The 57,671-nt window shown below is 63.3% G+C and carries 48 protein-coding genes, 2 tRNA genes and 1 pseudogene (2 of these 51 cut by a window edge); 17 read left to right on the plus strand and 34 right to left on the minus strand.

What is annotated here, in order from left to right:
- From B5526_RS00250 to B5526_RS00265, 4 genes are all read right to left on the minus strand, one after another.
- Positions 1 to 423, minus strand: partial view of a TRAP transporter substrate-binding protein gene (locus tag B5526_RS00250; RefSeq protein ID WP_079535987.1) — the start only. The gene continues 597 nt to the left of window position 1, outside the view; only the first 423 of its 1,020 coding nucleotides appear in the window; the start codon lies at positions 421 to 423; its stop codon lies beyond the left edge, outside the window.
- Positions 424 to 743: 320 nt separating this feature from the next.
- Entirely contained in the window at positions 744 to 1,418 is a 675-nt protein-coding gene (locus B5526_RS00255) for an HAD family hydrolase (RefSeq protein WP_079535989.1), read from the minus strand.
- A gap of 41 nt (positions 1,419 to 1,459) precedes the next feature.
- The gene (locus B5526_RS00260) at positions 1,460 to 1,789 is read right to left on the minus strand and encodes an antibiotic biosynthesis monooxygenase family protein (RefSeq protein ID WP_079535990.1); all 330 of its coding nucleotides are present in this window, start codon (positions 1,787 to 1,789) and stop codon (positions 1,460 to 1,462) included.
- 114 nt (positions 1,790 to 1,903) lie between these two features.
- Positions 1,904 to 2,710, minus strand: a complete 807-nt coding sequence (locus B5526_RS00265; RefSeq protein ID WP_079535992.1) for an enoyl-CoA hydratase/isomerase family protein — start codon at positions 2,708 to 2,710, stop codon at positions 1,904 to 1,906.
- A gap of 114 nt (positions 2,711 to 2,824) precedes the next feature.
- On the opposite strand from B5526_RS00265, the gene nthA reads away from it, so the two are divergent.
- From nthA to B5526_RS00280, 3 genes are read left to right on the plus strand one after another with little or no spacing between them, the layout of a single operon-like run.
- Positions 2,825 to 3,457, plus strand: a complete 633-nt coding sequence (gene nthA, locus B5526_RS00270; protein ID WP_079535994.1) for a nitrile hydratase subunit alpha — start codon at positions 2,825 to 2,827, stop codon at positions 3,455 to 3,457.
- Complete coding sequence (gene nthB, locus B5526_RS00275; RefSeq protein ID WP_079535995.1) at positions 3,454 to 4,113, plus strand: nitrile hydratase subunit beta; 660 nt, start codon at positions 3,454 to 3,456, stop codon at positions 4,111 to 4,113. Before nthA ends, nthB begins: the two co-directional genes overlap by 4 nt.
- Positions 4,113 to 4,487 carry a nitrile hydratase accessory protein gene (locus B5526_RS00280; RefSeq protein ID WP_079535997.1) on the plus strand — a complete coding sequence of 125 codons (375 nt, stop codon included), beginning with the start codon at positions 4,113 to 4,115 and terminating at the stop codon, positions 4,485 to 4,487. Before nthB ends, B5526_RS00280 begins: the two co-directional genes overlap by 1 nt.
- On the opposite strand, the gene B5526_RS00285 is transcribed toward B5526_RS00280, so the two are convergent.
- Positions 4,484 to 5,050 (minus strand): hypothetical protein, encoded by a 567-nt coding sequence (locus B5526_RS00285; RefSeq protein WP_079535999.1) that lies wholly within the window; start codon positions 5,048 to 5,050, stop codon positions 4,484 to 4,486. The genes B5526_RS00280 and B5526_RS00285 overlap by 4 nt on opposite strands.
- Before the next feature lie 554 nt (positions 5,051 to 5,604).
- Complete coding sequence (gene queC / locus B5526_RS00290) at positions 5,605 to 6,333, minus strand: 7-cyano-7-deazaguanine synthase QueC (RefSeq protein WP_079536001.1); 729 nt, start codon at positions 6,331 to 6,333, stop codon at positions 5,605 to 5,607.
- A 147-nt stretch (positions 6,334 to 6,480) separates the two neighbouring features.
- Between queC and mazG the strand changes: the two genes are divergently transcribed.
- On the plus strand, positions 6,481 to 7,296 hold the full coding sequence (gene mazG / locus B5526_RS00295; RefSeq protein WP_079536002.1) for a nucleoside triphosphate pyrophosphohydrolase: 816 nt from the start codon (positions 6,481 to 6,483) through the stop codon (positions 7,294 to 7,296).
- A 131-nt stretch (positions 7,297 to 7,427) separates the two neighbouring features.
- Here the strand turns inward: mazG and hflX are convergent, their stop codons facing one another.
- From hflX to dusB, 7 genes are all read right to left on the minus strand, one after another.
- Positions 7,428 to 8,804, minus strand: a complete 1,377-nt coding sequence (hflX, locus tag B5526_RS00300) for a GTPase HflX (protein ID WP_079536004.1) — start codon at positions 8,802 to 8,804, stop codon at positions 7,428 to 7,430.
- A gap of 11 nt (positions 8,805 to 8,815) precedes the next feature.
- Positions 8,816 to 9,064, minus strand: coding sequence for an RNA chaperone Hfq (gene hfq, locus B5526_RS00305; RefSeq protein WP_006020546.1), 249 nt, complete (start codon positions 9,062 to 9,064; stop codon positions 8,816 to 8,818).
- Positions 9,065 to 9,313: 249 nt separating this feature from the next.
- The gene (locus B5526_RS00310) at positions 9,314 to 10,684 is read right to left on the minus strand and encodes a sigma-54-dependent transcriptional regulator (RefSeq protein WP_079536006.1); all 1,371 of its coding nucleotides are present in this window, start codon (positions 10,682 to 10,684) and stop codon (positions 9,314 to 9,316) included.
- A gap of 17 nt (positions 10,685 to 10,701) precedes the next feature.
- Complete coding sequence (locus tag B5526_RS00315) at positions 10,702 to 13,029, minus strand: sensor histidine kinase NtrY-like (protein ID WP_079544578.1); 2,328 nt, start codon at positions 13,027 to 13,029, stop codon at positions 10,702 to 10,704.
- A gap of 186 nt (positions 13,030 to 13,215) precedes the next feature.
- Entirely contained in the window at positions 13,216 to 14,658 is a 1,443-nt protein-coding gene (gene ntrC / locus B5526_RS00320; RefSeq protein ID WP_079544579.1) for a nitrogen regulation protein NR(I), read from the minus strand.
- Between the two features lie 12 nt (positions 14,659 to 14,670).
- Complete coding sequence (locus B5526_RS00325; RefSeq protein WP_079544580.1) at positions 14,671 to 15,846, minus strand: two-component system sensor histidine kinase NtrB; 1,176 nt, start codon at positions 15,844 to 15,846, stop codon at positions 14,671 to 14,673.
- Complete coding sequence (gene dusB, locus B5526_RS00330; RefSeq protein WP_079536007.1) at positions 15,843 to 16,844, minus strand: tRNA dihydrouridine synthase DusB; 1,002 nt, start codon at positions 16,842 to 16,844, stop codon at positions 15,843 to 15,845. The genes B5526_RS00325 and dusB overlap by 4 nt, the downstream gene beginning before the upstream one ends.
- A 285-nt stretch (positions 16,845 to 17,129) precedes the next feature.
- On the opposite strand from dusB, the gene B5526_RS00335 reads away from it, so the two are divergent.
- Together B5526_RS00335 and B5526_RS00340 are read left to right on the plus strand one after the other, a co-directional pair.
- Entirely contained in the window at positions 17,130 to 18,311 is a 1,182-nt protein-coding gene (locus B5526_RS00335; protein ID WP_079536009.1) for a bifunctional 2-C-methyl-D-erythritol 4-phosphate cytidylyltransferase/2-C-methyl-D-erythritol 2,4-cyclodiphosphate synthase, read from the plus strand.
- A gap of 1 nt (position 18,312) precedes the next feature.
- Positions 18,313 to 18,915 (plus strand): CinA family protein, encoded by a 603-nt coding sequence (locus tag B5526_RS00340; protein ID WP_079536010.1) that lies wholly within the window; start codon positions 18,313 to 18,315, stop codon positions 18,913 to 18,915.
- A gap of 46 nt (positions 18,916 to 18,961) precedes the next feature.
- Here B5526_RS00340 and B5526_RS00345 read toward each other — a convergent pair whose 3' ends face one another.
- Genes B5526_RS00345 through lipA form a run of 3 tightly spaced genes read right to left on the minus strand, consistent with a single transcriptional unit; the run spans position 18,962 to position 20,954 of the window.
- Positions 18,962 to 19,441, minus strand: a complete 480-nt coding sequence (locus B5526_RS00345; protein WP_079536012.1) for a type II toxin-antitoxin system RatA family toxin — start codon at positions 19,439 to 19,441, stop codon at positions 18,962 to 18,964.
- Complete coding sequence (locus B5526_RS00350; protein ID WP_079536014.1) at positions 19,441 to 19,977, minus strand: DNA topology modulation protein; 537 nt, start codon at positions 19,975 to 19,977, stop codon at positions 19,441 to 19,443. The genes B5526_RS00345 and B5526_RS00350 overlap by 1 nt, the downstream gene beginning before the upstream one ends.
- Before the next feature lie 17 nt (positions 19,978 to 19,994).
- On the minus strand, positions 19,995 to 20,954 hold the full coding sequence (gene lipA, locus B5526_RS00355; RefSeq protein WP_079536015.1) for a lipoyl synthase: 960 nt from the start codon (positions 20,952 to 20,954) through the stop codon (positions 19,995 to 19,997).
- Positions 20,955 to 21,097: 143 nt separating this feature from the next.
- Here lipA and B5526_RS00360 point away from each other — a divergent pair, with 143 nt between their 5' ends.
- Positions 21,098 to 21,700 (plus strand): DNA-3-methyladenine glycosylase, encoded by a 603-nt coding sequence (locus B5526_RS00360; RefSeq protein WP_079536017.1) that lies wholly within the window; start codon positions 21,098 to 21,100, stop codon positions 21,698 to 21,700.
- A gap of 563 nt (positions 21,701 to 22,263) precedes the next feature.
- Here the strand turns inward: B5526_RS00360 and B5526_RS00365 are convergent.
- Positions 22,264 to 22,929, minus strand: coding sequence for a hypothetical protein (locus tag B5526_RS00365; protein ID WP_079536018.1), 666 nt, complete (start codon positions 22,927 to 22,929; stop codon positions 22,264 to 22,266).
- 61 nt (positions 22,930 to 22,990) lie between these two features.
- On the minus strand, positions 22,991 to 23,173 hold the full coding sequence (locus tag B5526_RS37240) for a hypothetical protein (RefSeq protein WP_154071044.1): 183 nt from the start codon (positions 23,171 to 23,173) through the stop codon (positions 22,991 to 22,993).
- Positions 23,174 to 24,164: 991 nt separating this feature from the next.
- Between B5526_RS37240 and B5526_RS39660 the strand changes: the two genes are divergently transcribed.
- On the plus strand, positions 24,165 to 24,524 hold the full coding sequence (locus tag B5526_RS39660; protein WP_433994613.1) for a hypothetical protein: 360 nt from the start codon (positions 24,165 to 24,167) through the stop codon (positions 24,522 to 24,524).
- A 41-nt stretch (positions 24,525 to 24,565) separates the two neighbouring features.
- Here the strand turns inward: B5526_RS39660 and B5526_RS00375 are convergent, their stop codons facing one another.
- From B5526_RS00375 to B5526_RS00400, 6 genes are all read right to left on the minus strand, one after another.
- Positions 24,566 to 25,411, minus strand: coding sequence for a class I SAM-dependent methyltransferase (locus B5526_RS00375; RefSeq protein ID WP_079536021.1), 846 nt, complete (start codon positions 25,409 to 25,411; stop codon positions 24,566 to 24,568).
- 28 nt (positions 25,412 to 25,439) lie between these two features.
- Positions 25,440 to 28,307 carry a valine--tRNA ligase gene (locus B5526_RS00380; RefSeq protein ID WP_079536023.1) on the minus strand — a complete coding sequence of 956 codons (2,868 nt, stop codon included), beginning with the start codon at positions 28,305 to 28,307 and terminating at the stop codon, positions 25,440 to 25,442.
- A 134-nt stretch (positions 28,308 to 28,441) separates the two neighbouring features.
- Positions 28,442 to 29,191: a PopZ family protein gene (locus B5526_RS00385; RefSeq protein ID WP_079536024.1), complete on the minus strand. Its 750-nt coding sequence runs from the start codon at positions 29,189 to 29,191 to the stop codon at positions 28,442 to 28,444.
- Between the two features lie 440 nt (positions 29,192 to 29,631).
- Entirely contained in the window at positions 29,632 to 31,038 is a 1,407-nt protein-coding gene (locus tag B5526_RS00390) for a TolC family outer membrane protein (protein ID WP_079536025.1), read from the minus strand.
- Between the two features lie 620 nt (positions 31,039 to 31,658).
- The gene (locus B5526_RS00395) at positions 31,659 to 32,327 is read right to left on the minus strand and encodes a protein-L-isoaspartate O-methyltransferase family protein (RefSeq protein WP_079536027.1); all 669 of its coding nucleotides are present in this window, start codon (positions 32,325 to 32,327) and stop codon (positions 31,659 to 31,661) included.
- A gap of 208 nt (positions 32,328 to 32,535) precedes the next feature.
- Complete coding sequence (locus tag B5526_RS00400; RefSeq protein WP_079544581.1) at positions 32,536 to 32,715, minus strand: hypothetical protein; 180 nt, start codon at positions 32,713 to 32,715, stop codon at positions 32,536 to 32,538.
- Between the two features lie 269 nt (positions 32,716 to 32,984).
- Between B5526_RS00400 and B5526_RS00405 the strand changes: the two genes are divergently transcribed.
- From B5526_RS00405 to B5526_RS38735, 4 genes and pseudogenes are all read left to right on the plus strand, one after another.
- Positions 32,985 to 33,059, plus strand: a tRNA-Asn gene (locus B5526_RS00405).
- A gap of 188 nt (positions 33,060 to 33,247) precedes the next feature.
- Entirely contained in the window at positions 33,248 to 34,060 is an 813-nt protein-coding gene (locus tag B5526_RS00410; protein ID WP_079536028.1) for a helix-turn-helix transcriptional regulator, read from the plus strand.
- A gap of 1,437 nt (positions 34,061 to 35,497) precedes the next feature.
- Positions 35,498 to 36,346, plus strand: a pseudogene (locus B5526_RS38730) (autotransporter-associated beta strand repeat-containing protein); the annotation flags it as partial.
- A 1,034-nt stretch (positions 36,347 to 37,380) separates the two neighbouring features.
- Entirely contained in the window at positions 37,381 to 38,046 is a 666-nt protein-coding gene (locus B5526_RS38735) for an autotransporter outer membrane beta-barrel domain-containing protein (protein WP_154071048.1), read from the plus strand.
- Between the two features lie 978 nt (positions 38,047 to 39,024).
- On the opposite strand, the gene B5526_RS00425 is transcribed toward B5526_RS38735, so the two are convergent.
- A complete protein-coding gene (locus tag B5526_RS00425; protein WP_079544582.1) occupies positions 39,025 to 39,270 on the minus strand; it encodes a hypothetical protein in 246 nt (81 codons plus the stop codon).
- 254 nt (positions 39,271 to 39,524) lie between these two features.
- Here B5526_RS00425 and B5526_RS00430 point away from each other — a divergent pair, with 254 nt between their 5' ends.
- Positions 39,525 to 39,704, plus strand: coding sequence for a hypothetical protein (locus B5526_RS00430; RefSeq protein ID WP_079536032.1), 180 nt, complete (start codon positions 39,525 to 39,527; stop codon positions 39,702 to 39,704).
- A gap of 61 nt (positions 39,705 to 39,765) precedes the next feature.
- Here B5526_RS00430 and B5526_RS00435 read toward each other — a convergent pair.
- The 7 genes from B5526_RS00435 to B5526_RS00465 form a co-directional block, all read right to left on the minus strand.
- Positions 39,766 to 39,839, minus strand: a tRNA-Cys gene (locus B5526_RS00435).
- Positions 39,840 to 39,934: 95 nt separating this feature from the next.
- Positions 39,935 to 40,630, minus strand: coding sequence for a hypothetical protein (locus B5526_RS00440; RefSeq protein ID WP_154071049.1), 696 nt, complete (start codon positions 40,628 to 40,630; stop codon positions 39,935 to 39,937).
- Between the two features lie 164 nt (positions 40,631 to 40,794).
- Positions 40,795 to 41,532 (minus strand): tRNA-uridine aminocarboxypropyltransferase, encoded by a 738-nt coding sequence (locus B5526_RS00445; protein ID WP_079536036.1) that lies wholly within the window; start codon positions 41,530 to 41,532, stop codon positions 40,795 to 40,797.
- 37 nt (positions 41,533 to 41,569) lie between these two features.
- The gene (locus tag B5526_RS00450; RefSeq protein ID WP_079536037.1) at positions 41,570 to 44,677 is read right to left on the minus strand and encodes an efflux RND transporter permease subunit; all 3,108 of its coding nucleotides are present in this window, start codon (positions 44,675 to 44,677) and stop codon (positions 41,570 to 41,572) included.
- On the minus strand, positions 44,677 to 47,811 hold the full coding sequence (locus B5526_RS00455; protein ID WP_079536039.1) for an efflux RND transporter permease subunit: 3,135 nt from the start codon (positions 47,809 to 47,811) through the stop codon (positions 44,677 to 44,679). The genes B5526_RS00450 and B5526_RS00455 overlap by 1 nt, the downstream gene beginning before the upstream one ends.
- A 24-nt stretch (positions 47,812 to 47,835) precedes the next feature.
- Positions 47,836 to 49,260: an efflux RND transporter periplasmic adaptor subunit gene (locus B5526_RS00460; protein WP_079536041.1), complete on the minus strand. Its 1,425-nt coding sequence runs from the start codon at positions 49,258 to 49,260 to the stop codon at positions 47,836 to 47,838.
- Positions 49,250 to 50,668, minus strand: coding sequence for an efflux transporter outer membrane subunit (locus B5526_RS00465; protein WP_079536043.1), 1,419 nt, complete (start codon positions 50,666 to 50,668; stop codon positions 49,250 to 49,252). Before B5526_RS00465 ends, B5526_RS00460 begins: the two co-directional genes overlap by 11 nt.
- Positions 50,669 to 51,176: 508 nt before the next feature.
- Between B5526_RS00465 and B5526_RS00470 the strand changes: the two genes are divergently transcribed.
- The 4 genes from B5526_RS00470 to B5526_RS00485 all read left to right on the plus strand — a co-directional run bounded on the left by B5526_RS00470 (position 51,177) and on the right by B5526_RS00485 (position 55,773).
- Positions 51,177 to 52,490, plus strand: a complete 1,314-nt coding sequence (locus tag B5526_RS00470) for an NAD(P)/FAD-dependent oxidoreductase (RefSeq protein ID WP_079536045.1) — start codon at positions 51,177 to 51,179, stop codon at positions 52,488 to 52,490.
- 2 nt (positions 52,491 to 52,492) lie between these two features.
- Complete coding sequence (locus B5526_RS00475) at positions 52,493 to 53,347, plus strand: DUF1365 domain-containing protein (RefSeq protein ID WP_079536046.1); 855 nt, start codon at positions 52,493 to 52,495, stop codon at positions 53,345 to 53,347.
- 30 nt (positions 53,348 to 53,377) lie between these two features.
- Positions 53,378 to 54,607, plus strand: a complete 1,230-nt coding sequence (locus B5526_RS00480; protein WP_079536048.1) for an SAM-dependent methyltransferase — start codon at positions 53,378 to 53,380, stop codon at positions 54,605 to 54,607.
- A gap of 128 nt (positions 54,608 to 54,735) precedes the next feature.
- Positions 54,736 to 55,773 (plus strand): cysteine synthase A, encoded by a 1,038-nt coding sequence (locus B5526_RS00485; RefSeq protein WP_079536049.1) that lies wholly within the window; start codon positions 54,736 to 54,738, stop codon positions 55,771 to 55,773.
- 75 nt (positions 55,774 to 55,848) lie between these two features.
- On the opposite strand, the gene B5526_RS00490 is transcribed toward B5526_RS00485, so the two are convergent.
- Positions 55,849 to 56,589: an amino acid ABC transporter ATP-binding protein gene (locus B5526_RS00490; protein WP_079544583.1), complete on the minus strand. Its 741-nt coding sequence runs from the start codon at positions 56,587 to 56,589 to the stop codon at positions 55,849 to 55,851.
- A gap of 11 nt (positions 56,590 to 56,600) precedes the next feature.
- Positions 56,601 to 57,671, minus strand: the 3' portion of a protein-coding gene (locus B5526_RS00495) for an amino acid ABC transporter permease (RefSeq protein ID WP_079536051.1). 447 nt of this gene lie beyond the right edge of the window; only the last 1,071 of its 1,518 coding nucleotides appear in the window; the start codon falls outside the window, past its right edge; it ends in the stop codon at positions 56,601 to 56,603.

Raw genomic sequence — 57,671 nt, forward strand, 5'->3', positions numbered from 1 at the left:
TGCGATCTCGCCGCGCACATAGGCGCCGAGTTCACCGTCCATGGCCTTCCAGACCGAGTCGTAGTCCGGAAAGGCAAAACCGATCCCGTTGATCGACGCGGCCGGCACCAGGGTAGCCAGGATCAGGCCCGACAGCGTGAAAAACTCGATGCCGCCGGAGCGGATTTGGCTCAGCATGTCGGTGTCGGAGCCAAGCTGGTTGTTCGGAAAAACCTGCAGATCGAAGCGGCCGTTGGTTTCGGTCTTGATCGCCTCCGCCATCTCCCTGGCGCGAACGTTCATCGGATGCGTATCCGGCGCATTGTTGGCATATTTGTAGGTGAACTCAGCCGCTTGCGCCCGCGCGACATAAGGCGCGCCGACGCCACCCAATACGGCTGAGGCCGCCGATACCTTGAGCAGCGTGCGTCGTGAAAAGCTCATCTCGTTCTCCCTGAGAGTTTGTTGTTCTTGTGAGACCGTATCCCATGAAGCCTCGGCCCGGTCACGCATCTCGCGATGGGCTTATTGCAGCGTATCGGCGTTGCGGCAATATCCGGGGGGCACTGATCGTCAGGGGTGGCCGTGGCGCGCCTGCATTTGCCGGCATGGCGTTTGTCGCAGACCGAGCTGCATTCATGCGGATTGGCACGATATTTCGATAAGCCTTTGATCTAATTATAGATAAAAATATTCCATAATATACCTTATGCGAATCTGACCATCAGGGGGCTGGCTCGTCCCCGCCACCCGAGCCATGATCTTCAGCGTCGCCCGCAGACCTCGTCGATCCGGCGCAGGAGATCGGCCGGATCATCGTAGACACGGAATGCACCGGCCTGCCTCAGCTCTTCGGGCCCATAGCCGCCGCTCAACACACCCACGCCCAGCGCGCGGCATCGTACCGCCGCCAGCATGTCCCAGATGCTGTCGCCGACCACGATCGAGGTTTCGATCGGCGCGCTCAGCCGTTCGGCTGCCGCCAGGAACAGATCCGGGTCAGGCTTGGCGTATTTGACCTGATCGCGCGTCACGACGGGAACCCGATCGGGATCGACGCCGAGCGAGGCCAGATTGACGGCTGCGGTTTCCATGCGGCCACTGGTCGCGATCGCCCAGGGAATGCCGGCCTCCGACAGCCAGTTCAGCAATTCGCGCGCGCCGGGCAAAGGTCGGATTTGGGTGGCCTGCTGCCGATACGCGCTGGCATGGGCTTGGCGAAGCCGTTCGACGCGTTCAGTGCTGATCTCCAGCCCAGTCTCCCGAAGCAACTGGTTGGTGAACAGGCCGCCGCTCATGCCGATCTTGCGATGGATGCGCCAGACCGACAAGTCGATGCCCTCCGCGTCGAGCGCGTGCTTCCAGGCCAGGACATGCTGATAGACGCTGTCGACGAGCGTGCCGTCGAGATCGAACAGGAAGGCCGGTTGGATGCGCATGTCGGTACCCTCGCCTTGCGTGGCCGAAGCTCACGCCACCTTTACCTCTCAGCCTTGCCGCGCCCGACAGTCTGACGCACCTCGAAACCCTCGAACTGTGGGTGCCCAAGATAGAGCGGCTTGTTGTCACCGGCCTTGTGATGCGCCGCCCGAAACGCCTCCGATTTGGTCCACGCCTCGAACATAGTGCGGCTTTCCCAGATCGTGTGGGACGCATAGAGCGTGTGGTCTTCAGCTTCGGGGCCCCTGAGGAGATGAAACTCGACAAACCCCGGCACCTTCTCGAGATGGCTTTCGCGCGACGTCCAGACTTGCTCGAAGGCCGCTTCGGACCCCCTGACAACGAGAAACCGGTTCATGGCGATAAACATCAGGCAAGTCTCCTAGGGCTGCGGCGGCGACCAACCTATAGCAGCCGCAGTTGGCGACATTGCGGACGGTCAAGCGGATGGTATCTCGGTCCCCATCACAATTCCTTTTGGCGGCTACCGCCCTTTGAACCGCGGCTTGCGCCGCTCCAGGAACGCCGCGACGCCCTCTTTGTGATCTTCGCTAAAACTTGCCAGCGCGAACTGGTCGACGTCCATATGGCCAGCGAGATCGTCGAGCGCGTACGCCAGGCGGTTGACGGTCAATTTCGTCATTGCGGCTGAGATCGGCGGCTGCGCCGCGAATTTTGCGGCGAGCGCCATTGCCGCGTCAAAAGCCTTGCCGGGATCGGCCACCTCCTCCACCAGGCCCCATTCGTAGGCCTCGGCGGCCGAGATGCGCTGGTCGGCCAGGATCACTGCCTGCTTGGTCCGTGCCGGTCCGATCAGATGCAGCATGCGCGGGATGCTCTGCCAGCTCATGTTCATGCCGAGGCCGATCTCGGGCACGCGCAGATGGGCGTTGCTCGCGATCACGCGAAAATCCAGCGCCACCGCCAGCGCGACGCCGCCGCCGATGCAAAAGCCTTCGATGGCGCCGATGGTGACTTGTTCCATCTCCTGCCAGGCGCGGGTCAACCGTGGTCCCAGTTTCAAATGCCGGCGCAGCGACCCGAGATCCATGGTCCGGCGCGAGCGGCCTTCGGGATCCTTCAGGTCGAAGCCGGCACTGAAGGCCTTGGGCGCGCCGGTGAGCACCACGACCGAGGTCTCGCCGTCGTCCTCAAAACCGCGCGCCGCCTGCGTGAGCTGACGCAAGGCTTCTGGCGATAGCGCGTTGATGCCGTCGCCGCGGTCGAAGCGCACCACCGCGATGCGGCCCTCCGGCCCGAGGCCCCGTTCGATGGTGACAAAATCCGCCACTTTGTTCCTCCCTGCCCGTCATTTTCTTCGAGCATAGCTCACAAACACCGGGGCAACAGGCCGGAAGTGCTAGTACCTCGACATGGCCGCAATGTTTCGCCTATCCTCCAGGGCATGAGCGACCATGATCACGACCATCACCACGATCACGACCATTCGGACCTGTCCGAAACCGAGCTGCGCGTCCGCGCGCTCGAGACGATTTTGACCGAGAAAGGCTATGTCGAGCCGGCGGCTCTTGACGCCATCATCCAGGCGTATGAAACAAAAATCGGCCCGCACAATGGCGCGCAGGTAGTTGCAAAAGCATGGTCCGATCCCGCGTTCAAACAGGCGCTATTGGCCGACGCCACCAAGGCCGTGAGCACGCTCGGCCATGTCAGCCGGGTCGGCGATCACCTAGTCGCGGTCGAGAACACGCCACAGCGCCACAATATGGTCGTGTGCACGCTCTGCTCCTGTTACCCCTGGGAAATGCTGGGGCTGCCGCCGGTCTGGTACAAGGCTGCGCCCTATCGTTCCCGCGCGGTCAAAGACCCGCGCGGCGTGCTCGCCGATTTCGGCGTGAGCTTGCCGAAGGACATCGAGATCCGCGTCTGGGACTCAACCGCCGAGACGCGTTTTCTGGTGCTGCCGATACGGCCCGCGGGCACTGAAGGCTGGAGCGAGCAGCAGCTCGCGGAACTCGTGACGCGGGACTCCATGATCGGAACCGGATTTCCCAAGACGCCAGGCGCGCCCTCGTGAACGGCGTGCACGACATGGGCGGCATGGACGGTTTCGGCAAGGTCGAACCCGAGCCGAACGAGCCGATGTTTCACACAAAATGGGAAGCGCGCGTATTGGCGATGGTGCGTGCGATGGGCGCGGCCGGCGCGTTCAACATCGATGCCTCGCGCTTCTACCGGGAGACGTTACCGCCGCACGTCTATCTCGGCAGTTCCTATTACAAGAAGTGGCTGCTCGGTCTGGAAGACCTCTTGGTCGACAGGGGCTTTGTGGCCGCGGATGAAATCGCCTCAGGCCACGCGATGGAAACAGCAAAACCGCTGAAGCATGGCAAGTTCGCCCTCGACGATGTCGAGCGCATCATGGTGCGCGGCAAATTCGGTCGCGCGGCGCCCTCGCCTGCCAAATTCAAGCCCGGCGATCGGGTGCGCGCCAAGAACATTCATCCCGCGACCCATACCCGGCTGCCGCGCTACGTCCGCGGCCATGTCGGCGTGGTCGAACGCGATCACGGCTGCCATGTGTTTCCGGACACAGCGGCGATCGAGGCCGGCGAGAACCCGCAATGGCTCTACACCGTCGTATTCGACGGGGCTGAATTGTGGGGCCCGGACGCCGACCCGACGGTGAAGATATCGATCGATGCGTTCGAGCCCTATCTGGAGCCGGCCTGATGGACATCGCCGCCTCTGTTGCGACTCGCGCCGTTCCCGGCATTCCCCGCGACGGGGGCGGCCCGGTATTTCGCGAACCCTGGGAAGCCCAGGCTTTTGCCATGGCGCTCGCGCTGCATGAGCGCGGATTGTTCACCTGGAGCGAATGGGCTGCGACACTCGCCGACGAAATCGCGCGCGCGCAGGCCAGCGGCGATCCGGACACCGGCGAGACCTATTACCGGCATTGGCTGGCGACGCTGGAAAGACTGGTCGCCGCCAAGGGCGTGGCTACCCCCGACACCCTGCATCGCTACCGCGATGCCTGGGACCATGCCGCAGACCGCACCCCGCACGGTGCGCCGATCGAATTAAGGCGTGAGGATTTTCGCTAGGCCCCAAATAGCTTCCGCATGCGCTCTTCGTTGATGATGAAGCTATTGAACAGGGATACAAACGGGCTGCCATATTGATCCCTGATGATGAGATCGGAGGTCGAAACCGCGCGATGCAGCGTGCCGACCGGATCGGCCAGCTCCGCCAGTCCGAGCTCCGATTTCAACAGCGCCCTCGCCTCCTCCAGTTCGTCGTCGTCGACCGTCCCCAGTTCGAGCACGGTCGCGGCCCGTCGCATTTCGGCGAGGCTGCCGCTGCCGGAAAATTTGAGAAGGTCGTGCCAGTACGGACAGGCCATGACCAGCGCAATGAACTCGTCGAGATCGGCGGCGACGACGCCGGCGGCGCCTTCGGAGGAGATGTACAGCACGCGCGGTGAGCCCGAAACCAGCGCGAACACGCCACCAGCGCCGTTGCGCGCTATTCGCCTGATCCCCTCTACGCCGTCGACCGAGAACCACACGGGCTCTTTGTCATCGGTTGCAAAGCGCAGTTCGAACGTCCAGCTCAATCGTTCCAGGACTTCCGCATTCGCGGTCAGGGTTTCGGGGCTGAGAGGCATCCAGGGTCCATCCTGCTTTTTGTCGAGCTGCGCCCGATCTGTCGCAAGCTGACGGCGTCGGGTTCAATCGCGCGCTCCACAAAACTTGCCCCCAAGGCTGGCCGGGCATTTGCACACCTGAGACGGCGATATCACAGGCAATCGAGATAAGTTGACCATGGTCCGCCAATACGCTCTTTCGCTTGCGTCCGCAGGAAATTAGACTTGTTACTTGCTAGGCAAGTCCTCTTTGCAGGCAAGTCCTCTTTGCAGGAACGTCATCATGAACATCATTCGTCACCGTGTTCTGCGACTGGCCGGAATTTGCGCGGTTGCAATCGCAATTCCACAACTCGCGTCAGCGATGGGACCAACGAGCGCCGCGCTAAAAAACCAGCAAAACGTGCGGGTGGCGTCTGAAAGTACTGTCGCACCCACGACAAAATGCATCCCCTCCGAGGCGACCTGTCCGAGGTTGCACCATCGCTCAAAACACTAGCGCGCGTTTTGTCGCTTGCTCCAGCTAGCGACGGCGTCGCCTTGGATATGCTCTATTAGCCGCGCGCTTGCGGAGTTCAGGTCGTGGCGTCAGCATATTGCTGCCAGCCCCGGGCGCGCAGTACACAGGCTGGGCATTCACCGCAGCCAAACCCCCAATCATGCCGCGCGCCGCGCTCCCCGAGATAGCAGGTGTGGGAGTGTTCGCGGATCAGGTCCACCAGCCCTGCCCCGCCGAGTTCGGCCGCGAGCCGCCATGTGGCAGCCTTGTCCAGCCACATCAGCGGCGTGTGCAATTCAAACTGGGCGTCCATGCCGAGACTGAGCGCGGTCTGCAACGCCCTGATGGTCGCATCGCGGCAATCCGGATAGCCGGAATAATCGGTCTCGCACATGCCGCCGATGATGTGACGGATGCCGCGCCGATAGGCGAGCGCGGCCGCGAACGTCAAAAACACCAGATTGCGGCCGGGGACAAAGGTGTTAGGCAGGCCGTCAGCGCCCATCGCGATCGCGACGTCACGCGTCAACGCAGTGTCGGAGATCTTGGCCAGGGTCGGAATTTCAAGCGTGTGGCTTTCGCCGAGTTTTGACGCCCAATCCGCGCGCAACGATTTTATTCCGTCCAGCAGCCGGTCGCGGCATTCAAGTTCGACGGCATGACGCTGGCCGTAGTCAAAACCGAGCATCTCGACGCGCGCGAAACGTTTGAGCGCCCAGGCAAGACAGGTCGTGGAATCCTGCCCGCCGGAGAACAGCACGAGCGCGGTTAAGGAGTTGAGTTGATCGCTCGATTGATCGCTCATGGCCTGCCCTTAGCACTCTCGATCCGCAACGCCAATCGGTGGAAAGGGCCACCCTTTGCGCTCGTTTTGCTGGGATGAGCCCGCATCTTGCGGCATACAGGCATGAGCTTCCCCTCGGGGCTTTCGGTGTTCCACTTTCGGTGTTTCATGACCCCTTCCCGCGATATTTCACGCCTGCTCGAGATCATGGCGATGCTGCGAACGCCCGGCAGCGGCTGTCCGTGGGATATGGAGCAGAATTTTGCAACCATCGCGCCCTACACGATCGAGGAGGCCTATGAGGTCGCTGATGCCATCGCCCGCGGCGACCTGCACGATCTCAGGGATGAACTCGGCGATCTCCTGCTGCAGGTGGTGTTTCATGCCCGCATGGCCGAGGAACAGAATGCGTTTTCATTCGGCGACGTGGTCGAGGCGATCACGCGAAAGATGATCCGGAGGCATCCGCACGTCTTCGCCGACCAGGATGGACTATTGACGCCCTCGGACGTCAAGGGCGCCTGGGAGCGGATCAAGGCTGAGGAAAAGGCCGAGCGCGCGGCGGAGCGGCTGGCCGCGGAGGCGTCGCACAAATCGCTGTTGTCGAGCGTGAAGGCCGGGCAGCCGGCGCTGGCGCAGGCGATGGAATTGCAGCGCAAGGCCTCAACCGTCGGCTTCGACTGGAACGATCCACGCGCCGTGCTGCATAAAATCCGCGAAGAAGCCGATGAGATCGAGCAAGCCCTCGATCGCGGCGACAGCCAGGAACTGCGCGAGGAAACCGGCGATCTCCTGTTCGCACTGGTCAACCTGGCGCGGCATATCGGCGCCGACCCCGAAATGGCCTTGCGCGGCACCAACGCAAAGTTCGAACGCCGTTTTGGCTATATTGAACGTGAGCTGCAATCGCAGGGACGTTCATTGGAAGGCGCGTCGCTCGCCGAGATGGATGCGCTGTGGAACGAGGCGAAGGAGAAGGAGTAACTCATCCTCTCCGTCGTCCCTGCGAAAGCAGGGACCCATACGCCGCGGCCGCGCTTTGGGCACTCGCCGAGACGGCTTCTACAACAACAAACGCCGGTGGTTGGGTCCCTGCTTTCGCAGGGACGACGACGCTAGGCGTGCGGTACCGCATCAAAACGGTTGACCACGATGTCGCGCTTGGTCTCGTCGACGCGCACGGTCATGTCAAAGTGGCCGTCGTGAAGCTGCTTATTGAGCACTTCGGAATTGCGATGCAGCCAGCTGATGCCGGCGCCGTCGGCAGCGTCGATCGTAAGGTCGAGGGTCATGCGCGTAGACGCCAGCCGCGCCTCGATGGCTTCGAGCAGCGCCTCGACCCCCTCCCCGGTTTCAGCGGAGACCATGAAACACGGGCGCTCCGCCGGCCGGCGGGCGGCGATATTTTGCAGGTTCTCGCGCTCTTCGGGCGCGAAGCGATCGATCTTGTTCCAGACTTCGAGGATGCGCTGGCCTGCGTCCGGATCGATGCCGAGCTGGCGCAGCACGGTATCGACGTCGCGCTGCTGGGCCTCGGCATCCTCATGCGAGATGTCGCGGACGTGAAGAATGACGTCGGCTTCCAGCACCTCTTCCAGCGTCGCCCGAAACGCCGCGACCAGTTGCGTCGGCAGGTTGGAGATGAAGCCGACGGTATCCGAGAGCATCGCCTTGCCGCCATGCGGCAGCTTGAGCGCGCGCAACGTCGGATCAAGCGTTGCGAACAGCATGTCGGCGGCCTGCACGTCGGCGCGGGTCAGGCGGTTGAACAGCGTCGACTTGCCGGCGTTGGTGTAGCCGACCAGCGCCACCACGCGATAAGGCACCCGCTGCCGCCCCGCCCGATGCAGCCGCCGCGTCGCCTGGACCTTTTTGAGCTCGTTCTCGAGGCGGATGATTCGCTCACCGATCAGGCGGCGGTCCGCCTCGATCTGGGTTTCGCCGGGGCCGCCCATGAAGCCAAAACCGCCGCGCTGGCGCTCCAGATGGGTCCATGACCGCACCAGGCGCGAGCGCTGATAATTCAGATGCGCAAGCTCAACCTGCAGCGCTCCCTCTTTGGTTTTGGCGCGGCGCCCAAAAATTTCGAGGATCAGGCCGGTGCGATCGAGCACTTTGGTGTTCCAGGCTTTCTCGAGGTTGCGCTGCTGGATCGGCGACAGCGCGCAATCCATCACCACGAGTTCGATATCGTGCCCGGTAACGAGACCGACGATCTCCTCGACCTTGCCCTTGCCGAGATAGGTCGCGGGCCGGATCTGGCTGACCGGGGCGATCAGCGCCTCCGCAATCGTCAGGTCGATGGCACGCGCGAGACCCACGGCTTCCTCGAGCCTCGCCTCCGAATCGCGGATGGCACGGCTCTCCGTTTGCGCCTCGGGGTCACCGCGGCGCATTCGCAAATAAGGGCCGATGACAATCACCCGCCCGGTTTCTCTACCCCCTGCCAGCCGCGGACGGTCGGCATCCCCTTCCAGATGTCGGGGTTCCAATCAGATCACTCTCAAGCCGGAGCATCCTCGCCGCCCTCGAACAACTGGATCGGAGCGCCCGGCATGATGGTCGAGATCGCATGCTTGTATACAAGCTGCGAGTGACCGTCGCGCCGCAGCAGCAGGCAGAAATTGTCGAACCAGGTGACAATCCCCTGCAGCTTCACCCCATTGACCAGAAAGATCGTCAGTGGCGTTTTGGTTTTGCGAACGTGATTAAGGAAGGTGTCCTGTAGATTTTGTGCGCGGTCTGCCGCCATTGTTTTTGTCCCGCTTTGCTTCTTTTTATTGAACCGGCTGCTGCCCTCTTTCGGAACGTCACCCGGTTGCCCGCATCCCCTGAGATCCCCCTCCGGGCGCGCGGCGGCACGATTAGAGGGCAGGCGCGGTTTTTAGGCAAGCCAGTTCGCGCGGGACCTCGGTCAAACGAGAGCGCAATTCCCTGCAATAGCCCGGAAAGAGATGAAATTTCTCAAGCAAATGCATGAAACTAATGCGCGGTGCGACATTTAGCCGACGCCGAGCGCCTTGAGCTTCCGATGGAGCGCCGACCGCTCCATTCCGACGAATTCCGCGGTGCGCGAGATATTGCCGGAGAAGCGGCTGATCTGCGCAATCAGGTAGTCGCGCTCGAATACCTCCCGCGCCTCGCGCAGCGGTAACCCCATGATGTGCTCACCATTGTTGCTGGTGGGCATCGCCGGCACCATCGAGCCGACATCCTGCGGCAGCATGTCGGCGGTGATGATGATTTCCGGGCCGCCGCTCGCCAGAATCATGACGCGCTCGACATTGTTGCGAAGCTGGCGGACGTTTCCGGGCCAGACATGCGACTGCAAGACCGCCATCGCGTCCTGGCCGATCTGGCGTTTCGGCAAGCCCGTCGCGGCCGATATCTGGTCCATGAAATAGTCGATCAATTCGGGGATGTCCTCGCGCCGCTCCGACAGCGGCGGCACACGGATCGGAACCACCGACAGCCGATGATAGAGATCTTCGCGGAACCGCCCTTCGGCGATTTCCTCTTCCAGGTTGCGGGCGGTTGAGGAAATGATGCGGACGTCGACATTGACCTTGGCGGTGCCGCCGGAGCGCTGGAACGTCTGATCGACCAGCACGCGCAGGATCTTGTTCTGGGTCTCGCGCGGCATGTCGCCGATTTCATCGATGAAAAGCGTGCCGCCATGGGCTTCTTCCAGCGCACCCGCCTTGCGCTGATGCTCGCCATTGGACTGTTCGACACCGAACAGCTCGATCTCCATCCGCTCCGGCGTGATCGCCGCGGCGTTGATGACGACAAACGGTCCTTCGGCGCGGCTCGAAGCGTTATGCAGGGTACGTGCCGCCAGTTCCTTGCCCGCGCCGGAAGGCCCGACGATCAGAATGCGGCTATTGGCCTTGGCGGCCCGCTCGATGGTCTGGCGCAATTGGTTCATGCAGGCGGAGCGCCCGGTCAAAATGCTCGCCGCGGGGGCGAGCTGCTTGAGCTCCTTCACTTCGCGTTTCAGCCGCGAGGTCTCCAGCGCCCGCGTCGCCACCAGGATCAGCCGGTCGGATTTGAAGGGCTTTTCGATGAAGTCATAGGCGCCGCGCTTGATGGCCGCGACCGCGGTTTCGATATTGCCGTGGCCCGAGATCATCACGACCGGCAGATCGGCATGGTCGCGCTTGACCTGTTCCAGCAATTGCAGCCCGTCGAGCTTTGAGCCCTGCAGCCAGATGTCGAGAAACACCAGATGCGGACGCCGATTGGCGATTTCCGCAAGCGCCGAATCGCTGTCCCGCGCGGTCCGGGTGGTAAAACCCTCATCATCGAGAATGCCCGCAACCAGATCACGAATATCTGCTTCGTCATCGACGATTAAAATATCATTTGCCATGGGTCGCGCCTGTCTTGTCAGCTGCCTGTTGCGGCTTCGATTTTTGTTTGATCGTTAGTCGTGTCAGCCGGCTCTGTGGTTTCGGATGCCGGCGGTTTTGTTTCGGGAGCGGGCTCCTTCACGTCGGGCTTGGGTGCATGACCCGAGATCGCGAACCGCAGCCGCATCCAGGCCCCCCGCGCGCCCGGACGGATGTCCGCGGCATCGTTGAGTTCGATCCGCCCGCCATGGTCCTCGAGCACCCGGCCGACGATCGCGAGCCCCAGGCCGGTGCCCTTTTCCCGTGTCGTGACATAGGGTTCGAGCAGACGCGCCCGGGCAACCTTCGGCAGGCCGATGCCGTTATCGATGACGTCGATCACAATGTCATCGTTCTCGCGCGCGGCGATGACATCAATACGACCCTTGCCCAACTCATCCGCCGGAACAGATTCAATGGCTTCGGCGGCGTTCTTGATGATGTTGGTCAGCGCCTGCGAAATCAGCCGGCGGTCGAACTGCGCCCGCATCGGCTCTTCCTTGATCTCGGCCTCGATATCGATGTCGGGGTGGCCGACCCGCATCAGGAACACCGCCTGGCGCACGGTATCGGCGACGTCCTCGCCTTCGATCACGGGCTTGGGCATCCGCGCGAAGCGCGAGAATTCATCGACCATCCGCCTGATGTCGTCGACCTGCCGGACGATGGTGTCGGTGCATTGTTCGAACACCGCCTTGTCCTCGGTGATCGCCTTGCCGAACTTGCGGCGGATGCGCTCGGCCGAAAGCTGGATCGGCGTCAGCGGATTCTTGATTTCGTGCGCGATGCGGCGGGCGACGTCGGCCCAGGCCGAGGTGCGCTGGGCGGAGACCAGTTCGGTGATGTCGTCGAGCGTGATGATGTAGCTGTCGCGCGACTGGCTGGTCTGTTCGGCGCTGACGCGGACCGAAAGATTGCGCTCGCGGCCGTCGCGGGTGATGGTGATCTGGCCCTGCACCAGGCGCTGGGTGCCCTCCCGCGCCGTTTTCATCATGTCGTCGAGCTCCGGCAGCACGTCCGACAGCGGGTGCCCCAGCGTCTCCGATTCCGCGTGCCCGATCAGCTTTTCGGCGGAGCGGTTGAGGATGCCGACGCTGCCGGAGGCATCGACGCCGATGATGCCGGCGCTCGCCGAGGACAACACCGCCTCGATGAAGCGGCGGCGGCTGTCGATCAGTTCGCTGGCATTGACGAGCTCGTCGCGCTGGGTGCGCAGCTCCTGCGTCATCTTGTTGAAGGTCTCGCCGAGCTGCGCAAGATCGCCTTTCGAGCCGTGGACCGGCACCTGCACATGCAGATCGCCGGTCGAGACGATATTGGCGGCGCCCATCAGCCGCCGGATCGGAGCGACCAGCCAGTTGGCGAAATTCAATCCGATCAGGATGGAGGCCATCAGGATGGTCAGCGCGATCACGGCGAACATCAGTGCGAAATTCACCTGAATGCCGAGCCGGCGCGATTCCAGCTCGGCATATTCAGCCGCACTCGCCTCGGTTTGACTGAGTTGCGCGACAACGCCGGGATCGAGCGGACGCGCCACGTAAATGAAGATATCGTTGAATGCCCGTAGCCGGATTACGGCAGCGACATAGTTTTCTTCGGGAATGACCGAGATCTCGGGCTGGGTTTCGTTGACATTGCTCAGGAGTTCCGACGGCGGCGGCGCGAAGGTCAGTTGCACGCCGGTTTGCGCCGACTCCAGAATATTGCGATCCTTGTCGATGAGCATGGCGCTCGGCAGGTTGCGCGAGACGGCGCTTGTGGTCAGTAGCTCGCGAAAGGTTTGGCGATCCTGGTCGTACAAGGGCCGGGCATGGGCGATATCGTTGGCCATTCCCAGAATGTCGCCGCTGATGAGCTGCGCATGTTCGTTGGTATAGGCGCGGGCAATGCTCACGGAGTTCTGGATCACCTCGCGCGTCGGACCGGAAAACAGCCGGTCCAGGCCGCGATCGAGGGTCACATTGGCGACGATCGCCACCAGCACGGCCGGCAACACCGCGATCACGGAAAACAGGCTGACGATCTGGATGTGCAGCCGCGCCGCCGCCCGGCCCCGCCGCCGCGCCTGCATCACCTGCCAGACTTCGCGGATGATGATGCCGACCAAGACCAGGATGGTCGCGCCGTTGATCATCATGAAGGAAACGACGACTTCGCGGGTTGGTGCGACCGGCGTCAGGCCCGTAAGCACGACAAAGGTCAGAAGGCCCGATAGCAGCGCTAGCCCGACCGCGAACGGCGCCAGCCACCGCCAAAGGGGCGAGCCCCTGGATTCGGCGATCGACGGATCGAGCGATGCGGCCGTGGTGTCTGCGCTGGTCATTCCGGCAAAAGGGGTGAGCTGAAGGCCTTCCGCCCGCCGGACCAACGCCGGCAACGGACTGATGCATTCATATCACAATGTTGCCAAATTGCGACAATTCCGCGGCGCGTCGTGCTACCAAAACGCGCACTCCCCAGGCTTTCTGCCTGTCGAGCCGGTATGAATGCGTTCCGGCTTCAAGAACCGTTAGTTGCCGCTCCGGTAGACCTGAATGTCGAGGTCGCGGATCTTCTTGCGCAGCGTATTGCGGTTGAGGCCGAGCAGGTCGGCGGCGCGGATCTGATTGCCCCGCGTCGCTGCCAAAGCGGCCGTGAGCAGCGGCACCTCGATTTCCTTCAGTATACGGTGATAGAGGCCGGGCGGCGGCACGCCGTTCGGAAATCCCGAAAAGTGCGACGACAAATAAGCCTCGACCGCGCCGCCGAGATTGTCGACGCCGTGGTGCGCGTTGCCGCCCGATGTCACGGCGGGCGGCGCCAATTCGCCGTCGATCACCGAGGCCGTGATCACGTCCTGCGGATACAACGCCGCGAGCCGGCGGGCGAGATTTTCGAGTTCGCGGACATTGCCCGGCCAGCGATGCTGCTTCAGCCGCTCCAGCGCCAGCGCATCGAGCTTCTTCGGCGGCAAGCCGTCCTTCTCGGCGAGCGCAAAGAAATGCCGGATCAGATCGGGCAGATCCTCGATCCGCTCGCGCAACGGCGGCAGCCGCAGCGGCACGACGTTGAGGCGGAAAAACAGATCCTCGCGGAACAGGCCCTGCTGGATCAGGATGCGCAGATCCTTGTTGCTCGCGGCGACAATGCGCACGTCGGTCTTGATCGGGGTGCGGCCGCCGACGGTGGTGTATTCGCCCTGCTGCAGCACCCGCAGCAGGCGCGTTTGCGCCTCCATCGGCATGTCGCCGATTTCATCAAGAAACAGCGTGCCACCTTCGGCCTGTTCGAACCGGCCCGAGGCGCGGGTGTTGGCGCCGGTGAAGGCGCCGCGTTCATGGCCGAACAGTTCGGATTCGATGAGATCGCGCGGGATCGCCGCCATGTTGACGGCGACGAACGGGCCGTTGCGCCGCTTGCCGTAGTCGTGCAGCGCGCGGGCGACCAATTCCTTGCCGGTGCCGGATTCCCCTGAAATCATCACGGTGAGGTCGGTCTGCATCAGCCGCGCCAGCACCCGGTAGATTTCCTGCATCGCCGGCGAGCGGCCGACCAAAGGTATCGAGTCGAACTCGGACTCGTCGACCTGATTGGCAACCCGCTCCTTCGGCTCCGCCAGCGCCCGGCCGACGATCGCGATCAGTTCCTTCAGATCGAACGGTTTTGGCAGATATTCATAGGCGCCGCGCTCGGACGCGCGGATCGCCGTCATGAACGTGTTCTGCGCGCTCATTACGATCACGGGAAGGTTCGGCCGCATCTTCTTGATCCGCGGCAACAGATCGAACGCGTTCTCGTCGGGCATCACGACGTCGGTGATGACGAGATCGCCCTCGCCCTGGCTCACCCAGCGCCACAACGTCGCCGCGTTGCCGGTCAGTCGCACTTCATATCCGGCCCGCGAGAGAGCCTGGTTGAGGACCGTGCGGATGGCGGTGTCGTCATCGGCGACTAGAATACTACCTGCGGGCATCGTCATTATTCCTCATCTCGTGTCCTGTGAGGCATGCAACGGCGTCCCCGAAACGTCATCGCGGTTGCTTTGATCAAAATGTTTGGCGGAGTTGAACATCGGCAGCAGCACCCGGAAGATGGTCTTCCGGGGCTGGGATTCGCATTCGATGATGCCGCCGTGATCGCCGACGATCTTGGCCACCAGCGCCAGACCCAAACCGCTACCCGTCGGTTTGGTGGTGACAAAGGGATCGAACAGATTGGGCAACAGGTCCTCGGGTACTCCGGGGCCGTTGTCCTTGACGCAGAACTCGAGCGGCAACGACACCCGCGATTTCTTGCCCGGGACCGAGAGGCGGACGCCGGGACGGAACGCGGTGGTGAGCTGAATCTCGGCATCGCTGCCGAGATCGACCACGGCTTCGGCGGCGTTCTTCACCAGATTGAGAAACACCTGGATCAGCTGGTCCTGATTGGCCAGCACCGGCGGCAGCGAGGGATCGTATTCCTCGACAAAGCGGATATTGCGGGCAAAGCCCGATTGCGCCAAACGCTTGACGTGATCGAGCACCGAGTGAATGTTGACCGGGCCGCGCGCCACCGGCCGGTCGTCGCCGAACACTTCCATGCGATCGACCAGTGTGACGATGCGGTCGGCCTCATCGCAGATCAGCCGCGTCAGCATGCGGTCTTCCGAGGAGGCCGCCTGCTCCAGGAGCTGCGCCGCGCCGCGGATGCCGGACAGCGGGTTCTTGATTTCATGCGCCAGCATCGCGGCAAGCGCAATCACCGAGCGCGCCGCGCTCCGATGCGTCAATTGCCGGTCCATCTTGTCGGCGATGGTGCGCTCCTGCAGCATCACCACGATATGGCCGGGCCGTTCGGTGAGCGGCGCCACATGCAGGTCGACCTGGCGATCGCCGCCGATCCGCGGCGTGCCCAGATCGACCTTGTATTCGTTGACCGGCGAGCCGCTTGAGCGCACCTGTTCGATCAGCGCCAGCAAGGGACTGCCGAACGGCACCAGCTCTTTGAGCGACTGCCGTTGCAGAAATTGCGTGGAAATCTCGAAGAAGGATTCCGCGGCCATGTTGGCATCGACGATCCTGCCGTCGGGCGCAACCAGGAGCACCGGGTTCGGCAGCGCGTTGAGGATGGCGTCACCGTCTGACGGCACCGGTCGGCGATTTTCTGCGGCCGAGTTCATGCGGCGGCGCTCCATGCAAAATCGTCGAACGCATCCTGAAGGGATCGATGCACGCGGTGCGGGTCGTCCGAAGTCAGGATCCGCTCGCGCCAAATCTTGAGCGTCTGCGCCGGCGCACGGCTATAGCGGGCGGCGATTTCCAGCGCCCAGCCGAGATGCTTGCGCGCATGACGAAGGCCGATGCGCAATCCATAGAGATGGCAGACTTCGTCATAGAGCGCGCGGATGTAATTGAGCTGCTGCGCCAGCGATGGCGGGGCCTCGGTGACGCCGGTCTCCAGGCGCCGTCCGATCTGGCCGGGCAGCCACGGCTGGCCCTGCGCGCCACGCCCGATCATGACCGCATCGGCATCAGACATTTCGAGCGCGGAGACGGCTTTCTCGAACGAGGTGATATCGCCGTTGACGACGAGCGGAATGTTGATCGCATCCTTGACCGCGCGCACCGCGCGCCAATCGGCCTCGCCCTTGTAGAACTGGCAGCGGGTGCGGCCGTGCACCGAAATCATCCGCACGCCGGCCTGCTCGGCGCGCCGCGCCAATTCCGGCGCGTTAAGCGAGCGATCGTCCCAGCCGAGCCGCATCTTCAGCGTCACCGGCACTTTTACGGCCGATATGGTCGCCTCGATCAGCCTAAGCGCGTGATCGAGATCGCGCATCAAGGCCGAGCCGGACTGACCGCCGGTCACATGCCGTGCCGGACAGCCCATATTGATATCGATGATCTCGGCGCCGGCGGCTTCCGCGATCCGCGCGCCCTCGGCCATCCAGCCGGCCTCGCAGCCGGCGAGCTGAACCACATGCGGACCGATCCCGGTCGCCTCGCAGCGCAGTCGGGTCATCGCCCGGCCCTGGACGAGATCGCCGCTGGCGGTCATTTCGGATACCACGAGTCCCGCTCCCAAGGCTGCCGCGAGGCGCCGAAAGGGGGCATCGGTGACGCCAGACATGGGCGCGAGAAGGACCCGGTTGGCGAGCTCAATATCGCCTATTTTCAACGGCTTAGAGCGTGATAGTGCCGAGCCGGTCACGGATTTCTCGTTTTTCTGACAATCGCCTCATCGCGACTGCCGGGACCCATTGTGAGCACAAATCTTGTGCAGTCAAGCTTCATGCCTACACTTTAGACAGTTCTAGAAATCTTGCAAGTGCACTGCAGCAAAATATGCCATTCCCACAGCAATTGGGAATCATTCTGTTTTTGCAGCCCAGCATGATAAGGGCAGTGCGCCAGCCGGCCAACGCTGCCTCGATCAACCCCGATTCGCCCGTAATTAAGTCCAATGCCGAAACCCCCACGGACTGCAGCCATCCTTGTCGCAGCGGGACGCGGACTTCGCGCGGGGGCCGGCGGACCGAAGCAATATCGCATGATCGGCGGGCAGACCGTGATCTTCCGGGCGATGGAGCCGTTCTGCCGCCATCCACAGGTTTTTGCAGTACAGCCGGTGGTGAATCCCGACGACACCGCGCTCTTCACTGACGCCGTGCGCGCATTGCGCCACGCGCCGCCTGCGCATGGTGGAGCGACGCGCCAGACCTCGGTGCATGCCGGACTGGAGGCACTCGCGCCCGAGAGGCCGGATATCGTTCTGATCCACGACGCGGCGCGGCCGTTCGTCTCGGCGGACCTGATTTCGCGCGCGATCGAGGCCGCGGGCCGCACGGGAGCTGCCGTCCCCGCGATTCCGGTCACCGATACCATCAAGCTAGTCGGGGAAACCGGCGATGTCGAAGCAACGCCCGAGCGCGCGCGGCTGCGGATCGCGCAAACCCCGCAGGCGTTTCGGTTCGACGTGATCCTCGATGCCCATCGCCGCGCCGCGCACGATGGCCGCAGCGATTTCACCGACGACGCCGCCATTGCCGAATGGGCGGGATTGACGGTCATGACATTTGAAGGCGATCCTGCGAACATGAAGCTGACGACACCGGAAGATTTTGTCCGCGAAGAAGCCCGCCTCGCCGCCTCGCTCGGCGATATCCGGACCGGAACCGGATATGACGTGCACGCCTTTGGCGACGGCGACCATCTGATGATCTGCGGCGTTCGCGTGCCGCACACCAAGGCTTTTCTCGCCCATTCCGACGGCGATGTCGGTCTCCATGCGCTGGTCGACGCCATCCTCGGCGCGCTGGCGGACGGCGATATCGGCTCGCATTTTCCGCCGAGCGATCCGCAATGGAAGGGCGCTGCCTCCGACCGCTTCTTAAAATACGCCGTCGATCGCGTCACCGCGCGCGGCGGCCGTATCGCCAATCTCGAGGTGACGCTGATCTGCGAGCGCCCCAAAATCGGACCGCTCCGCGACGTGATGCGCGCGCGCATCAGTGAGATCACGGGGCTGAGCATCTCGCGGGTCGCGGTGAAAGCGACCACCAGCGAGCGGCTCGGTTTTACAGGCCGCGAGGAAGGCATTGCCGCGACCGCGTGCGCCACTATCCGCCTTCCCTGGAACGACTAAGATGAGCGGCAGCGACGCCCGCGCCCTCTCCCGCTCGCTGCTCGATCTCTGCCGGATGCGCAAGCTGACGATTGCGACCGCCGAATCCTGCACCGGCGGGCTTGTCGCCGGCGCGCTCACGGATATTCCCGGCTCTTCCGACGTCATCGACCGTGGCTTTGTCACCTATTCCAACGAGGCCAAGCGCGCGATGTTGGGCGTGAAAGCGACGACGCTTGCGACTTTCGGCGCGGTCAGCAAGGAGACCGCGACCGCAATGGCGATCGGCGCGCTGGAACGGGCCGACGTTGATCTCGCGGTCTCCATCACCGGCATTGCCGGTCCGGGCGGCGCGACCCCGGGCAAGCCGGTCGGGCTCGTGCATTTTGCGGTGGCCGCCCGCGACGGCCGCATCATTCATCGCGAATGCCGCTTCGGCGCCATCGGCCGCAGCACGGTGCGCGCGCGCTCCGTCGTCGAGGCGCTCAAAATGCTGATGGAGCTCGCGCGCGGACCGCAGGTGGCGGCAAAACCGCGCCTGGAGGCCGCCGCGCGGCTGCATCCCCGCGTGGCGCGATCGCCACGGCGCAGCGCGGTGAAGCGGCGGCGGCCGCCGCGGACATAAGCCTGGAGTGTCGTTCTTCAGCGTCATTGCGACGGCAATTATCATCTCACGATGACGCCTTTTTTACCGTCCCCGCCTTCCCATAGATCTTGTCCGCGCGCTTTTCGAACGCGGCCACAAAACGCTGGAACGCGGTGTCGAACATCGTGCCCATCAGCATCGCCAGCATCCGGCTCCTGAATTCGTAGGACAGGAAAAACCCGACGTCGCAGGAATTCTCCGACTTCGGCTCGAACGACCAGCGGTTCTCGAGGTTGGAAAACGGCCCGCGCAGATATTCGACCAGGATTTTCAAATTGGAACGATCCAGCGTCACCTTGCTGGTGAAGGCTTCCCGCACCAGTTTGAACGATACGGTCATGTCGCAGACCACGATCTCGGTGCCGTCAGGCTGCTGCGTGCGCTGGCGTATTTTCAGCGCGCTGCACAACGGCACGAATTCAGGATAGCGCTCGACATCGGCCACCAGGTCGAACATCTCAGTCGCGCTGTGCTGAACCCGGCGCTTGCTGGAAAACTGCGGCATCAGTGAACGCTCGCCTGGATGGCCGATGACGCAACGTCCGTCAGATAGCGCCTCGCCTGAGCCCGGCGCGTGAAACAGACAAGCGTTTGATCGGGCCGCAACCCTCCGAAGTATTTCAGGAGCTTCGGCCGCTGCCGCTGACGATAGGTCCAGACATAGCGGAAGAACTCGGCGTCGACCTTTTCCGGACAGCCTGGCGCCATTTCCGGCCGCACCTGACCATAGCTTGTGGCGATCCGTGTCAGGATCCCAACCATGCAGGTTCGTCGCGGCAGATCGAACCAGATAACGCCATCGGCAATGCTCCGGCGCATCTCACCGCCGTGCGAAGTATAATTGCCGTCCATGATCCAGCGCGGCCGGCCAGCGGCTTCGGTCACGCGCTTTTCGAATTCTTTTGCGTCCGACGGCATCCAGCCGGGCCTCCAGTACAGCGCATCCAGCGACACCATCGGAATGCCCGTGATACCGGAAAGCCGGCGCGCAAATGTCGACTTGCCGGACCCGGACGATCCCATGACGAGAATGCGTTCCATGATCCAAAGTCCGGAAATTAGCGCAGGCGTGCCGCGCGCGCCGCCTTGAGCCTTGCGAAGTCGTCGCCGGCATGATGCGACGAGCGCGTCAGCGGGCTCGCCGATACCATCAGGAAACCTTTGGTGTAGGCGACCTTCTCGTAGCCCGAGAATTCATCCGGCGGCACATAGCGCATGACGGCGTGATGCTTGCGGGTCGGCTGCAGATATTGCCCGATGGTGAGGAAATCCACGTCCGCCGAACGCAAATCGTCCATCACCTGCAACACCTCGTGACGCTCCTCGCCGAGCCCCACCATGATGCCGGACTTGGTGAAGATCGTGGGGTCGATTTCCTTGACCCGCTGCAGCAGCCGGATCGAATGGAAATAGCGCGCGCCCGGGCGGACGCTGAGGTAACGCGACGGCACCGTTTCCAGATTGTGGTTGAACACGTCGGGCTTTGCCGCCGCCACGATCTCGAGCGCGCCCTCTTTACGCAAAAAATCCGGCGTCAGGATCTCGATGGTGGTGGCCGGGCAGCGCGAGCGGATGGCGCGGATGGTTTTGGCAAAATGCTCGGCACCGCCGTCGGCGAGGTCGTCGCGATCAACCGACGTGATGACGATATGGGCGAGCCCGAGCTTGAAGGTCGCTTCCGCGACGTGCTCCGGCTCGTGCGCATCGAGTGCGCCGGGCAGACCGGTTTTCACGTTGCAGAAGGCGCAGGCGCGGGTGCAGGTGTCGCCCATGATCATGAAGGTGGCGTGCTTCTTGTCCCAGCACTCCCCGATATTCGGGCAACCCGCCTCCTCGCACACCGTGACCAGGCCGTTTTCCTTGACGATGTTGCGGGTATCGGCATAGCCGCGGCTGGTCGGCGCGCGGACCCGGATCCAGTCCGGTTTCGGCGGCGAGACCGCATCCGGCCGGTTCACCTTTTCCGGGTGGCGCGGGCGCAGCGGAGTGGCTGAAACGGTATCGACGACGACGACCATAGAATGTCCGATCTGGCAGGTATCTTAGCTAATCCGCTTGCGAGCGAATCGCAACCGTTCGGCTTGTTAGCCCACGGTCTTTCGCCTATGGCATCCTCTGCCATATTTCTCTCCCCGCCCCCGATTTGCCCGTCTCGATTTGAATGGCTCAAAGCCGCACCCGCGCAACCGTCGTGCCTGATTTGGGCAAGCCGCTGAAGCGCGCGTTCTTCGGCCGCAGCGTGCATGAGGTCGCCCCCGATCTGATCGGTGCGACATTATTGGTCAACGGCGTGGGCGGCCTCATCGTCGAGGTCGAGGCCTATCATCACACCGATCCGGCCGCGCATTCGTTCCGCGGGCCGACGCCGCGCAACATGGTGATGTTCGGCCCGCCCGGTTTTGCCTATGTCTACCGCTCCTATGGCATCCATTGGTGCGTCAACTTTGTCTCTGAAGAGGAGGGTTCGGCCAGCGCGGTGTTGATCCGTGCCCTGCAGCCGACCCACGGTATTGCCGCCATGCGGCGCCGCCGCGGATTGCAGGACGAGCGGCCGCTGTGCTCGGGCCCGGGCAAACTGACGGAGGCGCTCGGCATTACCGACAAGCATGACGGCCTGGCGCTCGACGCCGCGCCGATCGCGCTGTATGCGCGGATCGGCAAGGTGGAAGTCACGACGGGGTTGCGGATCGGAATTACAAAAGCGGTCGAGTTGCCGTGGCGATATGGGCTGAAGGGTTCGAAATTTTTGAGCAAGCCGTTTTGACGGCCAGATACGACTTCGCCTTCTCGCGGCGCAATGCGCCCGAGTTGTGCATGAACTTTCCGCCCCGTGAGGGCGTGGGGAATGCCGGGCGCCGATGCACCCGCAGCCGCGCGTGTAGTGTAGTAAACACGCGCGTTAGTCACCACAGGTCCACCGGAACATCCCGGCATTCCCGCACGCAATGGTTTTACGGCTTATTTCGTGCTCTCCCCGGTGACCGGGCTCTTTTGCCACCGTCATCGGCAGATTGCTCCGCCAACTTGACACCAGCGTCGGGGTGTCAGGACCACACGACTTTGCCGTCCGCTTACGCGCTGTTCGTCAATAGCGCTGCCGCGTCCATCGCATCCCGTCCCGCGTTCGTGACGACCGCGAAGCGCCCCTCGAGTGGGACGAGACGGTGATTGATATACGGGTGATTTGGGTCAGACGCGAAGCGGAATATTTTTTCGAATGGGGCTCGACAGGTTTTTGCCTGACGGGCAAATCAGTATGGAAATTGAAAATGACGGACGAGTATTGACGGTAGGACTCGGGCTGAGCCGTGGACGCCGATGGGATCGTCACTGCCACGACGGAGATTTCGGAGTGGGTCCCATCGTGATGCGATCAAACCGGGTGATGCTGCCCGGTTCAGCCCACAAACCGATCGCGCCTGCATGCGGGAAAGTCTTGTCGTATCCCGTAAAAATCCAGACGCCGTCGAGATAGACGGTAAAGCGGTCGTCTTGTGCCCGAACCGCCAGGGTGTGCCAGAGATCGGCAGCTACATCCGCATCGACGCTGACGATTTCCTCCTCGAGGCCATTCCTGACCTGCAGAAGCAACGCCCTGTTTCTGCGCACGTCAATCTTGACGAGGTAGTAATCCGTCGGCGTAGCCATTCGCAACGCGAGGCCTCCGGCCTGATGAGATGCGCCGGAACTTGACTTGAAACGGAGCGAGAGGTCGCCGTTCTTCAGCGCGGCTGCATGACAAACAGCTAGCGCGTCCGCCGCTTCGGTCGTCGTTGCGCGAATGTATTCCATCGCATTGCCGGACGAAGCCGTTGTGTCGGCAACGACGACCCAGTCGCGCCGGGCCGCGCCGCCTGCCCCACAATCGGCCGGTGAAATTTCGATGCCACTCGCTACAATTTCCGCAGCCGTTTGCGCATCTTGCGCATGGACAACGATCGACGAGAGCATGAGCGCTGCTGATATCGCAACAACCAGGATTATGACGCGCATTACTGCGGCTCCAGCCAAACGTCGACCAATATTGGACCAGCGTTTCGGTTTCCGCCGCGCGTTATTGTAACGGCGTGCCCGTCGAAAGCTGGCCCGGATATGATGTTGTTCTGTTGGCCGCAACGGGAGAAATGGCTGCGCCGGCACTAAAGAAAAAATCTGGAACGGCTTCTAAAACGTCAAAGCTTGTTTGCAGCCATTGGATCGGCGAACGGCGCTTCGCATCGTACCGCAGCGGCTGCATGAGCAGCTATCACACTTGATAGTGCGAGAATGTGAACCGGCTCACATTTGGTTGAAAATGTTTGTTGAAGAGAGCGTGCGTCAGAGAAGAGTCATTTCCAGACCTCGACGACAAAACAAGCGGCAAACGTCGATCGATGTAGCCTCAAACGCTCCACCGAAGTCGCCAGTGAGTTCATCACAGAATGAAGTGGTCCCCCACATCAATATTCGACTGCCGCGCCTACGGCCCGGAAAATTTGTGACCGGTGAGATAAAAAGACTTTTGCAACACTATCCCTCCAAGGAGCCGACATCGTCAGCTTGACGCTTACGTCCGAAAAGTGCCCAACAGGCGACATACCGTCAAGAAAAAGTTTCTGCCGACGTAAACTAGTTCACATACAGCAAAGCTGCGACCGCAGTATCCCTTGATCCGATATCAGGCCAGTTGAACACAGCACGCTGCGTTCTCAATCTGGTCGTTCTAGAACTTAGATTGCAGTGAGACCTAAAACGCTATGTTCGAATAGCAGGCTGGCCCCGCTGCGAACCGGCGGCCGACCATACTTGAAGCGATTGTCGGATTGTATTGAGCGCGCGCCATAGCCCGCGCAAGAAAGGTCGCTGTAGACCGAATTGCTGGCAAGGACGTCGGTTGCCGCGCCCTGCCGCATTGTTCGATAGGATGGCACCGTGGCGGTACTTTCTTAATTGCGCTGCTTTGCACCGCGTGCATCGTCCTGTTCGCGAGCGAAGCCAGCGCTCAATGCACGGCGCGAGATGTCCTGCAGAACCGCTTGACGCTAAAGAACATTCCCTCAGCTAATATGCCGCCAGTTCTAGTCAGATCCGCTGTCGCTGTTCCCGTGTGGAAGACGATTACAGTAGGGACGTTTGCAAATTCGTTTGCCCTCCGTAGCGCGTTGAATGCAGCAGGTTGTGCCATCGGAGACTCGGCTGAGGAAATTCTCGCTCGACCGGCCTTTCCCCTTAGCGCTGCGAAAACAGACGTGGAGCTTTTCGCGGTGTCGGCGGCCGAACTCGGCTTTCAGACCGATACTGCGTCGCTGGCGGACATTTATGCGCGCGCTCAACAGCTGGGTTTTGGACTAGCGGCAGCAGCGGTCGCTCCGCACCTGAGGCTTCAATATTTTGACCAGCCGATCGGTGAATTTCTCATTATCGGAATGGAGCCAATCAAGACGTGGAAGGGCGAGCCCGTCATCTTGACCGTGGCTAATGGTGGGGCGGGACTAATCCTCATCGGCCAAGACGGTAGCGCCGACGCAGAAATACCCGTGGCGTCCCGTTTTCTGTTCGTGCGGTCCAATGAAGCCGCATTAGCAAAGACTGCCCAAGGGCCTCGATGAGGCAAGCTGGCGCGTGGCGCGATACGGACAGCGAAACGGGATTAAGGCGTCATTTGCGCCCGAACAACGTGCGGTCCTGCTCCGATCCTGATGTCCTGCTTCAATGCCCCATAAAAACGCTCGGTGAGCTCGGCAAGACCGAGATCATCGACAACGCCAAATCCCTTGTTGTGCAGCATGTCGGACAGTTCGGCGGGATCGAACAGACTGAGCCACGGCTCGCCTCTCGACGCGGCCCTCTCAGCGGTGGCCATGATGTTCGCCCGGCGCTCGGCCGGATAATTTTCGAAGGGCTCAGCGTAATCGAACACGACCTCCGATTCCGGCATGCTCGCAATGAAATCCAGCGTTGTCGATACCGCCTCGCGCGTCAGATAGGGCACGACGCCGAGCCACTGGAAGAACGCGGGGCGGTCAGCATGAAAGCCCGCGGCGGCCAATGCATCGGCCAGGCTTTGCCGCTCGAAATCGATGGGGGCGAAGATGAGCGAGGCGGGGATGGCAAGACCGGCCTCTTTCAAACGCTCGCGCTTCCAGCCCTGCGTGGCCGGGTAATCGACCTCGTAGACGCGGACACCCTCCCCGGCATGAGGGTTGCGCAACGAAAACGTGTCGAGGCCGGCACCCAACACGACAACCTGCTGCACGCCGCGGGCAACGCATGTGGCCAGCGTGTCCTCGGAAAACCGGCTGCGCGCAGCGATGAACAACCGCCACGGCCGCAGCGACGGGTTGGCCGCGGTTTCGTCGAGCGTCGCGCGGGTTTCGTCATCGAGAATCCGCGACGCGAAGGGATCGCGGAAAATGATTCCGCCATCCAATGTCTGATGGATCGCGCGATAGGCGGCCGCGCCGCGCGCGGTCTGACTTGGCTCTCCGACACGCAATGTGGCCTCCTAAACTGCCGTGATGGGGCTACTCCGCCTTCTTGAGCCGCTCCAGCGCTTCGAGAATCCTGGCCTTGCGCGCCACCGCCGCCTCGCGTTTTTCCTTTTCCTCTTCGACGATCTCTTCCGGCGCGTTGGCGACGAACTTTTCGTTCGACAGCTTGGCATCGACGCGCTTGATGTCGGCCTCGGCCTTTGCCATTTCCTTGTCGAGCCGCGTCTTCTCGGCGGAGAAATCGATCACGCCCTTGAGCGGCAACGCCGCGACTTCGCCGCGCACCAGAAGCTGCACCGCGCCTTCCGGCGGACGGTCGGCGAAGGAAATGTCTGACAGCCTCGCCATGCGCTTGATCACGTCACTCCATCGCGGCGCGCGTTCTTTGGTCTCGGTGGACGCGCCCGCCAGCACCAGCGGCGTCAGGGTTGCCGGCGGAATGTTCATTTCGGCACGCACCGAGCGGATCGCGGTGACGAGATCGACCACCCAGCCGATCTCGGCTTCGGCCGCGGGATCGCTGAACTCGTCGGCGTCGAGCGCCAGGATGACCGGCGGAATCAATGCGTCGCTTGGGTTCGCGGTCGATGCCGCCGCCAATTGCTCAGGCGTGAGCCCTTTCGCCTTGCGCGACCACGGCGCCAGCGCCAACAGCCCGTCGCGCTTTGCGGTGACCGCCCACAGCTCCTCGGTGATGAAGGGCATGAACGGGTGCAGCAGTTTTAGAATCTCGTCGCGCGCCCAGGCCACCATGGCGCGGGTCTCGGATTTGGCTGCACCATCCTCGCCGAGCAAGACCGGTTTTGCGAGTTCGAGATACCAGTCGCAATAGACGTTCCAGACAAAGCGGTAGATCGCGCCCGCGGCATCGTTGAAGCGATAGGCTTCGATCGCTTCCGTCACCTCGCGCGTCGTCCGCGCCGTCTCATGCGCGATCCAGCGGTTCAACGTCTCCCTGGCTTGGGTCGGATCGAATTCCGTGGGCAGCGCGCAGGCGTTCATCTCGGCGAAGCGGCAGGCATTCCACAGCTTGGTCGCGAAATTGCGGTAGCCCTCGACGCGTTGCGGTGAGAGCTTGATGTCACGCCCCTGCGCAGCCATCGCGGCCAGCGTGAAGCGCAGCGCATCGGCGCCATAATCGTCGATCAGATGCAGGGGATCGATGACGTTGCCCTTCGACTTCGACATCTTGGCGCCCTTCTCGTCGCGGACGAGCGCGTGGATGTAGACGGTCGGGAACGGCGCCTGCTTCATAAAATGCAGGCCCATCATCATCATGCGGGCGACCCAGAAGAAGATGATGTCAAAGCCAGTGACGAGCACGTCGGTCGGGAAATAGCGCTTCACCTCCGGCGTGTCGTCGGGCCAGCCCAATGTCGAGAACGGCCACAGCGCCGAGGAGAACCAGGTGTCGAGCACGTCCTCATCGCGGGTAATAAAGCCTTCGCGCTTGGAAGGATCGAGCGCCATCTCCCGCCCCTGCTCCGGCGTGATGACTTCCTGCTCGGCGTAATAGCCGAGCGCGTTGCCGACCGCCTCCTCCTCGGTCTCGGCGACGAACACCTTGCCGTCCGGCCCGTACCAGGCCGGAATCTGATGGCCCCACCAGAGCTGGCGCGAGATGCACCAGGGCTGGATGTTCTCCATCCACTCGAAATAGGTTTTTTCCCAGTTCTTCGGCACGAAATTGGTCGCGCCCGAGCGCACCGCCGCGATCGCGGGCTGTGCCAGGGTTTTGGCGTCGACATACCATTGGTCGGTCAGATAGGGCTCGATGACCACGCCGGAGCGATCGCCATGCGGAACCATGTGCGTGTTCGGCTCGACCTTCTCCAGGAATCCAAAATCCTCCAGCCGCGTCAGGATTCGCTTGCGCGCGACGAAGCGATCGAGGTCATGGAATTCCTCCGCGAACTCGCGGGATGCTTCCGGCAATCCGCGCAAATAATCCTCGTTGCCGACGAGGTTGAGCGCGGCTTCCTGGTCGAGCACGTTGATCTGCGGCAGATTGTGGCGCCTGCCGACCTCGAAATCGTTGAAGTCATGCGCCGGCGTGACCTTCACCGCGCCCGAGCCTTTTTCCGGATCGGAATATTCATCGGCGACGATCGGAATCTTGCGGCCGACCAGCGGCAGGATGACATGCTTGCCGACCAGATGCGCGTAGCGCTCATCGTCAGGATGCACCGCGACCGCAGTATCGCCGAGCATCGTCTCGGGCCGCGTGGTGGCGACCACGATAAAACTTGTGGGATCCTCGGGGCTGAAGCTCTTGCTTTCCAGCGGATAGCGTAAATACCAGAGATTGCCCTTGACCTCGATCTGCTGCACCTCGAGATCTGAAATCGCGGTCACAAGCTTCGGGTCCCAATTGACCAGCCGCTTGTCTTTGTAGATCAGCCCTTCGCGATGGAGATCGACGAACACTTTTACGACCGCGCGCGACAGGCCTTCGTCCATGGTAAAGCGCTCGCGCGACCAGTCGCAGGAGGCGCCCAGCCGTTTCAGCTGGTTGAGGATGATCCCGCCGCTCTCCGCCTTCCATTGCCAGACCCGCTCGAGGAATTTGGCGCGCCCCATATCGCCCCGGCCCGGCTCCTGGCGCTCCATCAATTGCCGCTCGACCACCATCTGGGTCGCAATGCCGGCGTGATCGGTGCCGGGCTGCCACAACACGTCGCGGCCGCGCATCCGCTCGAAGCGGCAGAGAATGTCCTGTAGCGTGCTGTTGAGCGCGTGCCCCATATGCAGCGAGCCCGTCACGTTCGGCGGCGGGATCACGATCGTGAACGGTTTTGCGTCAAGCCGCTCCGGCCGGCCGGCCTTGAACGCGCCGGCCTCTTCCCAGAGGCGGGACATGCGGCCTTCGATATCGGCAGGCTGGTAGTTTTTCTCGATCATCGCAATGCAATCTTGGATATGAAGGGGGCTAGAAAGCCGCACGCGCCCGCCAAGTCAACATGACAGGCACGTCAAAAGCTTGGATTAAGCCGGATGTAATGGCTGAATCGGGGCCGGCAATCCGCGGAGGCAGGCTATCGCCCGCGTGAAACCCGCTCGATTTCGGCCTTGACGATGCGCTCCACGAGGCCCGGCAGATTGTCGTCGAGCCAGGATTTCAGCATCGGCCGCAGCATCTCCTTGACCAGATCTTCCAGCGTCCGGGCATTATTGCTGAGCACGGTATGGGCGAGCGTATTGAATGCGCTTTCGACGGCGGACACCGTCGAACGCGACAGGATCGGCGGCGGGGGCGCTGAGGGAGTTTCAAGCGGCGGCGGCTCGAACATTGGCGGCCGTTGCATCGCCTTGGTGGCGGCGGTCTCGGTGAATTCGAGATCGTCCTCCGGTTCTACCTTCTGGAACGACGGCTGCGGCGGCGGTGTCGGTACCGCCATCTCGTCGGTGAGCTCGAACACCTCGGCTTCGGGCAGTGCCGGCCGTATCTCCTCCGGCGAGGTCGCCTCATCGAGGCCGTTCAGAAGAGCGTCGATATCGTCCTGGCTGTTGGACACGGCTGGCGCGGGGTCAGCCGGCTTCGGCGGCGGCGCCGGCGCCGGTTTTGCCGGCGGGGGTGAGGCAGCGGGCTTTGCGGTCGCGGCCGGTGCCGCCGGCGCAGCGGCCGGCGCCGCGGCGACGGGCTTGTCCGGCTTAGCTGGCGCCGCTGCCGGGGCGGCGGGCTTTTCGGCGGCCGCGGGCTTGGCTTCATCGTCGGCGATGATGCGCCGGATCGACGCCAAAATCTCCTCCATCGAGGGTTCTTGGACCTTCGCAGGCTGCGTCATCTCCGACTCCACATCATCAACGCCCTCGCGTCCCAAGTTTTACACTAAGCCCGAGAGGATTTGCCGGTTCCGGATATGCAGGCCGGGATTTTCATCGCACATGCCTGACTTGTCCCCAGATCAAGCGCCGCCCGACACGTCGCGCGGGATCCCGCCCCTGCTTAAGGCACTTAAAGCGCGCGGCCTTTGGCTCCCGGATGCGGCGCGAATCGCTCTGCTGCCTCCAAGAAGGTATGTCATCGCAATAATTGTGCAAGCAACGCGAAGCCTAAGCGATTCGCGACTGCACGCCTTTGTGCAGAGGCGCGCCTTGGCGCAGCATGGCCAAAGGCGTGCAGGCTTGAAAAGTGTAAAGGCTTGAAACCTGTAAAGGCTTGAAACGCGTAAAGACCTGAAACGCGTAAAAGCTTGGCGAGGGCGCGAGCGCCCAGGCGATGATATCAGCGGCCGTCGGGAATGCGAACGCCGAACCAGCTGTCGCGCACCTGATGATAATGCACGCTCGGATCGTAGGTGGTGGTCTGCAGATTGAGCACCTGCGGCGACAGCCGCCCTATCGAATTCAGGACGGCATAGGACGCCACCACGCGATCGTGCTGCGCGGTGACGAGCGCGACGCGGGCGTTGACCAGTGCCTGCTGGGCGTTCAGCACGTCGAGCGTGGTGCGCTGGCCGGCCTTGGCTTCCTCGCGCACGCCGTTGAGCGCGATCTCGGACGCCGACACCTGCGCCTGTGCGGAGGCGACCTGGGCCTTGCCCGCGACCAATTGCCCCCATGCCGTCACCGTGTTGGCGCGGGTCTGGTCGCGGGTCTGTTCGAGCACGAGGCGCTGCTGCGCCAGGTTTTCCTTGGACTGGCGGATCAGCGAGTACTCAGCGCCGCCCTGGTAGATCGGGACCGAGACCTGCGCCGTCGCAGCGGCGTTGAACGTCCTTGGCAAGATCAAGCTCTGTTCGTAGGCTTGCTGCACTGTGGCCTGCAAGCTCACCGTCGGCAACAACGCGCCTTCGGCGACCTTGACCTGCAGAAAATTGACGTCGATGCCGAACATCGCCGCCGTGACGTTCGGATTTTCGATCAGGCTGAGATCGACCGCGCCGGGCAACGTTCCCGGCAAGAAGCGGTCGACCGGGGAGCCCGGCGCGAGCGCCACCGGTTCGTTGCCGATAATGCGGCGGAAGTTTGCTTTTGTCGTCACCAGATTGGCTTCGGCGGTCAGCAGCTGCGTCTTGCCGGCGGCGAGTTGCGCTTCCGACTGCGCGACGTCGGTGCGCGTCACCTCGCCGACATTGAAGCGGTCCTGGGTCTGCTTCAATGTCTGTTCGAGAACGCGGACGTTGCTCTTCTGAACCTCGACGATGGCGGCATCGCGCAAATAGTCCATATAGATTGTCGCGGCCGACAGCAGCACGGTCTGTTCGAGCACCCGCAACGCCTCGCGCGAGCCGGACACCTGGCTCTCCGCCGCACGGGTCCTGTTGGCGGTTACCTGGCCATTGAACAAGGTCTGAGAGACTGTCACGCCCGCGCTGCGCGGCGCGTTGGCGCCGTGGATATCCGTCCTGACGATCGCGGTCGGCGTGCCGCCGGAGGACGAAAGCGTGTCCAGATATTGGTAGCCGGCGCTGGCCGTGAGCGACACTTTCGGACGATAACCCGACAGCGCCTGCGGCACGTTTTCGTCGGTGGAGCGCACCTGGGCGCGCTGCGCGTTGAGCTGCGGATTATTCTGATAGGCGCGCACCAGCGCAGCCTCGATTGTATCGGCCAAGGCTGGCGTCAGGCCCATATACGCCATCAGGAGGACCGAAGCCGCAGCTCCGGTAACGACCTTCACCCCACGCATCCCAGATAATCCATCCATACCGTTCGCCGGTTCGAGCGCATTTGAACCGGGTGACTGCTTCTGAGTCTGTGTCCCTCCATACCTTATGCCCCGAGCACGCTGGTCGGAACCCCGCGCCGCGCCAGCGCGGTCGAAACTCTTCACCTGCGGCATCCGGGCCACACTTCTGATTCAGAATGGGATTTTAACGGCCATTCGACAATTTTCGGTAAAGCGGATGCCCGCCCGGCGTTGCGAAAACCCAACAAACCATGAGATCGGCATCCCGGTAGCGATCTGATCGGAACCGGGCGGGCCAAGGCCTGGAACCAGGCTTGGAACGGGCCTAGAAAACGGGCCTAGAGCCTGATGATTTTGAGTTGAATCGTCGCCTGCGCAAGTTCGATCACCTCGCCCCGCTTGCGGGGAGAGGCATAGGCCGCCTTCGGCGGCCGTCCTTAGATAAGAAGGACGCCGAAGCGAAGCTTCGGCTATGTCGCGCAGCGATCCGGGTGAGGGGGATTCTCCGCATAATTTGTGCTTCAGCATTCGGGGAAACAGCCCCTCACCCCAACCCTCTCCCCGCAAGAGCGGGGCGAGGGAGAAGTCACCGCCGCGCCTCAACCTAAAGTCATCACGCGCTAGAAAACGAAGGCGGGACGCGCTTCCAATCCCGGCAGAACAGGCACCACCGCGTCAAAAAGCGCCCGGTTCCCGAAATCGCCATGGGAGCGCGTCACGATCGTCGCCCGCGGCGGCTTGGTCATCGCGAACACGCCGACCAGCCGGCCGCCCTCCTTGAGTTGCCCGTAAAGCCGCTCCGGCTTGATCTCGGTCGCGCCGTCCAGCACAATCACGTCATAGGGCGCGTTCGCCGCGTCCCCCTCGGCGGCGTCGGCGGCCCGGACCGTCACCCGCTGCAGCCCGAGTTGGGCCAGCACTTCCCTGGCTTTCGCGACCAGCGTCGGGTCGACCTCGGTTGCCGTCACCGGCCCCGTCGTCAGATGGGTGACCAGGGCGGCGGTATATCCGGTGGCGCAGCCGGCCACCAGAACGCGGTCGCCCTCCCCGATATTGGCGGCCTGCAGCATCTTCGCTGTCACCGCCGGCTTGATCAAAAACCGTCGCGCCGAGCCGCCCTCGCTGACGTCGAGATCGAGGTCCAGATAGGCCAGCGCGCGCTTACGTTCCGGGACAAAGAGCTCGCGCGGCACCGCGAGCATCGCATCGACGATCCTGAGATCGGTGACGTCGCTGGGGCGCACCTGACCATCGACCATCTTTTGGCGCGCAGGCAAAAAACCGGACATTTGGCAGAACCCTGTTGGCTGACCCTTGATTGACTGAACTTTGCAGTCACGCGGGCGTTGCCGCGGAAGCTGAAAACCGCGTCATCTTTGGTACAAGCGTCGCCAAAACGCAACACGCCGGTGGCGACAGCCGGCGCCGGCCGTCCGCCATCACCTCGCGATACACTTAAGCTTGACCCTTAGCCTGATCCTTGGCTTGCGAAGCGACCTATTCGATCGTGACCGCGAGCCGCCCGATCAGCCTGGCGACCTCGTCCAACTGCTCAAAATCATGAACCTCGACGGCGCGCGCAAGCCGCATGAGGCATTCGTCGTCGCTGAGCGCTGGGACGTCGCTCGGAACGATCGACGGCACCGGCCTGAGCAGGTCGGTCTGGGTATCTCTCATCGAATCACCTCTGGTCGCGAAACCCGGCAGCGCCAAGGCTGGTCAGGGAATGCGCCTTTTTAGGGCCGGGTTCAAGGCGCAAGCGGGCGACGGGGCCAATGTTCGGCGCCCGCCGTCGCTATTACCGGATCGCAACAAAGCGCCGCAAATCATTGCGGCGAAACTTGTTTCTGCTCGCGAGCGACGCCGCGCGAAAACCGCCCATTTCGTCCTTTGCAAGCTGTGGAGGCTTTGTTATACGCTGCCCGGCGCGAACAGGTTTCGCTTATTCCTCGGTAGCTCAGCGGTAGAGCATTCGACTGTTAATCGAATGGTCGCTGGTTCGAATCCAGCCCGGGGAGCCATTTCGGTACGAAACTGGGCACGCCAAAACCCGCCAAATTTTGTGCCTGAAGCTGCGACGATTTCGTGTGAAAAATTGCTGCGTGCGATTCTTGCTACGGGCGGTGGAATAACCGTAACGCCAAAACGTTAGTGATGGGGTGCCCGCGACCGGTGCCGGGAACGGCTCGACCGTTCGCTGAGGCAAGCAATGGACATCCGCGACGAGGATCTGCGCGCGATCGCCCGTGTCTGGCACGAGCTTGCCGAGATCCCGGCGGCCCAGTCCGACGAGGCCTTGATCCATTGCTTCGCGCAGCTGGCGCGGATCATCGGCGCGAGCAACGTCTTTTGGGTCGGCGCGGCGCGCGCGACCGAAGTCGCCGGCGCGACCGAAGTCACCGACGATCGGCTGCGCGGTTGGCGCCCCCGGGCGGTACGCCACCTGCACCGCGATTCCATGCGCGACCGCATCGTCGCCGACCTCCAGCGGCAGTTCAAGGCGAACACCGTCGATCCGCAGACGCAGGCGCTGGTCACCGGCGCCGGGACCACCCGGGCATTCCTGCGCCGCCAACTCGTCGACAACGAGACCTGGGAGAGCTCTTGGATCCTCAATGAGGGCATGCGCCCGCTCGGCATCGAGCATCGCCTGGTCGGGGCGCATGCGGTCGACCCCCGCGTGGAAACCTATATCGGGCTCGACCGCGGGCCGCGCGAGCAGCCGTTCGCGGAGCGCGAGCGCGATCTCCTCTATCTCTTTCTGCTGGGTTGCCCGGGTTTCCACCGCGAGCAGGCGCTGGCGCACGGCCTCGCCCAGCCGTCGCTCACCGCGCGCGAGCGGGAGGTCCTGCACCTCCTCCTCACGGACCTCTCGGAGCGCGAGATCGGCGAGGCGCTCGGCCTCACCTGGCGCACGACCCATCAATATGTCGTCGCGGTGCTCAAGAAGTTCGGCGTCAAGGGGCGCCTCGGCCTGATGGCCCACTGGCTGCGCCACCGCTCCAACGGCGCGCCGCCGTAGCCGTCACCTCAGAGTCGACCGGAAATGCGGCCAGCCCATTCAGGCACTTTCTAACCACGTCATGGCCGGGCTTGTCCCGGCCATCCACGTCTTTCTTGCTTTGCGCCTGTAAGACGTGGATGCCCGGGTCAAGCCCGGGCATGACGACCTTTGCAAGTGTTGCGCGCGCGCCACACGCTGGCGAAAACCCGGCCGCGCGTGGTCATCCGCCGATGCGGCGATGCGCGTCGGCGAAAGCAGCGCTGAAATCCGAAAATTGCAACGCTGACGCTGGTTTACCCAGGTTCCTTGAGATGCGGCGACGGCCCGAACCGGGCCCGCCCCCCTGCTAGGTAGCAGAATGGCGTGCTGCATCGCGGCCGGTAAAGGTGATTCCCGCGCATCCGTCGCGACGGGACGCCGGCAGTGCGCGCCGAACGGGGGTTCGGCGATGCCGTAAGTGGGGCAATGGGGGCCAGCAGAATGAGACCGCGTCATTGCAGCGTGCGCCAGGCCAGCGTGCGGCGGAGCGCATGGCTCTCCGGCACCATGCTCTCCGGCACCATGCTCGCCGGCGCGATCGTCATCGCCGCGGCGGGGCCGGCCTGCGCGACGGATTTCAACGTCGGCAGCGATGCGCAGTTGCGCAGCGCCATCATCAGCGCCGCAAGCGGCGACCGCATCATTTTCACTAACAGCATCACGCTCGCGGCCGACCTGCCGGCGGTGCAGAAGAACGTCACCATCCTCGGCAACAACAACACGCTCTCCGGCAACAACGTGTTCCGCGGCCTGTTCATCGGCGCCTTCTCCGGCTCGACCCAGGTGCCGGTCAATGTCGCGATCCAGGATCTCGCCATTACCAACGCTCGGGCATCAGGCGGCGGCGGTGGCGGCGGCGGCGGCGGCGCGGGACTGGGCGGTGCGATCTTCGTCGCCAATCTCGCCAACGTGACCGTGAGCAACGTCCAGCTCACCAGCAACGCCGCCCGTGGCGGCACCGCCGGTCCTGCCGGTAGCGGCAGTGGCGGCGGTGGCGGCATGGGCGGCACGGGCGGCAACGGCGTCGGCGGCGTCGGCGGCGGCGGCGGCGGCGGGCTCGGCGGCGGTGCCAATGGCGGCAACTCCAACATTGGTTTCCCCGGTGGTATTGCAACCGGCGCGAATTCCGGCGGCTTCGGCGGCGGCGTTGGCGGCGGCAACGGCGGCGCCAACGGCGGCGGCGGCGGCGTCAGCGTCGGCGTCGGCGGCGGCGGCGGCGGCGGTGTTGGTGGCGGCAACGGCAACGGCAACGGCGGCGGTGGCGGCGGCTTCGGCGGCGGCGGCGGCGGCGGCTTCGGCAGCGGCCCCGCCGGCGGCGCGGGCGGCTTCGGCGGCGGAGGCGGCAACGGCATCGGCAACGGCAACGGCGGTGCGGGCGGTTTCGGCGGCGGCGGCGGCGGCGGTGGCGGCGCCGGCATGGGCGGCGCGATCTTCGTGCAGTCCGGCGGCAGCCTCACGCTCGGCGGCCCGCTCACCGTCAACGGCAACAACGCCATCCCGGGCAGCGGCGGTAACGGCGCCGGCAACGGCTCGGCCTTCGGCCAAGGCGTCTTCCTCGACGGCAGCGGCACGCTCACTTTCGCCCCAGCCGCCGCGCAGTCGCAGACCGTGTCGAACGAGATCGCCGACGGCGCCGGCAACGGCGGCAGCGGCTCCTGGACCCTCGCCAAGACCGGCACCGGCACGCTGGCGCTCTCGGCCACCAACACCTATAGCGGCGGCACCACCGTCACCGGCGGCCTGATCAATTTCAATGCGGTCAACAATTTCGGCTCGGGTCAGATCACGCTGAACGGCGGCGGCCTGCAATGGGCCACCGGCAACACCACCGACATCTCCTCGCGGCTCGCGGCCCTCGGCAGCAACGGCGCCACGTTCGACACCAACGGCAACAACATCACGCTTGGTTCCTCACTCTCCGGCACGGGCGGCCTGACCAAGACCGGCGCCGGCGTGCTGACATTGTCGGGCTCGAGCAATTATGCCGGCGCGACCAACGTCAACGCCGGCACGCTGCAAGCGGGCGCCTCGAATGCGTTCGCATCGAACAGCGCGTTCACGGTCGCCTCAGGCGCCACACTCGCCCTCAACAATTTCAGTCAGACCATCGGCTCGCTCGCCGGCGCCGGCGCGGTGACGCTCGGCTCGGCGACGCTGACGACGGGCGGCGACGGAACGTCGACCACATTCTCGGGAACGATCTCCGGTACCGGCGCGCTGACCAAGACCGGCACCGGCGTGCTGACATTGTCGGGCTCGAGCAATTATGCCGGCGCCACCAACGTCAATGCCGGCACGCTGCAGGTGGACGGCTCGATCAACAATTCGAGCAGCGTGACGGTGAACTCGGGTGGGACCTTGACCGGCATCGGCACCGTCGATCCCATCACCGTCACCATCGCATCCGGCGGCACGCTGGCGCCGGGCACGCCTGGCGTCCCCGGCACGTCGATCACCATTGCCGGCAATCTCGCGTTCCAGTCCGGCGCGCTCTATCTGGTGCAAATCAATCCGACGACGTCCACGTCTGCCAATGTGACCGGCACCGCCGCACTCGCCGGCAATGTGCTGGCGGCGTTCGCGCCCGGCAGCTATCTGGCGAGGCAGTACACCATCCTGCACTCGGGCGGGCTTGGCGGCACCACGTTCGGCCCGCTCGGCACCACCAACCTGCCCGCCGGCTTCACCACCAATCTCAGCTACACCAGCACCGATGTGCTGTTGAACCTCACCGCGGTTCTTGGGCAGCAGCAGCTCGCGACCGGGGGCCTAAGCGGCAACCGGCAGAGCATCGCCAGCGCGCTCAACAATTTCTTCAACAACGGCGGTACGTTGCCGCCCGGTTTCGTCAACGTGTTCGGCCTCAGCGGGGGCAATCTGGCGAACGCGCTCACGCTCCTGTCCGGCGAAGCCGCGACCGGCGGCCAGCAGGGCGCGTTCCAGCTGATGAGCCAGTTCCTCGGCGTCATGCTCGATCCGTTCGTCGACGGCCGCGGCGGCGTGGGCGGCGCAAATGGCGGTGCCATCGGCTTCGCGCCGGAGCGCGAGGTGCTCCCCGACGACATCGCGCTCGCTTATGCCGAGGTGATGAAGGCGCCGCTCACCAAGGCGCCGCTGTTCGAGCAGCGCTGGAGCGTGTGGGGCTCGGCCTATGGCGGCTACAACCGAACCAGCGGCGATCCTGTCGTGGTCGGGAGCCATGATCTCACCGCGCGCGCCGCGGGCTTCGCCACCGGAATGGATTATCGCGTCGCGCCCGGCACCACGCTTGGCTTCGCGCTTGCCGGCGGCGGCACCAATTGGGGCCTGGCGCAGGGGCTCGGCGGCGGCAAGAGCGATGCGTTCCAGGCCGGCGCGTCTACGGCACTACGCGCTCGGGCCCGGCCTATGTCGCGGCCTCGCTCGCTTTCACCAATCACTGGATGTCGACCGACCGCTTCGCCGCCTTCGGCGATCACCTCACCGCGAGCTTCAACGCGCAGAGTGTCGGCGGGCGCATCGAGGGCGGCTATCGCTTCGCGACACCTATCGGCGGAGTGGCGCCCTACGCGGCGCTGCAGGCGCAAAACTTCCGCACGCCCACCTACAGCGAGGCCGATCTCACCGGCGGCGGCTTCGGCTTGACCTACAATGGGCGGACGGCGACCGATACACGCAGCGAATTGGGCGCGCGGTTCGATCACGTGGCGCTGGTCGATCCAACCGCGGTGCTCATCTTGCGCGGCCGTCTCGCCTGGGCGCATGACTGGATCACCGACCCCACGCTCGCGGCGGTGTTCCAGGCGCTGCCGGGCGCGAGCTTCATCGTCAACGGCGCCGCGCCCGTGAAGGACTCCGCGCTCGCCTCCGCTGGCGCCGAACTGCGGCTCGCCAATGGCGTGACGCTGCTGGGCAAATTCGACGGCGAGTTCGCGGGCCGCAGCACTACCTATGCCGGCACCGGGACGGCGCGGGTGACTTGGTGATTCGGGTGACCTGGTGATTCGGCCGACCGGGCTTACCAGGTTGGCTCGACCGATCGGCCCAGATAGGGAAAGCGCCAAATCGCAAGCCATAGCGCTCCTCAGAGTCTGACCGGAAATGCGGCCAGCCCATTCAGGCACTTTCTAACCACGTCATGGCCGGGCTTCCGCCTTCGCTAGAGCTTCGGCGGACCAGCACTGAAAACCCGGCGAAGCGTTGGCGTAGACGGGTGTCCCGGCCATCCACGTCTTTCTTGCTTTCCGGATGTAAGACGTGGATGCCCGGGACAAGCCCGGGCATGACGAGTTTCACTAGAACCATCGGTTCCATTGGCTGCATTTTCAGTCAGTCTCTGACGATGGACGCGAGGATTCGGGACGTGAGGAATCGGCTTCGGCATCATGGCGCCACGGCGAAGCAATAGTGCCCATCTTCGTCAGCCCGGGGAGCCGTTACCCGATTTTGGCATGCAACCGCGGCTAATTCAGTGGCAGCCACACTCAATTTAGCGGCAGCCACACGATACCGCACGGGCCGTTGCAGCCATTGCAATGAGCCGGCTGGTCGAAGGTGTTGGCCAGTTGCCATTCCTGCGCCTCATTACTCCACTGGGCAACGGCGTGAGAGACGATATCGTCCGACTGGCAGTTGGAGCAGACCGGTGTCGACCTCGTCGCTCGCCGGTTGACCCTCTGTGCCGGGCTTGGTGCCGGCTCAGGGCTTGCGTTGAACGGATTAAGAAGTAGCGCCTCTCGCATATTGTTTCCCTTGACGGCTGGAACTCAGACCTTGCCTCCAGCGTGAGCTTAACTCTGGAGCAACCTCTGTGTCTTTGTTGAGGCCGCCCGTTGCTGTGGATTGTGGCCCGCCTGTGGCGCGCCGACCACAGAACACGGCGCTTCCACATCCGTAGCAATAGCCGTCGGAGATCGGAGCGCGACTTCACGCGGGAATGTTATCGCGGCAAGCCGATCCGCCGCTCACTGCTCGAATACCGCCCGGCAGGCTTCGCTCAGGCTCGCCTTCTGCCGGCGCAGGCAGGCGGTGATGGCGCGGACGTTCGGGATTTCGCCGGGACACAGCCGATAGACGTCGGGGGTGCAGGCCTTTTTCTGTGCCGGCGTTGCGATGTCGGCGAGCGCCGAGCCGGTGGTGAACAATGTCAGCGCCAACGCCAGATTGGCGCGGCTTGCCGCCGCCCAGCGGCCTCTGAACCTAGCCTTCATGACTGCATCCTCCGCCTTGTTCCGCCGGCGCCGTGCGAGGCCGCCGTCATGTCGGCAGATACGCGAAAGATGTTTGGCCAAATGTGATTTTCTTCACACTTGGCCGCAGCTGGCGTGGTCTAAGGTCGGCCGGGGATTAATCCATTAGTAACCAAAGACGCCGCGATCGCCGGATCATTAAAATTTGAGCGATCGCTTCAATTTGGAAACAAATCACTTTTGAGAACGTCGCCTCTCGAACCCCGGAGAGCGCGATGAGCGAAGCTGAATTCGACCGGTTGCTGGAGGCCGTAAAAATGGCGATCGAACCCGCTCCCCAAGAGGAACTTTTGGTGCCCTCGCCGCTGTCTGCCGAGCCGCCGAAGGCTGCCAACGACAACCAGCGCGTTTGGCCGATTATTCCGTTTCCCGAGGGCTGGTACGCGGCCTGCTGAGAAGCGCGCGGAACTTCTTGCAGTCTTTCAAATAATTAATGCAAGGCATTGATTATATTGATGGAGGCCACGACCAGAATTGAACTGGTGTACACGGTTTTGCAGACCGTTGCGTAACCACTCCGCCACGTGGCCCCATGGGCGCGGATCAATACAGACGATCAATCACTTAGGCAACCGCCCTCGCCCTCCGCGCGGGCGGAGATTTCGATCGCGGCACCGGTGGATCGTCAGAACTTGCCCGGCTCGATCTTGGCAATGTCGGGAGTTTCGCGATCGGCGATGTAATTGATGATCAGCTTGGGCGGCCCCTTGGGCTCCGGCGAGGTGGTCTGGTTGCCTTCGCGCTGAATCTGGAATTTCACACCATCGGCGATCAGCCGCACCGCGCCCTTTTTCTCGTCTTCGCCGGAGAACAGCACGACAGTGTTGTCGCCGACCGGGATGCCGGCGCGCGTGGTATCTTTCTTCCAGCTGAAGCCGGCAAAATAGCGCTCCAGCCGGGTGCCGGCTGCGATCACGGCGGTCGCGTCTGGCGGCGGCGTCGACGGCTCCTCGCCCCAGATCACGTTGACCTGAATCAGCTTCTTCGATGCGTAGCCGAAGATGTAGGCGACGCGCGCCGGACCCGGCGCCGGATCAAGCGAAGCGACCTTCGCGGTCAGCACGGAGGTTCCCTCGACCGGATTAGTGGTGCTGGTGAGGTCGGCAGGTTTCAGCGCGAACGCCTTGGTGATGGCGGCACGAACCTCGGGCTCGGTCATGCCGAAGCGGACGTCGCGAAAGCCCGTCACTTCGTATTTTGCAGGCGCTGCGGGTTCCGGCGTGGCCGCGAAGCCAGGTGAATCGAAGCCAAGTGAGGTAAGGCTCACCACCAAGCCCAGCGCGCCAACCAACCGTCCCAGTTTCAGAAATCGTCGCGCCATCGGTTCCATCCCTGCAAGTGGACCGGCGTCGCAAAACGACGCCGCTCTAATGATTTGAGAAATCTTTGCGACGGGCAATGTACACCAGTGCCCAACCGCGTCGAAAGGCCGTCCAAGTGGCGATCGGGGCACGATCACAGTTTACGTTAACATCGAAGCTGTGGTCAGGCGCGCTTGCGGCGGCGATAATCCCGCTTCGGCCGCGGCTTCGGCGCGAGTTCGGGAAGCACGCTCTGCGCCTCGCGATATCTGGCCAGCATCCGCTCGAAACTTCCGTGCAGTGTCGCGGCGATGTCGGGCCGCTTTTCCAGCGCGGCCAGCGCCATCGCCGCGGCCTCGATGGTCGACAGGCCGTCGCGGCGTGGTTCGCGGCGCAGCTTTCCGTAACGTGACGGATGCGCCGGGCCGAGGATGACGCGCTGGCATTTCAGCATCCAGGCATTGCGCCACCACAGCGCCTTGGCCTGGCTCCAGGTGCCATCGAGCAGCACGATGCCCTCGATACCTCTGAGGATGGCGCGCTGGTTGTCCTCGATCTGGCCCTTGCGGTCGATCGCAACGATATCGCCGTTGGTATCGAGGTCGGCGACCTTCGCGGAACCGAGATAAAGCACCGCCCAGCGCGAGGGATCGGCGACCGGCCGGCCCAGCGCCTTGGAGAGGCTCGGCCACGACAAGCCGATTTTCACCACCGCATCCTTGAAATGCAGCGCGGTCAGCCGTGCGGTGCCGAGCGCCCTGTCCTGCTCCTGCGGATGTTGCAGGATCAACAGCGAAAGCTTGTTCTCGATTGGCGTGATGCTGTCGCAGATGCACAGCGGCAAGGGCTTTTGGCAATGCGGACAGTCCGCGATCGCTTCCGCTGCTGCGGCGCCAGTCTGGGATTCGGATGATTTCGACATCCGCCCGCTATACGCTGCAGCGCGGCGCGGTTCAAAGCTATTCGGCGGGCGCCACCGCTACCCGCGCCGGCGCGGATCGTCCGCGCAGCCGGTCGATCAGCAGATAGATCACCGGCGTCGTGTACAGGGTCAGGATCTGCGACACCAACAAGCCGCCGATGATGGTGATGCCGAGCGGCCGGCGCAATTCGGTTCCGGGGCCGGTCGCGATGACCAGCGGAATGCCGGCGAACAGGGCGGCCATCGTCGTCATCAGGATGGGCCGGAACCTCGCGCTGCAGGCCTCGAAGATCGCATCGGCCGACGACAGTCCGCGGTTACGCTCCGCGTCGAGGGCAAAATCCACCATCATGATGCCGTTCTTCTTGACGATGCCGATCAGGAGGATGATCCCGACGAAGGCAATCACGGTCAGCGGCGTGTTGGTGACCTGCAGCGCCAACAACGCGCCAAGGCCTGCCGAGGGCAAGGTCGAAATGATGGTCAGGGGATGGGCGAGGCTCTCGTAGAGCACGCCCAGCACGATATACATCGCCACCAGCGCTCCGAGGATCAACAATGGCTGCCGGCCGCTGGATTTATTGAAGTCGCCGGCGTTGCCATCAAAGCTGCCGCGAATGTTTTCGGGCATGTGCAACTCGTCCACCGCGCGCTGGATGCTGGCCGCGGCGGCCGAGAGCGGCACATTGGGAAGCAGGTTGAACGACACAGTCGAGGACGGAAACGACTGCGAATGAAACACGGCAAGCGGCGATAATCCGCGCTCGTAATGAACCACGGTGGACAGCGGCAACTGGACGCCGTTGGCGCCAGCGACGAAAATACGCTCGAGATTGGATGGATCGCTCTGGAATTTCGGATCGATCTCCAGCACCACCCAGTACTGGTTGCGCTGGGTGTAGATGATCGAGATTTGCCGCTGTGAAAATGCGTTGTTGAGCGCGTTGTCGATATCCTGGACGCGGACGCCGAGCGTCGACGCCTTTTGCCGGTCGATCGACAGCGTCAGTTGCAACCCCCCGGGATCGCGGTCGCTGGAAACGTCGGTAATACCTTCGACGCTCTCCATGCGCTTGGCGACGATCGGCGCCCATTTCTGCAACAAATCGAGGTCGGTGCTCAACAGCGAGTATTGGTAGTCGCCGGAATCGGTCGGCCGCCCGCCGGCGCGCACGTCCTGCGCCGCGAACATAAACAGCCGGATGCCCGCCACCCGGTACAGACTTTTGCGTAACCGGTCGATGGCATCGGCGGTGCTTGATCCACCCCGCTCTTCCGGCGGCTTGAGGCTGATGAACATCATCCCCCGATTGGATCCCCCGCCGCCCGGGCCGCCGGCGCCCAGAATCGAACCGATGCCCGCCACCGCCGGATCGGCCATCACGATGTCGGCGATTTGCTGCTGCAGCCCGAGCATCGACTGGAACGAGATATCGGCCGATGCCCGCGTCGCCCCGATCACAAAGCCGGAATCGTCGACCGGAAAATACCCTTTTGGGGTTTTGATATAAAGCGTCACCGTCAGCGCGATAGTGGCGAGAAATACCAACAGCACCATCATCGGGAATTCCAGCGCCACCCGCAGCGTACGCGTATAAAACGCCACCATGCGCGACAACGAGCCTTCGATGATGCGGTCGAACCAGGTCGCCGTGCCGGAGGTCGCCTCCTTGATGTAATGGGCGCAGATCATCGGCGTGATCGTGAGCGACACCACGGTCGAGACCACGATGGCAAAGGTCAGCGTCAGCGAGAATTCCCGCAACAGCCGGCCGACGATCCCGTCCATGAAAATCAGCGGTGTGAAGGCTGCGATCAGCGACAGGCTGATCGACAGCACCGTGAAACCGATCTGCTTGGCGCCTTCCAGCGCCGCCTGATAGGGCCGCATGCCATGCTCGAGGTTGCGGTACATGTTCTCGATCATGACGATGGCGTCGTCGACCACGAAGCCGACCGAAATCGCCAGCGCCATCAGCGACAGATTGTCGATCGAGAAACCGGCCGCCCACATCCCGGCGCAGGTGCCGGCCAGCGCCAGCGGCACCGAGACGCCGGCCGCGATCGTCGGCGTGAGGCGGCGCAGGAACACGAACACCACTACCATCACCAGGATCGCGGTCGCGAGCAGCGTCCATTGCATGTCGCGGACGCTGGCGCGGATGGTGCCGGTGCGATCGACCAGCGTTGAAATTTCGACGCCGCCCGGAATCCATTTCTTCAATTCCGGAATCATCGCCCTGACGCGATCGACGGTATCGATGACGTTGGCGTCGCCCTGCTTGGTGATTTGAATAATCACGGCCGGTTGCTTGTTGAACCAGGCAATCGAGCGGGTGTTGCGGACGGAATCCTCGACTTCCGCGACATCCGAAAGCCGCACGAAATTGCCGTTCGAGCTCTTGATCAGGATATCGCGGAATTCGGCGGCCGTGCGCATCTGCTTGTTCATCGACAAAGTCTCGCTCTGGCGGCCGCCATTGAAGATACCGACCGGACCGAGCGGATTGGCGTTGACGATCGCCTGCCTGACGTCGTCGGTCGCGATCCCCGCGTTCGACAGCGCCACCGGATTGAGCGCGATCCGGACGGCGGGCTGGTCGGCGCCACTGACCGTGACTTCACCGACGCCCGGCACCTGCGAGATACGTTGCGCGATCACGGTGTCCGCCACGTCATAGAGCGCGCTCGAGGGGATCGTCTTCGAGGTCAGCGCCAGCACGAAGACCGGCGCCGCGGCGGTGTTGGCTTTGCGGAAATTGGGCAAGGTCGGCAAATCGGTCGGCAGGTCGGCCAGCGAGGCGTTGATCGCGGCCTGCACGTCGCGCGCGGCGCGGTCGATATCGCGACCGATCGCGAATTGCAGCTGGATGCTGGTCGAGCCGAGCCCGCTGGTCGAGGTGATCTGGGTGATGCCTGCGATTTCGCCGAGCCGCCGTTCCAGAGGTGCTGCGACGGTTGACGCCATCACCGACGGATCAGCGCCCGGACGCGACGCGTTGACCCGGATCGAGGGAAAGTCGACATTGGGAACCGCGGCGACCGGCAGGAAAATATAGGCGACCACGCCGACCAGAAACAACCCGATCGCGAGCAACGTGGTGCCGACCGGCCGGCGGATGAACGGCTCCGAGATCGACGCCATTACTGCATCCCCTCGGTGGCTCCCGCGACCGGCGGTGGCGGCAATTCGGGCGCGACCGGCGGCACCGCCTTTTCGATGCTGCGGTTGATGCGGTCGAGCGCCAGATAGATCACCGGCGTGGTGTAAAGCGTCAAGAGCTGGCTCAGCAGCAACCCGCCGATGATGGAAATGCCCAGCGGAAAGCGCAACTCGGCGCCGGTGCCGCTTTCCACCGCCAGCGGCAGCGCGCCGAACAAGGCGGCCAGCGTCGTCATCATGATCGGACGAAACCGCAACAGACAGGCCTGCACGATCGCGTCCTGCGCCGACATGCCCTGATGCCGTTCCGCTTCCAGCGCGAAGTCGATCATCATGATCGCGTTCTTCTTGACGATGCCCATCAACAGAATGATCCCGATCAGGCCGATCACCGACAGATCTTGTCCGAACAGCATCAGCGCCAGGATGGCGCCGACGCCGGCCGAGGGCAGCGTCGAGAGAATGGTGATCGGGTGAATGTAGCTTTCATAGAGCACGCCGAGCACGATGTAGATGGTGACCAGCGCGGCCAGGATCAGCCACGGTTGCCCGGCCAGCGATTTTGCAAATTCGGCCGCATCGCCGCCAAATACGCCGACAACGCTGCCGGGCATGCCGATCCGGGTTTCGATCGCCTTCACCTTGTCGACGGCGTCGCCAAGGGCGGCACCAGGTGCCAGGTTGAAGCTGAGCGAGACGGCCGGAAATTGCGCCTGGTGCGAAATCGCCAAAGGTGCCGTGGTGCGGACCAGGGTCGCGACCGCCGATAGCGGCACCTGGGCGTCGAGCGCGCCGGGCAGATAGAGTTTTGACAGGATCGAGGGATCGCGCTGATACATCGGCAGCGCTTCCAGCACCACCCGGTATTGGTTGGCCTGTCCGTAAATGGTCGAAATCTGACGCTGCGCGAAGGCGTCGTTGAGCGTGTCGGTCACCGCCTGCAGACTGACGCCGAGCTGGCCGGCGCGCTGGCGGTTGATGTCGAGCGCGGCGCGCAGGCCCCCATCCTGGGCTTCCGAAGAGACGTCGCGGAACAACGGATCGCGGCGCATCTCGGCCACGAGCTTGTTCGCCCACTCCGACACCAGCGCGGAATCCGTGCCGGTCAGCGTATACTGATATTGCGAACGGCTCGACTGGGTCGATATCTGCACGTCCTGCACCGGCTGAAAATAGATCGTCATGCCCGGGATCGACGCCACCCGTTGCTTGAGCCGCGTGACCACGGCGGAAACGTCGTCGCGCCGTTCGCCGCGCGGCTTCAGCGTCATCACCAGACGGCCGACATTGGTGGTCGGGTTGACCGAACCCGCGCCGATCACCGAGACGACGCCGGTGACATCCGGATCGGCCTTGATCGCATCCGCGGCCTGGGTCTGCCGGCTCTGCATCTCGGCAAAGGACACGTCGGGACCGGCCTGGGTCACCGCGGTGATCGATGCGGTGTCCTGCAACGGCAGGAAGCCCTTCGGCGCCACGACATACATGACCAGCGTCGCGACGATGGTTGCGAGCGTGACCAATAGCGTCGCTCGCTGATGCCGGAGCACCCACAACAGCGTGCGGTGGTAGAATTCGATCATGCGGTCGATGAAACGGCTGACCGCGGCAAGCCCGGGAACCGCGATTTCCTCGCCGGCATGCTTCAGCAATCGCGAGCACATCATCGGCGTCAGCGTCAGCGAGACGATCGCCGAGGTCACGACCGCGATCGTCAGCGTCAGCGCGAATTCGCGGAACATGCGCCCGACCAGTCCCGACATGAACAACAGCGGAATGAAGACGGCGATCAACGACACCGTCAGCGAAATCACCGTAAAGCCGATTTCGCTGGCACCCCGCAGCGCCGCGTCCATCGCGCTCTCGCCGTTCTCCATGTGGCGGACGATGTTCTCGATCATCACGATGGCGTCGTCGACCACAAATCCGGTGCCGATGGTCAGCGCCATCAGCGACAGATTGTCGAGGCTGAAATTCGCAAAATACATGATGCCGAACGAGGTGATCAGCGACAGCGGTAGTGCTACGCCCGCGATCAGCGTTGCCCGCAGCGAGCGCAGGAACAACAGCACCACGAGCGTGACCAGCACCACGCTCAAAACAAGCGTGAACTGCACGTCATGGACGGAGGCGCGAATGGTGACGGTGCGGTCGCTGACGATGGTCAAATTGACGCCGGCCGGGATCGAACGTTGCAGTTTCGGAATTTCGGCGCGGATCTGGCTGACGACGTCGATGACATTGGCGCCGGGTTGGCGCTGGATATCGAGGATGACGGCCGGCGTGCCCTGGTACCAGCCGCCGGTGCGGTCGTTTTCCAGTCCGTCGACGATGTTGGCGACGTCCCCGATCGTGACCGGGGCGCCGTTGCGGTAGGCGATGATGATCGGCTTATAGGCGTCGGCCGCGGCGATCTGGTCGTTGGCGGCGATGGTATAGGCCTGCTGCGCGCCGTCGAGCGATCCCTTCGGCCCGGAGACGTTGGCGCCCGCAATGGCCGCTCGCAAATCCTCCATCGCGATGCCGTAAGCCGCGAGCCGCGCCAGATCGGCCTGCACCCGCACCGCAGGTTTCAGCCCGCCCAGCACCGTGACGCGCCCGACGCCGGAAATCTGGCTCAAGCGCTGCGCCAACAGCGTATCGGCGAGATCGCTCATGGCGCGCAGCGAAACCGTCTCCGAGGTCAGCGCCAGCGTCAGAACCGGGGCGTCCGCCGGGTTCACCTTGGCGTAGGTCGGCGGATACGGCAGGGTCTTGGGCAAGACGCCGGCGGCGGCATTGATGGCGGCTTGCACGTCCTGGGTGGCGCCGTCGATGTCGCGGTTGAGATCGAATTGCAGCGAAACCTGGCTGACGCCGAACGAACTGGTCGACTGCATCAACGACAGCGAGGGGATCTGCCCGAGCTGACGCTCCAGCGGCGCGGTGATCAGGGACGCGATCACATCGGGACTGGCGCCCGGCAATTGCGTCGTCACCTGCACCGTCGGGAAGTCGACCTGTGGCAGCGCCGATACCGGCAGCGCCCAATAGCCGAGGCCGCCGCCGATCAACAGCGCAATCCCCAACAGCGAGGTCGCGATCGGACGGCGGATGAACGGTTCAGAGACGCTCATGGCGGCGCGCTCACGCTTTCGGGGTCATGGCTGCGCCTTTGCTGCGCTGCCCGACGCTTCGCCCCCCTGCCCCTGCGCGGGTCCGGTTTTGTCCGCTTGATCGCCCGCGCCCTGGCCGCCCTTCTTGGCGCCCTTGCCCTGCCCGTCCTTGCCCTGTCCGTCCTTGGCCTGTCCGTCCTTGGCCGGTCCGTTGCCCTGCACATCGCGGCTGCTTCGCTTCTTGCGTGGCGCGAGATCGGCCGCCGGCGTCTGATCGTCCTTGCCGATAAGGACCTTGGCGCCGTCCGACAAATTGGCAAAACCGGTCGTCACCACGCGATCTGACGGCGACAGTCCGCTCGCAACGACAGCATCGGTTTCGTTCTGCTGCGTCACCGTGACCGGTTTTGCCGTCACGATATTGCCGTCACCGATGACGTAGCTGAAGGTCCCCGCAGGCCCGCGCTGCACCGAGGAGGTCGGCACCACGATCGCCTGCGAAAGCGTATCGACCTTGAGCCGGACATTGACGAATTGCCCGGGCCACAGCTGAAACTTGGCGTTGGGAAATTCAGCCTTGAGCCTCAGCGTGCCGGTGGTCGGATCGACCTGGTTGTCGATGCCGGTGAGTTTTCCGCTGTCGATCACGGTAATCCCGTCATTGCCGAACACGTCGACCGAGAGCGTGCCCTTGGCGGATGCGGCATTGACACGCACGATCTGCTGCTGCGGCAGGCTGAACGTCACCGCGATCGGCTGCAACTGGGTGATGATGACGAGACCGGTTGCGTCGGAGGCATGGATGATGTTGCCCTGATCGACCTGGCGCAGGCCGGCGCGGCCAGCCAGCGGCGCAATGATCTTGGTGTAGCCGAGGGTTGCCTGCGCATTGTCGATCTGCGCCTGATCGGATTTCACCAGCGCCTCGGTTTGGGCGATGAGGGCGCGCTGGGTGTCGTACTGCTGCTTGGAGCCGGCGTTGGTGGCGGAAAGCTGCTGATAGCGTATCAGGTCGAGGCGCTGGTTGGCGAGTTGCGCTTCGTCCTGCGCCTTTTTGGCAACCGCCTGATCGAACGCCGCCTGGTAGAGCACAGGGTCGATCTCGCCGAGCACATCGCCCTTCTGGACGTCCTGGCCTTCGGTGAAATTGACCTTGATCAATTTGCCGTCGACCTGGGAGCGCACCAGCACGTTGTTCAAGGCGCGGACGGCGCCGACGCCATCGAGATAGACCGGCACATCCTCGACGCGCGGCGTCGCCGCCAATACCGGCACAGGGAGATCGGGCGGACCGCCCTTTGTCGCGGCGCCCTTCTGCTGCAGCGAGGTCCAGGCGATGTAGCCGAGGCCGCCGAGGATCAGAAGCGTGATCGTGATCGACACGGTTCGGCGGCGCGCGCGCGAGGCCACCTTGACCACGCCCTCGCCGGCGGCTTTCGCGGTTTCGTTCAAATCCGGCTTAAAGAGCATCAACCGGCTTCTCCATTCTCGGCTCCCAACCGCCCCCCAATGCCTGGTACAGGCTGACAAACGCGAGCAACCGCGCGAGCTGTGCCTGCCACAGCGCGTCTTCCGCCTGAAACAGCGTCAATTGTGTGTTTAGCACAGTTACGATATCCGCGGTCCCCGCCCGAAGCTGCTGCTCGGACAATTGAAAGGCCCGCCTGGACGCTGCCACCACCTCTCGCTGCAGCCTAAGCCTTGTCGTCGTTTCACGAATCGACACCAGCGCATTGTCGACGTCGGCAAACGACTGCACCACCGTCTTGCGGTAGGTCTGCAGCAATTCATCCTGCCTCGCCTTGCTGAGCTGGAAATTGCCGAGAATCCTTCCGCCGTCGAAAATCGGCTGCGTCAGGCTGCCGACTATGCTGAAGAAGGCCGCGTGCGGCTGAAACAGCGACACCAGCGCCGAGCTTTGATAGCCGCCCTGCCCGGTCAACTGGATGCTCGGAAAAAATTGCGCGCGGGCGTTGCCGACATTGGCGGTGGCGGACGCGAGCTGCGCCTCCTGGCGCCTGATATCGGGGCGCTGTGTCAATATCTCCGACGGCAGGCCGGGCGTTACACGCGGCGAGGCGATCTGATCGAGCGAGCCGCCGGTGACATGCACGGCTTCCGGCGGCCGCGACACCAGCGTCGCGAGCGCGTTGATGTTTTGCGACAGCGTCTGGCGCAGCGGCGGCACCGATGCCTTCAGATTGGCGAGAACGCTTTCCTCTTGCGCCACGTCGAGATCGGTTCCGGTGCCGGCCTTGAAGCGCTCCTTGATGGCGTTGAGGATGCGGGTGGCGCTGGCGATATTTTGTTGGGCGGTGCGAATCCGGTCTTGCGAGGCCAGCACCTGGAAATAGGCGTTGGCGACGCTGGTCAGCGTGGTCAGCGCCACCACATCGCGATCGAAGCGGTCCGCGGTCGCGGTCTCTTCCGCAGCCTGCAGCGCGTCACGGTTCTGGCCCCAGAAATCGAGCTGGTAGCTGGCGCTCAGCGAGGCGGAATAGTTGACGACCTCACGCCCGCCGATGCTCAATCCGCTGGCGCTCGAACCGGAGGTTCGGGAGTAGGTTTCGGAGCCGTTGCCATTGAGGCTGGGCAATAGCGCGGCGCCGGTGATTCGCGCCTGCGCGTCGGCCTGAACCAGGCGGGCGACGGCCGCGGCGATGTCCAGATTGACCTTCTGGGCTTCCTCCATCAGTTGCGTCAGTTCCGGCGAGCGGAATCCACGCCACCAATCCAGCGCCGGCGGCGCATCCGGATCGGTCAAGCGCGAGGCGCCGTAGCCTTGCGGATGATATTCCGGGGGGACCTCGAGCGCCGGGTCGGGCAGATCCTGGGTCAGGACGCAGCCCGCGGAACTGGCGATCACACAAAACGCCATCAACCATCGCGCCGCGCGGCCTTGGCAAGAGGACGCAGCGGGCACAGGCGTAACGGCAACACAAGGCGATCGCCGGCTCACATCCGCCCTCCGCCGGGCATGATGCCCGGCACCCGGCACGGCGAGCGCCGCCAGGCCAATTTGCGGATGGTAGGGATGGGCTGCGAGACGTTCACCGGTGTGATGCTTCCTTGAGAGAACCTGATCCGCATACTACCCCGGGGGGCCCCGGCGCGGACAGTCCTGTTCCACCATCTGTCCCCACACTGTGGCCGAAATGGCAACAGCGATTGACGGCGGAAAAGCCGGACTTTCCCTTATTTTATTGGGCTTTTCGTAGGTCCGACCTATTCGGGAGGCTCGGCATCTTAACAAGATTTCATATTGCTGGACATTGCCGGGGGTTGCTCGACGATGTCCGAGCCGCCGCTTTAGCCGCTCCCCAAGCCCCGCTGAAACTTCCGCCGCAACGCACCGTATCTCGCCCATCAGCGCATGGGGGCTTGGGATGCGGGTTGCGGTCGTCGGAACGGGAATTGCCGGCAACGCCGCCGCCTGGGCCCTGTCGAAGTGTCATCCGGTCACGGTTTACGACCGCGAAATGCGGCCCGGCGGCCACAGCCACACCGTGACCGTCGACTATGACGGTACACAGCTCGCGGTCGATATCGGCTTCATCGTCTATAATGAGCTGAATTATCCCGATCTGACCGCGCTGTTCGCGCATTTGGGCGTCGAAACTGTTGAAAGCTGCATGAGCTTTGCGGTCTCGGCGGATGCCGGCCGCTTCGAATGGAAGGGCGGCGGCAACAATTGGCGCGAAACCGCGCGAGGGCTGTTCGCGCAGCCCAAAAACCTGCTGTCGCCGTCTTATTTGCGGATGCTCCAGGACATCCTGACCTTCAACCGCCAAAGCCTCGAAGATCATGCCGCGGGCGGATTGGCCGGGCTTAGCCTTGGCAAGTATTTTGCCGGGCGCAAATTCGCGCCCCGACTTTTGACCGATTATCTGGCGCCGATGGGCGCTGCGATCTGGTCGGCGCCGGCTAGCGAAATGCTCGACTTCCCGGCCGAGAATTTCGTCACGTTCTTCAACAACCATCGCCTGTTGCAATATGATCGCCCGGTCTGGCGCACCGTCAAAGGCGGCAGCCGGCGCTATGTGGAGAAGCTCACCTCGGCATTCCGCGATCGGATCCGGCTTGGTTGCGCCGTAACGTCGATCGAGCGGACGCCGCACGGCGTCGTCGTCCATGACAGTGGTGGCGGACGGGATGTTTACGATCACGCCGTGATCGCGTCCCACAGCGACCAGGCGCTCGTCATGCTGTCCGACGCCGACGATCGCGAGCGCGCCATTCTCGGCGCCATCGGCTATTCGCCGAACACGGTCTATCTGCATCGCGACACTAGATTGATGCCGAAACGCGCCCATGCCTGGGCATCGTGGAACTTCCTGCGCTGGCAGCGCGAGGACAAGGCCGCAAACGACGTTGCCGTCACCTACTGGATGAACCGGCTGCAAGGCATCGACAACGACAAGCCGCTGTTCGTCAGCCTCAACCCGCCGTTCGAGCCTCGTTCAGAGCTGACCTTCGGCAAATATATGTGCGAACATCCGCAATATAACGCCGCCACTTTCGCCGCCCAGAAGCGCCTTGGCGAAATTCAGGGGCGGCGTCGTACCTGGTTCTGCGGCGCCTGGACCGGATATGGTTTTCATGAGGACGGATTGCGGTCGGGATTAGCCGTTGCCGAGGCCCTGGGCGCGGGGGTGCCGTGGCGCGAACCGCCGCCCGAACTGGCGCAAGCCGCGGAGTAGCGATGCCGGATCAAATCGCCAACGCCGACACGGATCGCGATACGGCTGACGGCGCGGCCGCGCTTTATTTTGGCGAGGTGATGCATGCGCGGCTCAAGCCGATGGGCCATCGCTTCAGCTATCGCGTCATGAGCCTGTTGATCGATCTCGACCGGCTCGGCGAGGCGGACCGGCAATCGTCTCTGTTCGGCGTGAACCGCGCGGCGCTCTACAGTTTTCACGAAGCCGATCACGGCAAGCGCGACGGATCGGCTTTACGCGCCTACGTGCAAGACTGCGCGGCCGAGCGCGGCGTCGATCTGAGCGGCGGACGGGTGTTGCTGTCGTGCTACCCTCGCCTGTTCGGTTTCACCTTCAATCCGCTGTCGGTCTATTTCTGCTACCGCGCCGACGGCGGGCTCGCCTTGATGATCTATGAGGTTCGCAACACCTTTGGCAATATCCACGCTTATGTGCTGCCCGTGCGGCCGGGCGAGCTCAGCGAGGCCGGCATAAGGCAGCAGCAGGAAAAACTGTTCTATGTGTCGCCCTTCATCGAGATGGCGACGCGTTATCATTTCCGCGTCTCGCCGCCGGGCCAACGCCTAAGACTGCGCATTCTGGAGACCGACCGCGGGGGTCCGCTGCTCGCGGCGACCTTTAGTGGCCGCCGACAGCGCCTGACCACGGCGGCGCTGTTGCGCGCGTTCTTCGCGCTGCCGCTGGTCACCCTGAAGATCGTCGCCGCCATCCATTGGGAAGCGTTGCGGCTGTGGGTTAAGGGCGCGCGTCTCGTGCCGCGCCCGCATGCCGCTGTTGCAAACCCCGCACCCGAACCGCAATACCGGCCTGGCGACCGACAAATGCGGCGATTATAATTATTCCGCTTTGACTGACGGGTCTTGCCAATGCCGAAATTGATCGCTGTAACCCCGGACAATGTTGAGACGGTACTTTCCGATTTGCCGCGTCTGGTTCGCCTGGCGCTTGGTTTCGGCTCAAAGCTCAGGCGCGGCACGCTCGACGTCACGCTGCCCGACGGCCGCACGCTGCGGCTGGGCGGCGCGGAGCCCGGCCCGTCGGCGGCGATGAAGCTTTACAATTTCGGCTTTGCATCGCGGCTTCTCAACAGCGGCGACATCGGGATTGCCGAGGCCTATCTAAGCGGCGATTGGGACACCCCGGATCTGACGCAGTTCCTCTATCTGTTTTGCGTCAACCATGACCTGATCAAGCAGATGCTCGGCGACAAGCCGCTGATGCGCTTCGTCCAAATCGTGCGGCACTGGTTCAACCGCAACACCAAGCGCCAGGCGCGGCGCAACATCTATGCCCATTACGACATCGGCAACGCGTTCTATTCGGCATGGCTCGATCCGAGCATGACCTATTCCTCGGCCCTGTTCGAGGATGACACGCCCGATCTGACGGCCGCGCAAAACAACAAATACCGCAGGCTTGCGGAGGCGATCGATCTGCGGCCCGGGCAGAAACTGCTGGAGATCGGCTGCGGCTGGGGTGGCTTTGCCGAATATGCCGCGAAAACCTTCGGCGCGAGGGTGGTCGGGCTCACCATCAGCCGGGAGCAGCGCGACTTTGCGCAAAAGCGCATCCAGAACGCCGGCCTTGGCGAAAAGGTCGAAATCCGGCTGCAGGATTATCGCGACGAGCGCGATCGCTACGATCGCATCGCCTCGATCGAGATGATCGAGGCGGTCGGCGAGCAGTTCTGGCCGAAATATTTTTCGCAATTGCGTGACCGGCTGTTGCCCGGCGGGCTTGCTGGCATCCAGGCCATCACCATCCAGGACAGCCTGTTCCAGACCTATCGCCGCGAGGTCGATTTCATCCAGCGCTACGTTTTTCCCGGCGGCATGCTGCCCTCGCCGCAAGTCTTGAAGTCGCTCGGCGAGCGGTTCGGCGTTCCCGTCATTCGCGAACGCATTTTCGGGCAAGATTATGCCAAGACGCTCGCGACTTGGCGAAATAACTTCCGCGCCGCCTGGCCGAACCTGCGACCGCTCGGCTTCGACGACCGCTTCCGGCGGCTGTGGGAATACTATCTCGCTTACTGCGAGGCCGGCTTTTTGTCCGGAAATATCGACGTCCGTCAGGTGGTGTTCGCGAAGTCGCCTTAGCTGCCCTCCCTAGCTGCACTCCTTGGCTGCACTGCGGCAAATGGCGTGAGAAACCGGCTTCCACTTTGGCCGGTCGCGCTCTAGGGTCTTAGCCCAATTGGCAATCAGACTGGCAAGATTCCGTGCCCATGAACATCAACAATGACGTCGTCGAAGCGATCGGCAACACGCCCCTCATCAGACTGAAGCGGGCGTCGGAAGAAACCGGTTGCAACATTCTCGGCAAGGCCGAGTTCATGAATCCCGGCCAGTCGGTGAAGGACCGCGCGGCGTTGTTCATCATCCGCGACGCGATCAAACGCAAGAAGCTGTGGCCGGGCGGCGCGGTGGTCGAGGGCACCGCGGGCAATACCGGCATCGGGCTCGCGCTCGTCGCCAATGCGCTCGGCTTCCGCACCGTGATCGTGATCCCGAATACGCAGAGCCAGGAAAAGAAGGACATGCTGCGGTTGTGCGGTGCGCAGCTCATCGAAGTGCCCGCCGTGCCCTACTCCAACCCGAACAATTACGTGAAGCTGTCGGGCCGCCTTGCCGAGCAGCTCGCAAAGACCGATTCCAACGGCGCGATCTGGGCCAACCAGTTCGACAATGTCGCCAACCGCGAGGCCCATATCGAGACCACCGCGCCGGAAATCTGGCGGCAGACCAACGGCAAGGTCGATGGCTTTGTTGCATCCGCTGGCTCCGGAGGAACCTTGGCCGGGGTCTCGATCGGGCTGAAGAAGATGAACCCGAACATCCGCATCGTGCTGGCCGATCCCATGGGTTCGGCGCTGTATAATTATTACAAGCACGGCGTGCTTAAATCGGAGGGCTCGTCGATCACCGAAGGCATCGGCCAGGGCCGCATCACCGCCAATCTCGAGGGCGCCACCATCGACGACGCTTACCAGATCAGCGACGAGGAAGCGGTCCGGATCGTGTTCGGGCTACTTGAGCATGAGGGACTTTGTCTCGGCGGCTCCAGCGGCATCAACATCGCCGGCGCTATCAGGCTCGCCAAGGAGCTCGGACCGGGCCACACTATCGTGACCATGCTGTGCGACTACGGCACGCGCTACCAGTCGAAATTGTTCAATCCGGAATTCATGCGCTCGAAAAACTTGCCCGTGCCGGAATGGCTCGAGCAGCGCAGCGCGATCAGCGTACCCTACGAGAAGGTGTGATCGTTTTAGGACGCGAATAGCGAGTAGCGAATGGAAATCTCCTATTCGCCATTCGCCACTCCCTATTCGCCCGCATCAGCGCAGAATCTGGCTGAGGAACAATTTGCTGCGCGCGTGCTGCGGGTTGGCGAAGAAATTCGCAGGCGTGTTCGACTCGATGATTTGGCCGGCATCCATGAACACGATGCGGTCGGCCACTTCCCTGGCGAATCCCATTTCATGCGTGACCACCAGCATGGTCATGCCCTCCTTGGCGAGATCGACCATGGTGTCGAGCACCTCCTTGACCATTTCGGGATCGAGCGCCGAGGTCGGCTCGTCGAACAGCATGACCTTGGGGCTCATGGTCAGCGCGCGGGCGATCGCGACGCGCTGCTGCTGGCCGCCCGACATCTGGCCCGGATATTTGCCCGCCTGATGCGGGATTTTCACCCGCTCCAGATATTTCATCGCGCTCGCTTCGGCGTCCTTTTTCGGGATATTGCGCACCCATATCGGCGCCAGCGTGCAGTTCTCCAAGACCGTCAAGTGCGGAAACAGATTGAAACTCTGGAACACCATGCCGACTTCGCGCCGGACCTCGTCGACCCGCCGCAAATTCGGTCCCAATGCGATGTTGTCGACGACGATGCGGCCTTCCTGAAATTCCTCCAGCGCATTGATGCAGCGGATCAGCGTCGATTTGCCCGAACCGGAGGGACCGCAGATCACGATGCGCTCGCCCTTTGCGACATCGAGGTTGATGTCGCGCAGCACATGAAAATCGCCGTACCATTTGTTGAGTCCGACAATGCTGACAATCGAGTTCTCGGTCATGGTCATTTTACTCAGTTGCGCCGGTGTGCGTTCAGCCGGTGCTCGACGAACAGGGAATAGCGCGACATTCCAAAACAGAAGGCGAAATAGATCATTCCGATAAAGGCAAAACCGGTGAACAGAGTGGTCGGCGTCGCCCAGACCGGATCGCTGAAGGCTGCCCGGAGCTGTCCGAGCAGATCGAACAGCGCGACGATCAAGACCAGCGAGGTGTCCTTGAACAGCGCGATGAAGCTGTTGACGAGGCCGGGAATGACGTGACGCAACGCCTGCGGCATCACGATCAGCGCCGTCGTCTTCGCCCAGGACAGGCCGAGGGCACTCGCGGCCTCGCTTTGTCCGCGCGGGATCGCCTGGAGCCCGCCGCGGATGACCTCGGCCTGGTAAGCGCCGGCGAACAGCGCGATGCCGATCAGCGCCCGCACCAGTCCGTCGACGGTGAAGCCCGCCGGCACGAACAGCGGCAGCATATAGGTCGCAAAGAACAACACGGTGATCAGGGGAACGCCGCGCCAGAACTCGATGAAGGTGATCGAGAAAATCCGGATCAGCGGGATGGTCGAGCGTCGCCCGAGCGCGAGCGCGATGCCGACCGGCATCGATGCGACGATCCCGGTGACCGACAGCACCAGCGTCACCAACAGGCCGCCCCACAGCCTTGTATCGACGATCGGCAATCCGCCATGGTCCAATCCCATCACCGCGATCACGATCGCCATGCCAGCGAAGACCGCGAGGCTGTTGGTCAGGGCACGCCAACCGGTCCGCGTGCCGCCGCCCAACCAGAACAGCAGCATCGAGACGACCGCAGCCGTCGCCGCGAAGTCAAACCACAACGGGCGGCTGGACATTTGAATCTGATCGCGCAGCCAGGTCAGCGGCGTAATCAGATACGAAAGGCCGGTGCCGAGCAGGACGCCAAGCGTTCCCATTAGCACCAGAACGGGTCCATAAATCGGGTTGGTGGCGTTGACGCCGGCGCCGCCCGCGTCGCGGATGCTGTTCGCCAAACCGGAAAGAAGTCCGGCCGTCCAGCTGATGCCGAAACCTTGCAGGCCGCCGCCATGCAGCAGGAAGAACGC

It is taken from the genome of Bradyrhizobium lablabi, assembly GCF_900141755.1.
GTDB classification, from domain to species: Bacteria; Pseudomonadota; Alphaproteobacteria; order Rhizobiales; family Xanthobacteraceae; genus Bradyrhizobium; species Bradyrhizobium lablabi_A.

Coding starts and splice junctions, on each gene's coding strand:
- B5526_RS00255 (WP_079535989.1), bottom strand. CDS start 1,418: ATGCGCATCCAACCGGCCTTCCTGTTCGATCTCGACGGCACGCTCGTC.
- ntrC (WP_079544579.1), bottom strand. CDS start 14,658: ATGCCCGCAGGTAGTATTCTAGTCGCCGATGACGACACCGCCATCCGC.
- B5526_RS00340 (WP_079536010.1), top strand. CDS start 18,313: ATGAGCGGCAGCGACGCCCGCGCCCTCTCCCGCTCGCTGCTCGATCTC.
- B5526_RS00310 (WP_079536006.1), bottom strand. CDS start 10,684: ATGGCAAATGATATTTTAATCGTCGATGACGAAGCAGATATTCGTGAT.
- B5526_RS00285 (WP_079535999.1), bottom strand. CDS start 5,050: ATGCCTCTCAGCCCCGAAACCCTGACCGCGAATGCGGAAGTCCTGGAA.
- B5526_RS00450 (WP_079536037.1), bottom strand. CDS start 44,677: ATGGCGTCGATCTCGGAGCCGTTCATCCGCCGGCCGGTCGGCACCACG.
- queC (WP_079536001.1), bottom strand. CDS start 6,333: ATGAGCGATCAATCGAGCGATCAACTCAACTCCTTAACCGCGCTCGTG.
- B5526_RS00470 (WP_079536045.1), top strand. CDS start 51,177: ATGCGGGTTGCGGTCGTCGGAACGGGAATTGCCGGCAACGCCGCCGCC.
- B5526_RS00430 (WP_079536032.1), top strand. CDS start 39,525: ATGAGCGAAGCTGAATTCGACCGGTTGCTGGAGGCCGTAAAAATGGCG.
- B5526_RS00410 (WP_079536028.1), top strand. CDS start 33,248: ATGGACATCCGCGACGAGGATCTGCGCGCGATCGCCCGTGTCTGGCAC.
- nthA (WP_079535994.1), top strand. CDS start 2,825: ATGAGCGACCATGATCACGACCATCACCACGATCACGACCATTCGGAC.
- mazG (WP_079536002.1), top strand. CDS start 6,481: ATGACCCCTTCCCGCGATATTTCACGCCTGCTCGAGATCATGGCGATG.
- B5526_RS00380 (WP_079536023.1), bottom strand. CDS start 28,307: ATGATCGAGAAAAACTACCAGCCTGCCGATATCGAAGGCCGCATGTCC.
- B5526_RS00465 (WP_079536043.1), bottom strand. CDS start 50,668: ATGGCGTTTTGTGTGATCGCCAGTTCCGCGGGCTGCGTCCTGACCCAG.
- B5526_RS00425 (WP_079544582.1), bottom strand. CDS start 39,270: ATGAAGGCTAGGTTCAGAGGCCGCTGGGCGGCGGCAAGCCGCGCCAAT.
- B5526_RS00260 (WP_079535990.1), bottom strand. CDS start 1,789: ATGTTTATCGCCATGAACCGGTTTCTCGTTGTCAGGGGGTCCGAAGCG.
- B5526_RS00325 (WP_079544580.1), bottom strand. CDS start 15,846: ATGAACTCGGCCGCAGAAAATCGCCGACCGGTGCCGTCAGACGGTGAC.
- lipA (WP_079536015.1), bottom strand. CDS start 20,954: ATGGTCGTCGTCGTCGATACCGTTTCAGCCACTCCGCTGCGCCCGCGC.
- B5526_RS00475 (WP_079536046.1), top strand. CDS start 52,493: ATGCCGGATCAAATCGCCAACGCCGACACGGATCGCGATACGGCTGAC.
- B5526_RS00335 (WP_079536009.1), top strand. CDS start 17,130: ATGCCGAAACCCCCACGGACTGCAGCCATCCTTGTCGCAGCGGGACGC.
- B5526_RS00490 (WP_079544583.1), bottom strand. CDS start 56,589: ATGACCGAGAACTCGATTGTCAGCATTGTCGGACTCAACAAATGGTAC.
- B5526_RS00480 (WP_079536048.1), top strand. CDS start 53,378: ATGCCGAAATTGATCGCTGTAACCCCGGACAATGTTGAGACGGTACTT.
- B5526_RS00400 (WP_079544581.1), bottom strand. CDS start 32,715: ATGAGAGATACCCAGACCGACCTGCTCAGGCCGGTGCCGTCGATCGTT.
- B5526_RS00445 (WP_079536036.1), bottom strand. CDS start 41,532: ATGTCGAAATCATCCGAATCCCAGACTGGCGCCGCAGCAGCGGAAGCG.
- B5526_RS00455 (WP_079536039.1), bottom strand. CDS start 47,811: ATGAGCGTCTCTGAACCGTTCATCCGCCGTCCGATCGCGACCTCGCTG.
- hfq (WP_006020546.1), bottom strand. CDS start 9,064: ATGGCGGCAGACCGCGCACAAAATCTACAGGACACCTTCCTTAATCAC.
- B5526_RS00345 (WP_079536012.1), bottom strand. CDS start 19,441: ATGCCGCAGTTTTCCAGCAAGCGCCGGGTTCAGCACAGCGCGACTGAG.
- B5526_RS00365 (WP_079536018.1), bottom strand. CDS start 22,929: ATGCGCGTCATAATCCTGGTTGTTGCGATATCAGCAGCGCTCATGCTC.
- B5526_RS37240 (WP_154071044.1), bottom strand. CDS start 23,173: ATGCAGCCGCTGCGGTACGATGCGAAGCGCCGTTCGCCGATCCAATGG.
- B5526_RS00390 (WP_079536025.1), bottom strand. CDS start 31,038: ATGCGTGGGGTGAAGGTCGTTACCGGAGCTGCGGCTTCGGTCCTCCTG.
- B5526_RS00360 (WP_079536017.1), top strand. CDS start 21,098: ATGGCTCAAAGCCGCACCCGCGCAACCGTCGTGCCTGATTTGGGCAAG.
- B5526_RS00460 (WP_079536041.1), bottom strand. CDS start 49,260: ATGCTCTTTAAGCCGGATTTGAACGAAACCGCGAAAGCCGCCGGCGAG.
- B5526_RS00280 (WP_079535997.1), top strand. CDS start 4,113: ATGGACATCGCCGCCTCTGTTGCGACTCGCGCCGTTCCCGGCATTCCC.
- B5526_RS00395 (WP_079536027.1), bottom strand. CDS start 32,327: ATGTCCGGTTTTTTGCCTGCGCGCCAAAAGATGGTCGATGGTCAGGTG.
- B5526_RS00350 (WP_079536014.1), bottom strand. CDS start 19,977: ATGGAACGCATTCTCGTCATGGGATCGTCCGGGTCCGGCAAGTCGACA.
- B5526_RS00315 (WP_079544578.1), bottom strand. CDS start 13,029: ATGACCAGCGCAGACACCACGGCCGCATCGCTCGATCCGTCGATCGCC.
- B5526_RS00440 (WP_154071049.1), bottom strand. CDS start 40,630: ATGGCGCGACGATTTCTGAAACTGGGACGGTTGGTTGGCGCGCTGGGC.
- B5526_RS00485 (WP_079536049.1), top strand. CDS start 54,736: ATGAACATCAACAATGACGTCGTCGAAGCGATCGGCAACACGCCCCTC.
- B5526_RS00385 (WP_079536024.1), bottom strand. CDS start 29,191: ATGACGCAGCCTGCGAAGGTCCAAGAACCCTCGATGGAGGAGATTTTG.